Below are 43,327 nucleotides of genomic sequence, written 5' to 3'. Positions count from 1 at the left end.
TAGAGAATATCAATCCTGTTATCAGAGGATGGGGTAACTACTATCGTAAAGCTCACGTTAAAAAACTCTTCAATAAACTCCAACGCTGGATTGTAAGAAGAATATGGAGCCATCGATTTAAAAGATGGCGAAACATGGGTTGGAAGAAACTTCACGAATCCAAACTCTATTCGGATTACAAACTTGTAAACCTTATTTCATTAATTCCAGATTTAGAATCTAAAGTTGCATCTAAAGGATGACATAAAGGAAAGCGGATTACGGGAAAACTGTACGATCCGTTTGATTGAGCGGACGGAGGAAGGCTTTTGCCGACCTCCTTCGACTCTACACCAATGAAGTTGGGTAATGCCGATGGAGGAAAGGCTAGCTACCAGCTATCACCCTTAGTAGTGAAACATTTTCTACACACAGAGGTAGGTATAATAAATGGAAACAAAACTACTAAGGATAGCAGAAATAGCAAAGTCTAATATTAAAAGATTAATTGTATTTTTGTGAATGGTAACTAGGAGGAGCCGTGTGCATTAATAGTGCAAGCACGGTTCTGTGAGGGGGGTGGAGTTCAATTTACCGCAAGGTAAAAAGGCTCCCTTCTACTCGACTAGCTAGGTTTTCCATAATTTTCAGTTGAAAGTTCTATATAAAAATGTAAGCTTTTCTTTGACGAAATTTTTACATTTGAGGTAACTAACGATGTCAGAAGAGATTTTTGTACTTATTATAGCAGTTGGTTTAATCGTTTATGGCGTTTCGCAGTTTATGAGGGGATACCAATATAATAAACACTTGCAAGAAGAAGACCGAAGAACTGGCAACTATGTCAATGGTGCTTTAGTAAAAAATTAAGGAACATTAATGAAGTGATTTGGTATTTTTCAATATTCTGCAATCGGGTGCCTTTCTTAAATAAAAAGGTGTCTTCTTTTATTACGTATAAAATTATATATAATTTGTAAACTAAATTTATCCACGTTAAGATTAAGGAATTGATGATATGGTCCAAGATAAGGTGTTAATAATTGGTTTATTAGGTGTTCTGTCAACAATACCAGGAGAGATTGCTTCGAGGATATTTGTTTATTTTGGCATTGGTAAGTATGGCATTTATGAATTAGCAAGCCTTATTATTACATTTAACAGGCCTGTATTTACCATAGGATTAATTGTAGATTTTTTAGTTGGTAGTGTTTTTGCAATCTTACTTTACTTTATATTTGAAAAGTTCGGTTCATGCCATTTAGTTATTAAAACTACTTTGTGCAGTTTACTGGTCTGGTTAGTATGTGAACTTTTGTTTTCAGCAATAATAGAAGGTAAGTATATACCTATTAGACCCATAAATGATTATTATTCCCATATTTTCAGTGCCATGATTTTTGGTATTACATTAGGACTGTTGATAAAAAAATTTATATTCGAGAAGTTAAATTCCTGATAAATTTAACCCTTTTACCAACTCCTCAAGTATTACTTTAAGAAGGCTTCATTTTGTTATGTTCCTGTATCTAATACAACATATATTAGGGATTGGAGTTATATTAAAGTGTAGAAGATATTGTGAAATATTACACTTACACTAACGGGTGCTAGAGTTTAAGACTGGGATGGCTGCGGCGATCCCTTTTTTTATTGCACTTACGGGCAAGTTATTTTTAAGAAGAAAAAAAATAAACGTCACCCATTTTACCGTTTTATGGTAATGTTAAAGTAGTTTATTTATAAGGGGCGACAAAGTTTTGGGGATTATTTTAATATTATTTTACGGCTTTATGGGTTTAGTCGTTCTATTTCTTATAATTGCTATGCAGTTAGTAGTGGCATTGATAATTCTAAGCAAGTTAAGGCTTTAAGGTCCGAACTTAAAGAAATAAAAAAACAACTTAAGGATTTAGATGAAAATGTGAAATAACTTTGTGTTGTTATTCAAAGGGCCAAAAACCATTTTAAAAGTATTGATTTTGGCATTAGAAATGCATCTAATGATTTTATCTTTCCTTAGTTCGTAATATGTTCAACCTGCCGATTTTCTTTGTTTTAGAAGCTATGATATTTGAACAAGGATTAAACAGTCTGATAGAAAAAGAAATTCCATACAATAAGTTATCTAAAGAGGGCTATATCATCAAAATTAATACCTCAGAACAATTGGAGGTTTTTTGTAATTTATCTGAGGAGGTAACGCCAATAGGTTTAGAGTGTTTATATTTCACGGACTAGGGTTTTCCAAGGCTAATTTCATATCCCAGCAGATTAGACACCGAATTGGGATAAGAGTTGAATGTTAATTCACTGTTAATCACAAAACCATAATTTCCTATGCAAACAGCCATTAGCAAAATAAATGGCTGTTTTTTCAATTTAAATTTGTATGAGGTTCTTTCTTCCTATTTCGAAAAAATGCGATAAGCAGTAAGATGCTTGGAATGATAATTTGAAAAGGTAAACCTATATATAATGGATAAAATTCAAAACCTTCCTTAATAAATTCAGCATACGTCGATGCCGTGGTTATGGATGAAAATAAAACAATCATTCCAATTGGAAACGACAATTTTGCCTTTTTTTTAAACTGAAATAGATCTGCTGTACCCTCAACAGCTGCATACAAATACAGTGTTATTTTAAAAAAACCGCTAATGACTAGGTAGAGCGCAAAAAGAATATCAACCCGCTCAATAAAATCTGCTAGTTGAATTCTTGAAACGGTTGTTAATAATGGGAAATTTGAGCGGATATAAAGTTCTGGACCAATGGTTGAAATGGTAATAATCACGGTAATGGTAATATTAATCCCGCTTAAAATCATCCCGCCAATACAAACAAATTTTATTTTCTTTCGTTCATTCACAAACGGGTATATCATATTGAAAATAAGTATTTCTCCAAAAGGAAATGTAAGTATGCCAGGAAAAGCCTCTTTAAATATGGGTTTCCATCCATTTTCAAGAATAGGCTTTAGTAATTCAAAATGGATTAACCCGGAAAAAATAATTAACAGAAATCCTAATATAGCTATAAAATAAATAATGCCAAAATAAATCTGCCCCACTCTTGCGATAACCTCTAAACCTTTATGAATAGCATAGATGATGGTCAGAATCATCAATGTATTAAGGACAAATAACGGAGTATTTGTATAAACAGTCGTTAACAAGAGTTCCCCAAAATCTCGTAAAACTACTGAAGCAGTATAAATAAAATAGATGATATAGAAAAAGGCGATAATCCGGCCTAGCCATTTTCCTGCTATTTTTTGTATATAGTTGGTCAGAATTAATTCTGGATAAAAAAGAAACAGACGGTAGTGTATAAGGAAGACGATCAAACCACCTGCTAACCCTAATAAAATGGCAATCCATGCATCCTGTTTTGCATTTGCTCCTAGACCAAAGAGGATAGAGCTACCCATTTCAAATAAAAATATTAGTACGAAAAGCTGGGCTGCACTTATCTTAATTTTATCCATTTACTACATTTCCCCTTTGCTAAGGGTTATTTTGTTAAATTATCCCATATGGTGATTTTAGTTACTGGCAGCCTCCAAGATGTGACAAGGTAGAAATAACTTCCATGCTGATGAGTGTCTTGCCACCAACAATTCAGTTGTGGTACGGAATTCTGGATCGCGGTCCAGGTCATCCAATATATTGAGTAAATCCGTTCTAGCCACTTATTCATAAATGACAACTATCACCCAATATTAGGTAGGTTGTCCAAAAAACACCAAACCATCCGATTGGCATTTAAAAATAAATAAAAATAGATAGCTATAAAAAAAATTTGCAGGTTCGATTCCTTAAAAAAATTCAAAAAAGTAGTACTTTATTGTAGATGAATCTTTAAAAAGGGGCGCAACTATGCAGAAACCCTATAGATCAACTTTTTAGGTTCCTATCAATCAATAATCTTCAAGTTCCAGCTTTGGGAACGGTTCAGCAAACAAATAAATTTTGTGAAGTATCGTACTTAAACAGACGGGTGCAAGAGTAAAAGATTCGGATGGCTGCGGCGATCCCTTTTTTTATTGTATTAACATAAGCAGTTTATTTGAATAAGCACAATAGAAACGTAAGACGACATTATCTCCAATGCCCATTTTGGATTAATAATTTTCTTCATTAATTTGATTTCTTAATGTCAAAACTTGTGGGATAAAAATACTTTGTAACTAAGACTCCTAGTGATATGATTTTGTTATTCATTAAATATTTACTTTATTAAACTATTTGGAAGTTTTGTTGAACAAGTTGTAAATTTAACATTTTAAAGTAAGAGCATTTCTTTGTAATGAGAAATGCTTTTTTATTTTTGTCAAAATTAAAAGGATATTTCAATAACAATAATAATATAATAAAAAATAATACTAATTTATTGTAAAACGATAAATTATATGTTAAAGTCGCATTGTCATTAAATAAGTGAGGTGTTTTAAATGTATGTTAAACGAGGTTCTACCACTTTCTTAAAGGTCATTATTTTTCTGGTTGGAATTGCAGTGCTTACTTTGTGTATTTATTGGATGCCTGTGTTAACCATTAAAGATATAAAAGCACATCCAGGTGGGGATTACTCGCTATATCCCCTTTTAGTATGTGCGTATGGAATCTGTATTGCATTTTCTTTTTCGCTCTATCATGTATATAAACTATTAACCTATATCGAAAGGAACAACGCTTTCTCCGAGTTATCTCTTAAATCTTTGAATGTTATAAAAAAGTGTGCTTTTACAGCCATTTTCTACTTTGTGTTAATGATAATAAGCCTTAAGGTGATTTCTAAAATCTCTGGAGACGATCCAGCAGGTCCTATATCACTAAGTCTAATGGGTATTTTAGCAACAAGTATCATTGCAGCCATTGTGGATGTACTTCAAAAGCCATTAATAAATGTCCCAGATATTAAGCCAAAAAATGATTAACGGTAGAATTTAAGGGATAGACATTAAGCTATCCCTTCTTTCCGTTTATTGATGTTATTTACTCAGAGAGAGCCATTGAGAATTTCATTGATATTAGTGACAAAAAACACGATGTGATTTGCAAAGTTTGCACCTCATAAGGGAACCCGCTAATGGAACGCGTGCTTCCTTTTGTTTTTCTCACTGTTAAAACTCTACCTACGATTCCAAAAGATGATGAAGCATCCTTTTAGGGTCATTTAAAAACTGTTTCATGATCTGAAAATGATTGGTTTCTTCAAGTTTTTTCTCTTGAATTCCATCTTCGCTCAATTCATATATCAGTGAGTTTGGGTACGACATAATGATTGGTGAATGGGTTGCAATAATGAGTTGAGAGTGTTGATTCGCTAAGTCATGGATTCTAGTGACCATTGACATTTGCCGTAAGGGAGAAAGAGCCGCTTCAGGTTCATCAAGGATATAGATTCCATTCCCTCCAAAACGATGAACAAAGGTGGAGAAGAAGGCCTCTCCATGTGATTGTTCATGAAGGGATTGTCCGCCAAAAGAGTTAATAATCTTCGGACCTCCACCCCCCTGATCCAATTCCTCAATATTGGAAGCCACATTATAAAAGCTTTCCGCACGTAAGAAGAAACCGTCTCTTGGCTTATCAATCCCCTTGATCAATTTGAGATAGTTTGTTAATTCAGAGTGGGAATCAAACGTAGAAAAGTTGAAATTAAAGGATCCACCCTCTGAATTAAACCCTAATGAAACGGCGATTGCCTCCAATAAGGTAGATTTCCCCATTCCGTTCTCACCAATCAGGTAGGTAACCTTGGGATGAAAGGGGAGATAATCTAATGATCTAATACTAGGAAGATTAAATGGATATTGGGTAAATGCAGGTACATCATCTCGCTTTAATATTACACTTCTTAAATAAGGGGAATTTATCACCTTACCTCACCTACCTTACTTTTTTACCATCATTCTATCATGCGTGGAGAATAACCCACGCAAAAATTAGGCTTGGATATATGATATAAGAAAGAAACACGGCTTTACAAAAAATAAGCTAAAAAATCACCAAAACATCAAAAAACGCGTTCAAATTTCAAATTTGGAGGCGTTTTTTGGCGTTTAAGTACCAAAAATGCCCTCAAATATGAAAATTGGTGATTCGCTTTACCCTGCCAAACTAGATATCTTAGAAGAGCAGAGGATGCGGGCTTTCACCGAAATCCCGCGTAAAGGACATGGAGATGAAAGAGTGTCATAAAAAATTCACATTCTAGTGAAAAACATATGACCTTTTTCTTCATTTCTTCCTATATGAAATATGAAGAAAATTTAATTAGAAGAAAGGCAGTGGTTGAGGATGGCAAAGTTTAGAAAAGTACGTATTGATTTTTGGATGGACCCAATGGTTTCGGAGGAAATGACACCAGAGGACAGATACTTTTATTTATATCTTTTAACGAATCAGCGTACTACTCAAATTGGAATCTATCAGATAACGAAAAAGCAGATGGCCTTTGATATGGGCTATTCCATTGAAAGTGTCCATTCATTAATGGAACGATTCATCACGCATCACCAGCTGATTCGCTACAATCTTGAAACGAGAGAACTTGCCATTAAAAACTGGGGAGAAAATAACTTTGATAAAGCTGGGAAACCCATGATGGATTGTATTACTTCTGAATTAAAAGCTGTCAAAGATTCCTCATTAATTCAATATGTTTCAGAGTTGATTCAAAAACAGGAATTCCGCAGCCTTTATGAATCTTTTTGTAAAAAAGAAGAGGATATTTTCAGCATGAAAGGTAATCACCAAGATGAGATTGCTACCGATCTTACTCCTGTATGGGAAGAGATAGACGATACGTGGACGAATCCAAATACGATACGTGGACAAGAAAAAGATAAAGAAGTAGATAAAGAACAAGATAAACAACAAGAAGTTCTTTACTCCCAAATTGAGAGTTATCCAGATAGTCACCATCCCTTACATAATAATCAAAAACTAGTAGATGTTAAAGAAATTGTAGAGTTTTGGGACAACAATGGATTTGGTTTTAGTAACCTGAATGGTAAACAGCAGCTGTTAGACTGGTTAGATGATTCTAAATTTTTACAGCCCAAAGCGGTGATTTTAAAAGCGATGAATATTGCCTGTGCCAATAACAAGCGAAGACTGACATATGTGGTTGGTATTCTGAAAAACTGGGAAAATGAATCTTTACTGTCCGTAGAAGAAATTGAATCATATATTGAGAGCCGTAAGCCTGTACAAAAACATTGGCAATCCAAGGATTCCTTTCCTCGAGGAAGAGATATTCCAAGTGGCTTTGACTTTGATATTACGGCAGGTGAAGACTGGTGAGTATGGCGGAAAAAGCATTTTTAGGAAGCCTGATGAAGGCGGAGTACTTACTCAAGGATACGGTAATCAAGCCTGAACAGCTGGAAAGTATACGGCATAAAGAAATAATGCAGAGGATGCTGGATTTAACCCAGGCAGGCAGGAATATTGATTTAATCACCTTTACCACCATGCCTGACCTTGAATCCTTTGGCGGGATGTCCTATCTTTCCGAGTTGTTAGCATTTGCTGACCTGGAGAAGTTTGACAATACGGAGAAGCTGATCCTTGATTTGTGGAAGGAGCGAGAAAAAAGGAACATCTTAACCCTGGCAGCCATGAAGGATTGGGAGATTGCAAAAGTCATTTCTGAATTGGATAAAATTAACCAATTAAAAGTGGAGGATCACACGTCTTTAACACAGGCGTTGTCAGATATCTTTGAGGCACCTTGGGAGGATCAAAAAGATTTGATAACCGCAACAACAGGAATCCAAATGCTCGATAATTTGACGGGAGGGTTTCAAGATGGGGAAGTGACGATCATCGCCGCTAGACCCTCAATGGGAAAGACCGATGTGATGCTTCATTTTGCCAAAATGTCAGGATGGGCTGGGTATCTGCCGCTGGTATTTTCTCTGGAAATGCCTGAAAGACTGATCACCTCTCGACTGATTGCTTCGACAGGGAACTTCAATCGAAGTAAAATGCGGGATCCGAAACGAATGCTAAATCAAGACCAAAAAAATAGTTGGTCAGATGTGATGGGTCTACTCTCTGAAACCCATATGCAAATTTTTGATGGATCTGGCCAAAGTATAGCCGAAATGAGAGCGAAAACACGAAAAATGATCCATCAATTTCCGTACAAAAAACCAATCATCTTTATCGATTACTTAACGCTCATTCATTGTGGCCAATCCTACGGTGGAAATTCCCACCTCCAAGTGACGGAAATATCGAAATCTCTTAAAACGTTGGCGAAGGATTTTAATTGCCCCGTCATTTGTTTGGCGCAGCTCAATCGATCGGTTGAATCCAGAGCCGATAAAAAGCCAATGATGTCCGATATCCGAGAATCGGGTAGTGTAGAACAGGACGCCGATGTTATTTTGTTCCTCTATCGTGAAGTGTATTATAACAAGGAATCTCAGAATAAATCTCTTGAAATCATTGTTTCGAAAAACCGAAATGGTCCAGTTGGAAGCATCGCAGTCAATTACAACCAGCACACAGGGAGAATTGAGGAACAGAAGGAAAGGAATCCAACCGGGGAATGATTTCGCCGAAAAAATCATAAACCGAGGTGTGAATCACATGATTGTGAAGGATCTTTACATGGATTGTTTCCGATATGAGGAATCATCATTGGCCCATTATATCTACCATTTACTAGCAGAGAAGAAAATTTCTTTAGAGGACGATTTTTCCATAAAAGACATAGGACAAGCGGACCATCAGAAAGTAAAAGAATTAATTCAAGACAATGTATTAGGTTTTCATAAAGTGGGCATCTACTCCCTGAAGATGAACCAGAAGGATTTTGTCTTTATCTTTGCTGCTAACAATCAAGAGGCCATCCAATTTTATACCAAAACATTTCATCAAAACCCATTGAACTGTCACGAGTATTCGCTAGATTACCAGATCGCAAGAGGGAATGATGGGATTTCGTTTCGGGACTTGAGGAAGGAATTCGAGCGTGTTCCTGCTATAGCGGGATATTTTAAGAAGGGAGGATGAATGTGAGAGCGCAGGAACACCCCTATACCTAGTTTAAAGACGTCTAGGACTAAAACATACGGAAGGAGGATTTCAACTTAAATGAAATTACTATAAGTTTACTGAGGACTCTCCGATTTACACTTCCTGATGGCAGGTTGAACAATAAATTTAAACATAATTAACATATTAATTATAAAACAAGCCTGTTTCAATCGAATTAGGCTTGTTTTATTATTATAAGAATATAAGCTATCGAAATATCCAGAAAAATTCAGGGAATTTAATATTGCTAATGAGGACTAAAGGCACGATGAATTGTGGCGAGTTTAAAATCTTTGAAATTGTTTTTTTAGCCAAATGTTATTATCCTTATTTTGTGCATAAGGTTTATCTCGATAAATCATAAAGTGGAAAGTAGCAAATTCTTTTAAGGTGTTTTTTTGTATCACTAGATTGATGGGGGTCTCTGATAAATATTCAGTATAATAATAGTAATGGTTAGATGAGGGATGGATATTATCCAGTTTTCCAAACTTTTTTGATGTAATAATGTTTTCAACTGTGACTTGGATTGCTTGCTTATTAATGTCATATTTTTCATTTAAGTAATTTTGCAGGTTCTTTCGGGAAATTAGCAAAACCTCCACTGTCTGAAAATGTTCTACTTTCAGTTCAGATACTTTTACAGCCTGTCTCTTTGGCCAAGCTAAAAGATAATAATCAGTTTCCTTGGTTTCGTCATAAAACCATCCTTGACGCCAAACATTATCTTTTTTATAACTTAATTCGAATGCAAATGTAGGTATTCCGTTTGGATAGTAAAGAGTTGCTTTTTCATCAAGGATAAAATTAGAACCATTAAATGTAAATGTTACATCTATGCCTCTAAATTGATTATTTAGATAGTTATTTTTTTCAGGAGTATTTCTAAAAAACTCCTGAATTTCTAACTTCGCATAGAAATATGTATCTAAGAAATTTGCTAATACATTTTCACCATTTAGATCGACTTCAAAATTACTCTTGGTTTTCCTCATTTTACTGCCTCCTGTTCGGTAAATTAATAATAGTTAATGAATTCAACAACGACACTGAAAGTCCTTTGGATAAAATTGAAGGTTTTAAGGCAAAAGGATAATTTTATAAGCTGGTATTAAGGAATAAGGGGATAGACATCGAAATTGTCCGAAAAATTTGGTTTAAATTCCAGAGAATTAAATGAATGCAATAATCATTCTTTGGGTCATTTGCTTAGGAAGGAGTAGTAAATAAAGATTATTTTTAATAACCACTGCTATACGTGCTATAAACAAAGGATGAAACGTAAAGTATAGAATTTTTGCTGATTAGGAAACAGATATCGCTGCAGGATTCAGACACTGTGCAGTATACCTCCCAGAGAAGCATGCTATTTGGAAGATTCAAAAAGTAAAATTGCTTTAGAATGGTTACCTTGATTCATTGTTAAATGCTTGTTGCTTTAATAATTTTTATTTTTATATACTGAGAAAGCACATTAAAAATGTTAAATAAGTACTTTCTAACCTAATTCTTTTATAATATAGGTATATTCTTTTTGTGGAGGTTCCTTAATATGCCTATTCATAATAAATTGGTCCGAGACCGTATCCCGGAGTTATCGAGAGCACGGGAAAAAAGTTATCTTCTAGAATTCTAAATGATGAAGAATACATAAAAGAGCTTAAAAATAAATCCTTTGAAGAACTTAATGAATACATAAATACAGAAAATAAAAGTGATGCAATAGAAGAGTTAGCCGATCTTTTGGAGATAATCCATGCATTGGCTGAATACCAAAAAAAATATTGAAATTGGTCTTAGGTATACCGGTGGAACCGTACCAGGAAAAATAATGAAACCTTTTCTTAATCTTGTTAAAGAAAAGGTTTTAATTCAATATTAACCTTATATATAATGGTAGATCAATATTTTGGGGGTTATAGGGTTGGAAGCTAAAATTCCTTATGATATTTCTTCATCGTCCTCTATTGAGGCATTTGCAAAAAAATTGATTGGTAAAACTTTTCGAGATGTATTACCTGAAGATTATAAAATGTATGAAGGTAAAGGTGGTCTTGGACAACTCCTTGAAAAATATTATTTCCTATATGAACCTAATAGCGAGCATGAACCTGACTTCAAAGAAGCAGGGGTTGAATTGAAAACAACACCTTTCAAAAAGTTAAAGAAAGGGGACTTATTTTCAGCAAAAGAAAGATTAGTGTTAAATATCATAAATTATATGGAAGTCCACAAGGAAGAGTTTGAGAACAGTTCATTTCTTCATAAAAATAAGCTCATCCTTTTAATTTTTTATTTATTTGAAGAGGATATTGCTAGTCTTGATTATCAAATCAAGTTTGCTCAGTTATTTGAATTCTCTGAAGTAGATTTGAAAATTATTAAAGATGATTGGAATAAGATCATTCGAAAAATACGAGCCGGTGAGGCCCATTTACTTTCGGAAAGTGATACCAACTATCTCGCGGCTTGTACAAAAGGAGCAAATGCAAGCTCTGTAAGAAAACAACCGTTTTCCGATGAACCTGCAAAACAGAGAGCCTTTTCTTTAAAGGGATCCTACATGACCCAATTATTAAGGGATTATATTTTTCCAGGGAAGAAAACGTATCATCAGGAAATTGTCAAAGATACAAAAATCCTAGAAAGCAGAACATTCGAGGATTATGTTCTGGACAGAATTCACGAACACCAAGGGAAATCAATTGAAGAAATTGCAAAAATGTACGGTGTAAAAGACAAACCAAATAGTAAAAATTACGCATCAAAAGTAGCCCTGGCCATGCTCGGTGTACAAACGAAAAATGCCTTAGAATTTGAAAAAGGAAATATCAAAGTTAAAACCATTCGAGTAGAGCAAAATTGTTCGGTAAAAGAGAGTATGTCTTTTCCTGCATTTAAATTTACCGAGATTATTAAGGAAGATTGGGAATTATCTTCTTTACGACAAATCCTATTGGATACCCGATTTTTATTTGTCATCTATCAATTTAATCTTGAGGGTAATCTTATTTTGGATCGAGGTATGTTTTGGAATATTCCCTACCATGATTTAGAAACAGAAGTGAAAATGGTTTGGGAGAAAACAATTTCAATCATTAAATCAGGTGTAAAAGTAGTTAAAAAGAGCGGAATTAGAGAATTTAACAATCTACCTTCTGGTACTGAAAATAGGGTTGCACATGTTAGGCCTCACGGAAGGGATAAAACGGATACCTATCCATTACCAACCGGAGGGGAATTTACAAAACAATCGTTTTGGTTAAATAACTCCTATATTAAAGAACAAATATCTAAGAACGAATTGAAAAACCTGAAATAATAAATTATGATCAAAATAGGCAGCACTGGAATTTTTCAACTGCCTATTAATTTTTTTTACTTTTGAATAGAACGCACGTTCCATAATTGGTATAATGAAGTATAAGAATTTCAAGGACCTTAATTGACAGTAATCTTTGGCAGAGAAAAGAGATGTGAAAGTATTAAGCCTTTGTGGTAATATAGATTAATCTGTTTATGTTTTTTATTTAAAATTACTAATGTTGGTCATTTTAAGATACTAGATAATCATTCATAATTACACTTTTTTTGATGGTTAATCTTTGGCTGACTATTATAATAATTTTTTCTTAGGTATAATTTGTACCGAAAGGATGTTCGTTATGTTAAATGTTATAGAACTATTTGCGGGGGTAGGCGGATTTCGCCTTGGACTCGAAGCAACACAAGGATTACAAGTTGTGTGGGGGAACCAATGGGAACCCTCTAAGAAAGCCCAGGATGCATTTAATTGTTATGCAAATCATTTTAAAGATAATGGAATACATTCCAATGAAGATATTGGAACGGTTGATGAAAAGGCATTTAAAGATATGGATATTAGTGTCATTGTTGGTGGCTTTCCATGTCAGGACTATTCAGTTGCACGCAGCCTTTCTGGTGAAAAAGGAATACAAGGAAAAAAGGGAGTTTTATTTTGGGAAATTATGAGGCTTGCCACTGAGATAAAACCAAAATATATTTTGTTAGAAAATGTGGACCGACTCTTAAAATCACCTTCAAAACAACGAGGCAGAGACTTTTCCATTATGCTCGCTAGTTTTCGAGATTTAGGCTATTCAGTTGAATGGCGTGTAATAAATGCAGCTGAATACGGACAAGCTCAACGTCGTCGTCGAATCTTTATCTTTGCTATTAGAAATGATATTCAGTTTATACAGAGTAAAGTTAATGTTGAAAATCCACAAATGCTTCGAACTGAAGGTTTTTTTGCAGGAGCCTTTCCCGTACTTGATGAGGATAGTAAAAAAAATCATTCTTTTGATTTTAAAGAGCATATATTGGATATATCAGATAATTATTCTAAAACATATTATAATTCCGGTATTATGAGAAATGGGAAAGTTTATACTGAGGAAGTAATTCCAAAAGTTGAAGCGCCCATAACATTAGGTGAAATGCTTCAACCTGCCGTTGATGAAAAATACTACTTAAAAGATAGTGCAATAGAAAAATTTGAATATCTAAAAGGCCCTAAAAAGATAGAACGTACGGCATCAAGTGGTCATAAGTATATATTTTCAGAGGGAGGAATGTCTTTTCCGGAGCCTCTTGATAAACCTGGTCGAACCATGCTTACAAGTGAAGGTACTGTTAACCGCAGCAGTCATGTCGTGGAAGATCCAGAAACCAAGCGATTACGTATTTTAACTCCTGTGGAATGTGAACGATTAAATGGATTTCCTGATAATTGGACAGAAGGAATGTCAGAAAGAATGCGATACTTCTGTATGGGAAATGCACTAGTTGTGGGTTTAATAGAACGTATGGGAAATAGAATACTTGAAATTGAAAAGGAAGACATTAAAGCGTTGAAAGAACAGCCACTACAGATGAGTCTGTTTTAGTTTTTGAAAGTAGTAATGAATCATATCCTTGGCACTAATAGTGCCAGGGATATTTTTTTTGCATAAAAAGCAGATATATTGCGATGTATGTCATTGTCTTTCCATATTATCTCCAAAGTGGTATTTATTACCTTCCTACCTTTTTCTCAATACTCCTTTTTTCACCAGATTTACAAGCGTTCCCTTATTTTTATAGCGATTATAAGCAATTAATCTATTTAAATCTTTAATCGTCAAATGAGCTGAATCAATCGCCAGTTCGAATTCCGGCTTGATCTTTTCTATTAATGAAAGAGCGTATTCAATCTGCTTCGGAGTTAAGGAGTAATCTTCATGATCCTTTGATTGACTCTGGATTAATTGATCATTTGTTGCAGATTGTAATGTAGCCGCATGCTCCCTAATTTTTGCCTCTACTAACGCCTCAACTTCCGCTTGGCTAATCGGATGGACGTCCACTCGTTTAGTCGGTTGGTTTGTATTAAATATTTTATCAAGTATTCCTTTAAACAAAGATCTCCACTCCACTTTCTTTCAATCTCGTATTTCTAAGTAGGAAAATTTTATCATTTCTATTATTAAACGAATAAATTAAAAATACAATGAATAAGGGTAATTTTGTTTTTTTTAGTAGAGTTTTGCAAAAAATAGGGACTAAATACATCGAAAACAATAGATTACTGTAATTTTTTAGGGCTATTTGACTAATTGTAGTATAATGGAGAAAAATGCAAATTTTGGAGCGGTGAATATGGCGATTACAATACCTGAAACAATTAGGTCTACTGCCACAACGGGTGAGCGATTACTTTTCAGAACTTTAAAAACCTATCTGCCAGATGATTATATAGTTTATTTTGAACCGGAAATTCAAGGTAGGAAACCAGATTTTGTGATTATTGGTCCGGACCTTGGAATGGTAGTGTTGGAAGTGAAGGATTATACCAGAAATACACTCTTGCAAATTAATCATGATGAATGGCATATCGTGGCAGCCAATGGTGATCAAACCATTATCCCCAATCCCATGAATCAGGCGAGAGACTACGTGTTTAAGATAGCTGATGTCCTTAAAAGGGATAAGAATCTAATAGAGACAGATGGAAAACATAAATTGAAATTGAAGTTTCCTTTTGGATACGGTGTTGTTTTTACGAGATTGTATACGAAGGACTTTATTAAGGATGGACTTTACGCGGTTATTGAACCAAACCTTTGTTTAACAAGAGATGAAATCGATCCTGAAAAAGAGGGATTCTCGGAAGAAATCTTGATTGAAAAAATTATGAATATGTTTGTGATTCCATATCGTTTAAAGGATCCACTTTCCATCGCAGACATTAATGCGATTCGTTATCATTTATTTCCTGAGGTTCGCATTAGCGCAGAATTTAAAGCAACTGTTCCTTACCAAGATCAGCTTTTACTGTCACTTCATGATATTAAGACAATGGACCTTCACCAGGAGAATTTAGCCAAACAGATCGGAGATAAGAACCGTTTGATTCGCGGTGTGGCAGGAAGCGGGAAGACGATAATATTGGCCAGTCGAGCTAAGATGCTGTCAAAACAAAATCCTGATTGGAAAATTCTTATCCTTTGCTATAATATCTCGCTTTCCAATGCGATCCAACAAATGATTAATCATATGCTCAATGAACCTGAGGATCTATTTGATTTTGATCCTTCGATGAAGGCTGTACAAAATCAAAATATTATCGTTCGGAATTTTCATGCATGGCTGAAGAATGATCTAAAAATAAGAGAGCAAAATCTTTCAGAAATCATCGATAAAATCGAGAAGAAAGAAACTATCCTTCCATCATATGATGCGATTTTGATAGATGAAGGGCAGGATTTTGACGCGGATTGGCTCCGTTTAGTGAGCTTACTAATCAATACGGATACCCAGTCTCTCTTATTGGTAGAGGATCGAGCGCAGACGATTTATCGGCGAAAACGATCATACTTGCAGGATACGGGTTTATCTTTTCAAGGTAGGTCAAAGGTGTTGTCGATTAACTACCGAAATACTGCCCAAATTGTAAAGTTTGCTTGGGAATTTTATCGTGAGCATTCGATGTTTAGAAATAAGGTAGTGAATCGTAGTCTTGAAGGTGAAATCATTGCGCCGCAAAGCACGAAACGGAAAGGGCCCGAGCCTGGGATTATTCGAGCTGCCAATTTCTTTGATGAAATGAGAATGGTTGCGCGGCAAATCAAAAGGCTGCATGAAGAGCGGAAAGTCCCTCTAGATGAGATGTTAATCCTTTACCGAGTGAAGCGGACCCATAAATATCCGATTGTTGATCTAATTAAGCGTTCACTAGGTGAATTAGGACTCCCTAACTACTGGATTACCGAGAATGACGTATCAAAACGATCGTTTCAAAAAGAAGATGGAAAGGTCAAAATTAGTACCATTGATAGCAGTAAAGGACTCGACTTCCAAGCGGTGTTTATTGTAAATGTGGATTCAATGCCCTTTCCCCTTGAAGAGGATAAAGAACGTGAGGTTTCTTTATTCTACATCGGAATGACAAGAGCAAAGGAATATCTTTGTTTGTCGTATTCCGGTGAATCCGAATTTACACACTATCTTGATCGAATTTTGCTTGAGAGGAACCAGAAGAAAAGCGGTTTAGTAGAGATTAAATAAAGAAGGTGTGTATGCTTGGATTTCGAAAAAAAGAAACAACTGTTAGAAGAATGGATAAAATTGCACAAAGATAAATTCAGAATCGAGTTTGCTGCCGAGGGACAAGAATAAATAATCAAAAAAATGAAACCTTCATACATATACATTGCTCAAACTATCGTGATTCCTGTGAACGCATCTATACGTATCTAGAGGAATGTTTTTTTTTTAATGTTTAACCCTATACTTCACTCCTCAGTATCAAGGTTCGAATGAATGTATAATTGCTTACCATACAATGGATTCGTTTCGTTTAAATATATTCCACTTTATATTTTCCATACAAATACATTAACAATAATCCCGCATTTTAGGATGTGCGAAAAAAGGGAACCCTGATTTCAAAATCAACAGCGTTTTCTTATGTGGTTATTTTTGAGAATTACTTTGAGACCTTCGAGGAGCAACAAGATGTGATTTTTGTTGTTAGCACCCAAAACGGAACCCGTTACAAAAATTTGTATGGAAGTGCGCTTTTTTAGGTTTCTAGAAAAAAATCTTTATTAAAAAACAAAGTGGGACAAACTAGATTTGAAAGGGTGAAGTTATGGAAAAGGATAAAAAAGTATCGGAGAATTTAAGTTATGAGTCAGATGGAAAGATGGGTAAAAACCATAATAAGGTAAAAGATAACAAAAAAGCTCAGGCTGATGATTTCTTTAATACCACACAAAACAGCGAATAAAAAATAAAACCTACTTACAACCTGCGTAAGTAGGTTTTTGATAGCTCTTACCAACAGAAAATTGGTCATAGATAGAAGAGTTGTACGAAAATTTATGTATTTTTTGCGGGGTTATAAAACTTGGACGATTGATTTATTAGCCATATTGCTCGTCCAACCCGCAATCATATGAAGCTTTGAACGATTAATTGCTTATGAAATGGATGTAAGCCAGGTTTTTGTCCTTCCGTACTTCAATCGGCAGAAAGCATCGTACTAGAAGTGTACTGACACTCACCCATCCATAAATGGAGGGGGTTCCACCTTTAAAAAACCTTGGCTCTTCCAAAATCTATAATTACTATAAAAGATGGACTTCACCTTGGTCTAAAAGGCTTCGACAGCCGAAATCGTTTGAATGCAAATAATCGAAACATGACTATCTACATGGGCTCGGATTCCCTTGCCACTCACAACTTATTGACTGTTTCGGGGTATGTCTGCACCGAGAGATTTTACCTATTAATCTCTTAGGAATTTATATACCAAATGTTGAGATAAATTTTCTTTCTAATCTCATGTTTTTCAAATTCAAGATGCACTCATTTAAAACATTTGAAAGTTGAGGCCACTCTTTTTCAGCCTTTTGAATATCTACTTCATTTGATTTTGAGACATATCTAGCTAAAAATGCACTGTATAAATCACGTTGTGCCAAGACCCCGCATTCACAAATATGCCAGCGGTCCTTGAGTCTTTTTTTCTTAATAGCCCCACAATGGCAGGTTTGAGATAACTTTGTAGAGTAGGTTGGAAACTCTCGGAACCTTCCGCCTTGTGATTCCACTTTTCGTTTTAACATGTTTAAAAACATACTGGGGGCTTTTCTACCGATACTTTTTCCGAACATTTTTTGAAAAGCTTTATAGGAGAGTTTCTCTGTTAAAATGGAGGAGGCTAGTTGTAGGATTTGATTGGTATCTCGACCATGGAGTTGTTTTCTTACTTCTTTCATCTTACGTTCCAATTCTCTATGTTCTGAACGCGTCTTTATGTATCTTTTGGAGTTGACCCACTTCTTTTTACCTTTTTTCATCACGCCATTGCTTTGATAATGGTTGAGGTTATTGGCTCGTCGCTGCCGGTCCATTTTACGATTGATTCGTCTTTTTTCCTTATAGATTCCTACCACTTCTTCACAAAATTCCTTTAATTCGGCTTTCGAATCCCCTACCATCGCAATGGTGGAAGGACCAATATCTAGTCCAATCTCTTCTTTACCTAATTCATATTTACGATAAGGGTATCCTTCAAGAATCAACTGAATATAAAAACGATTTTTTCCCTTTACCTCTTTTTTTATGATTCTACAATATTTTATTTTATGCTTTAAGGCATGCTGCATCCATAGATCTTTGGGGTCGAATAGGCATTTTAACGAAAGTGTTTTTCCGATAAAAACATAACCATTCGAATAAGTAAGAAATGTTTTGTTGTTTTTGCCTTCTAAGGAAACAAATTCTCCCTTTCGTTTAAACTTCACCTTTTTCGCTTTCTTAAAAGCGAATTTTTGCACGGCCTTAAAGGCTCTTGTCGAAAGTTTTTGACAGACGTGAGTCCCTAAATGTTCCGCAATAAACTTTGATGCATTCTTCGTTTTTGTCCCGAAAGATTGAATCGAATAATCAGTAAACCCAAAAGATGTATTAAGGTATATAAAGTTAGCTCTACGCTGCTCTATATCTGTTTCCGAAGTTTTAGATAATTGGACAGTCTCCTTATACAATTTGGTGTTTTGAATGGCCCTAATCCTCTTCAAACCTTCTCCTAAACAAGCATTATAAAGCTGTCTTCCACAATCAGATAATATCAAAATTAACTTTTCTTCCTGTGCATTCGTTCTTAATCGAATCGTTGCGATAAAAGAAGGCGATTTTACTTTTGATGCGGTCATGGTTTACACTCCTTTTTGATTTTCTATGTACTTTTTACAACATCAAGTGTTGTACCGCCATCAGTTGATACAAAATAGCTATTGGTCCATAGAGAAGGAATTCTATGTTTTATCCATGGAAATTCGCTGTGTAAATAACGAGAACTTCTTCCTTTCATCATTCTAATGAATATGAGTTTATCAATTCCAAACTGTGGATCGCACTTCACAAGTAGATGAACATGGTATGGTATAATTTCCATTTCGATTACATCAGACTTTGTCTCTTCTGCAACCTCTAATAGAATAGATTTAAGTCTTTCATCTACTCCATCTATCAATACATTTCTTCTATATTTAGGACACCAAACCACATGGTATTTGCAAGAATATTTTACATTATTATAACTTTTATATTTAGACTTTTCATATCTTAATTATATCAAATAAGTTTATCTAACGCTAATTTTCAGGAACGTTTGTTCTAATGAATAAATAAATAAACAACCTTAGCCCATCCATGAATGTAGGGGGCTTGTGGTGGTTTGTTTTGGTCATCTATTTACCGGCCAAAGGCCAATTCATCCGTTAGGGTCATTTCCAGCGGGATGATGCCCCTACCTTAATTTGGGTTGCTCGCTCGTGGGGTTTACCCGTTCCATCTTTTCCGTTTCCAGAAAAGTTCGTCACTGTGGCACTTTCAGGTTATTCTCAGCATATCCAAAAGGACGTAGCATGATTTCACTCGCCGTCAGCCGAAACGTCTAATCGGCTGCCCACCTTTGCAGGTGGCACGAACACTACAGGCATCTCAGCAGTGTGCGAGCCTGGACTTTCCTCAGCTCCTGTAAAGGAACCGCGACTACTCACCATTTCATGTTTATGAATTCGTTCAGAAGCGACAACACATAATATATCAAGGATACAATGATAAATCCTTAGTAGTTTTATTCCTATGTTTCCAATTATGTTTGGTATTCTCAGGTTAATTTCTCTAAAGGTCAATTTTAAATTTAATTCAATACTTTCCACATAAACAAAAGTCGTCATATAAAATTTTACAAGATAATTTTTTGAGATTTGTCCTTCGTTTTATGAAGGATAACTTTCCACCATGATTCATCTTAAACATGAGAGTTGAGGGAAATATGATGCTTTTAATTGAAAATGATTGGCTAAAGGTAAGTATAGTAAGAAACGGTGCAGAAGTACGAGAAGTGAAGCATAAGAAAAATGGGCTAGACTATATGTGGACAGGGGATAACGCCTACTGGGGACGAGTCTCTCCGGTCTTATTTCCGATTGTTGGACGATTAAAGGGAGATCGGTATCAACTGGATGATCATACCTATCAGATGTCACAGCATGGCTTTTTGCGTGACGTTGTATTCGAAGTTGAAGAGCAGACAGATACAACCGTTTCTTTTGTGTTTGAGTCTGCTGGACGCTTCAGTCATGTTTATCCTTATGAATTTAAAGCGATAATTCGATATTTACTCAAAGAGGACTCCCTAATGGTTCAGTGGGAAATCGTGAATGAAAACAAAGAAGTAATGTATTTTTCAATGGGTGCTCATCCGGCATTTAAGATTCCGCTTGTAGAAAATGAAACCATCGAGGACTACCGTTTAAACTTTACTCCTGCTGCAAATAAAAATGTAATGGAATATGAGCTAAAGGATTCTCTTATCCATGAAAGAGGAACTGCTAAAGATATTTCAACGATTCAACTCAAGCACACTTTATTTGCACATGATGCTCTTGTCTACAGCAATATCGATCAAATTACATTGGAATCTAATAAATCAGGTCATGGAATAGAAGTATCGTTCGAAAAATTCCCGTATGTTGGAATTTGGTCGAAATATATGGACACTACTGGCACTATAGCACCATTTGTTTGCATAGAGCCTTGGTACGGAATTGCCGATACGTATAATACATCTGGGAACATGAAGGAGAAGATGGGAGTGAATAAGCTTGAAGCAGGAGAAACATTCCTAGCTGAATATATAATGAGGTTTAAATAACATTCAAAAGGAGATTGTCTATTTGTTGCTAATTTAAATTAATGCATGTCCTGGTATGGAGAGAGACATATATAGAATTCGTTTTATTCCATGATCACTAAAAACTGTCAATGGCGTAATTACCGAGACAATTTTCATGAGTATTGGAATTAAATAATAAAGTTAGGCTTCCATCCAATCGTATTTAGGTGAAAGCTCATAAATTACTTTGACTATAAATGAAAGGAGGATATTAATGTATTACTACATTATTTTTCATCACTACCATCCTTGGTATAGACCAACAGTAATTCCATTAATTCCTCCACCACCAGTGCCGCCTGCAGCTGTTACCTATAGGTATATGTTGAATGGATTTCGGTAATCGGAAAACCAGGACTTTTAAACTACCAAATTTTACAGCTATCTTCCAAATTGAATCGATGATATATTTTTCTTGTAAGTTCTTAACGGAACTGACGCGAAACTTTTATTACAGAGAAGTACTCAAGAGGCTGAAAAGGCGCCCCTGCTAAGGGGGTAGGTCGGGTAATCGGCGCGAGGGTTCAAATCCCTTCTTCTCTGCCATTATATTATGGGGATGTCTTGGTATCGACAGGGATCGTTTGAGCTTATATCGCGAGTCGAGGGATTCGGCCTCGTTAAAACGATAAAGCCTATAACTGGCAAACAAAACAACAACTTCGCTTTCGCTGCCTAATAACAGTCGTTAGCGGTTCCTCCCTCCATCGTCCATGTGGTAGGGTAAGGGACTAATACTAAGTGGACTACGCCTAATTCCACCGTCTGAGGATGAAGGAAGAGACGAACCAGACTAGCTGCTTCAATGCCTGTCAGTAGGCTAAAGAAGTTAGTGAAATCAATTCTACTGACTACACTCGTAGATGTATAAGTGCCAAGATCTTTGCACACGGGTTCAACTCCCGTCATTTCCACTAAAAATAAAAAAAGTTTTTATACCGTAGTAGTATAGTGGCAGTCCCTTCGGGGTTTAACCGATCGGTCGTAGGTTCGAGTCCTACCTGCGGAGTTTAGTCCAACAAAGACACTAGGAAACTGGTCAGGGCGGGAACGCAGCAGCCATAACTTGTGAAATTGTGTGGGCTATTACATAGACCTAAAAAGCTCAAAACGCTAAACTCCATTTTAATATGGGGTTTAGCGTTTTTTTTCTAAATATTTGGTATCATTTGCTAAATTTGTTGAGATATAAATATGAACACTGTCATGCCCTTGTTATTTCCGGCCAAACGTTTGTGCGAGATGCTTGCTTTGTTCTCTTCGGAGCTTTCGGGCAATGGACCGCGCTTCTCCGGTATCAAACAAATAGTGTTCTTCCTCCGTTTCGGGATAGACAGATGGCACAGGGGCCGGATGCCCTTCTTTATCTAACGAGACAAAGGTTAAAAACGAAGTCGCCGCCACCCGGCTTTCCTTTGTAAAAAAGTTGTCAGCTGTTACTTTCACAAACACTTCCATTGAGGTGGTCCCGGTCCAAGTGACAAACGCTTCTAATGTGACTGCATCTTCAAGGGTGATCGGATGTAAGAAATCAACCGAATCGGTACTTGCGGTCACCGTAGGTTTTCCGCTGTGTTTGATCGCTGCAATACCAGCAACCCGGTCAATTCGGCTCATCAGAGCGCCTCCGAAAAGAGTCTGGTGCGGGTTTGTGTCATTTGGCAGGACTCCGTCTGTTTGAATAGTTTTCGATTCACTGCAAGATTTTCTCATAGATATATTATCCTTCTTTCACTAATTGTATTTTTCCCTATTATACCAGAAATGAGTTTACATCTTTTGAAAAGGATGAGACGTAACAATTATTAAACGTTGTTCTATTATTATTACTGATTCTAATCTAGGGAAGAATATTGAAGCATTTGATAATAGCGATTTTCGCTTAAAATCAAGATAAAGACTCGAAGAATATGCAGAAGGGGGGAATGGAGTTTCGTATACGGCCATCGTTGGGATAGTAACAAACTTGATCCAACTTAGCATGATTATGAAGTTGATTTACTTGCTTTTATTTATACGGATACCAACGAAGTTTTCCGAGCAAATGGTTGAAGGAAGATGAGGATTGCTTTAATGAGGATTGCTTTAATGAGCATTTTAGGAATCTAAGTTAAAGAGGATTACTATGATCCTTTAAATGGAAAAGGTAAAAGCGAGTTGGTCATAAAATCCCAACTCGCTTTTTTAAATTGCCCCTGCCAAGGAACTTTATTTTACCATAAATGATAGGTAAGTGTTTAGCTTATTTTAATAAGGTATCTAACCAAATAATCCACCCTTGAGTTAAGAGGCTCAGGTGGATTACCACTCTACAATAGCCGCCCTCGCCTGAGGGAACCATCTATTGTTTGACTGGACATGTTGCTGCATGTCTGGTCTTTTTTAATTTATTCATTATTAATTTTATTATAACTCATTTCTATACAATCACAAAATTTTTCAATAACATACAACATTATTCCTTGATTTTTAGAAGAAACATAGTAACTGAGTAAATGGTAAATTAGGATTTTTGTCATATTAATATAATACAAATGTTGGGAAGGGGCAAAGGGATGGAGGTGGATTATGTATAAATGATCATGGGCATGTTTAGGTAGTTCCTTATCCGCTCAATGATTGGGAATTAGTACACGAGATTATGGTAATTTGAACTAATTAACTTAAAAAACTAAAAAAAAATTACCTGTTATTATGACCTATGTAAGATTTTCTATCAAGAATATTCAGATTATTCTAAATTAACCGTTGAATAAACACTATGAGGTTGTTATTATTATGTAGAAGAGTGAACGTTCACTCTCTAAAAATGAAAGGTAAAAGTTAGTTTCTTGTTCCTTAGGTCGATTGAATCATTTTTGATGAAAGGAGGTCTATGGGAAGGAATTCTATCTAATTTTATTTAATTTTCTTGTCAATAATCCGTACCTTAGCCAGCTGAGTACTTGATTCCCAAAAATTGAATAGAGGGGGAAACTCTTGTGGAAAGAACAATTTCTATGGACGATCTACCGTTAAGCAAAACCCATATTAGGACAGCCATCTTAACGACTGGCGGAAAATTTTGTGATGGTTATATTTTAGGTGTAATCGGAATAGCTCTTACATTGTTAGGTCCGCAAATGGAGTTAAACTCTGTATGGTATGGAATAATTGGAAGTTCTGCACTGATTGGATTATTCTTGGGAAGTTTCTTCTTTGGTTGGCTGACAGATAAAATTGGAAGGAAACCTATCTTTCTCGTAACGATTGCTTTGTTTGTGTTGCTTTCCATTCCACAATTTTTTGTTACATCCCCAGTGCAATTATTAATTCTTCGGCTATTAATGGGCTTTATGATTAGCGCTGAATATGCGACAGGTGCGACGCTGCTGTCAGAGCTTCTTCCTAAGAAACAACGAGGAACAGTTCTAGCCTGCTTGAATGCCATGTGGACAGTAGGTTTTGTGTTCTCGGTCATTGTCAGTTATGCCATGCTATCGTTTGGAGGAGAAGAGGTTTGGCGTTGGATGCTGGCTAGTAGTGCTGTACCAGCTTTCCTTTTATTTGTCATGAGATTAGGAGCTCCGGAATCTCCTAGATGGCTCGTGAGCAAAGGGAGAATTGACGAAGCAACAACAGTAGTGGACCAATTTTTTGGCAAACAGGTTCGGATTGATGACCTCCGTCTTGAGGAAAACAAGAAGACTAATGTCAAAGAGTTATTTAATAGAAACTATCGAACACGAACGGCATTTGCTGGTTTATTTTGGGGCATGCATGTCTTGCCTTATTTCGGAATGATGACATTTACACCTGTTGTATTCACAAGCCTCAATATGGAGGACGGGTTTTTCAGTACCCTTATATCCAATCTCTTTCAATTGGCTGGGGCAGTGGTAGGGGTAGTGATTATGGATAAAATCTCACGCAGAAGCTTTGCGATTTACTCGTTCTTTATCCTCGCGATCTCAATTGCCTTGCTTGCCATTATTCCAAATCCATCCTCATTTATCGTTGTGGGATGTTTTGCCATTTACGTTTTCGCTGCATCTGGATCTGGCAATTTGCAAACCGTCTATCCAAGTGAGATTTTCCCTACTCACATTCGTTCAACGGGAGTAGGATTTGCCACCATGATCAGCCGGATCGGGGCAGCAGTGGGAACTTTTCTTTTACCAATCAGTTTAGATGTCCTTGGCATTAATATAACAATGGGAATTTTAGCGGGAATTTTATTGCTCGCTGCATTCATTTCTATTAAGTGGGCTCCAGAAACTAGGAATATATCGCTTATGGAGGCTTCATCCGTGTCAACACCGCTTTATAACATTAGCTTGAGGGAGGAAAAGGCTAGATGAAAAAAAGAGTCGCAGTGATTGGGGTAGGATCAATTGGCAGTATGACACTCTGGCAGTTAGCAAAGCAAGGGATTGAGGCAGTGGGATTTGAACAATTCGGAATCGCCCATGATCGTTCAGCTGCCGGTGGTGAGTCTCGTATGTTCCGGACAGCGTATATGGAGGGGGCTGAATATGTTCCATTGCTGAAAGAATCACGGGTTTTATGGGGTGATTTAGAGGCTGAAACTGGATACAATCTATTAACTCTCAATGGCGGTCTTATGATTGGACCGAGAGATTCCTATAAAATGAAAAACGTCATCAAGAGTACCCATGACTTCGATATCAGTCATGAAGTACTAGATTCAACTAGTGCGAAGGTACGATTTCCCCAGCACAAACTAAACCTAGATGACATTATGGTTCTTGATAAGGAAGCAGGCTTTATGAGGCCCGAATTGGCTGTCTTTGCCGCAGCAGAAAGAGCGGAGGCACTTGGAGCCGTCATCCATCGCCATGCTGCTGTTGAGAAAATTGAAGAGTTGGAAGGTAAAGTCAGGGTTGTTGCCAATGGCAGTCCACATGAGTTTGATCAAATCATTGTTACAGCAGGGCCTTGGACAACTAAACTATTTCCTGAATTAAAAGAGAATTTAACCCCTCGAAAGATTGTCATGACGTGGTATCCAACCGATAAAATGAATCAGTATACACCGAATGCTTTCCCTGTATTTGGAAGATGGGCAGACGATATTAGTTTTTTTGGGATTCCGACATTAGAGGGAAGCATGGTCAAGATCGGAAGCATTGATACTTTTGGAGATGTAGAAGATCCGGACAACTTACACCGTGATGTAGCTCTTTCTGAGTTAACCAACATTAATCAGGCAGTCCGCAACTATATGCCAGACTTGAGGCCAGATCCAGTCAGAATTAGTGTACACATGGACGGCTATACAACGGATGAACACGCGGTAGTCGGTTTGGTTCCTGGGCTTAAGCGGACGTTTATTATGGGAGGATACTCTGGCCATGGATTTAAGTTAGCACCTGTTATGGGGAAAATCGGATTGGATCTCATCGAAACTGGCAAAACAAATTTTAATATTTCACACTTGAATCCAGAGCGATTTTTAAAAGTAAAAATGTAAGCTGAATAACTTTTCGAAGGGAGGTAGCCTGTGAAAGAGGCGAGGATAGGTGTCATTGGGGTTGGCACGATGGGCAGTATGGCCATGTGGCAGCTGGCACGAAAAGGAATTACATCGGTTATTGGCTTTGAACAGTTTCATCTTGGACATGATCGCTCAGCAGCAGGAGGAGAATCCAGAGCATTTAGGAAGGCCTATTTGGAAGGAAGCAGGTATGTTCCGCTCCTCATCGATTCCCGCCTACAATGGCGCGAATTGGAACAAGAGACCAACACGGACCTACTTACCTTGAATGGGGGCTTAATGATTGGCAGCGAACAGCATGAGTCGATGAAAACGATTTTCGAATGTGTTCGTGCTCATCACTTAGATCACGAAATCTTCGAGCCTGCTCAAGCAAAATTGCATTACCCTCAACATCCTTTAAACAGTGGAGAGGTAATGATTCTAGATAAGCAAGCCGGATTTATACGGCCAGAACGCTCTGTTCTAACTGCCGCAAGAAGGGCGGAGGATATAGGGGCCACTATTTTAAGGAAAGCAACAGTCCAGAATATCATTCCCCATTCAAACGGTGTAACAGTAATGGCTGATGATAGGGTATATGAGTTTGAAAAAGTGATTGTGACAGCGGGGCCTTGGTTGAATAAATTGCTACCGGCCCTAAAAGACAACTTTGAAGTTAACCGCCTTTTATTGACTTGGTTTACGTCAGAAAGGATGAAACAATTCAGTCCAGAGCGGTTTCCTATCTTTGTCCGTTTTTCGGAGGAAATTAATTTGTTTGGAGTGCCTTCATTGGATGGCAGCATGGTGAAGATTGCACCTGTTAGTGATCAAGGTGATGGGCCTGTCAAAAATCCCGATTCCTTGGATCGGAATGTGTTGCTTCAAGATATTGAAAAACTGATTCAAGGTGTCAAAAGCTACCTGCCAGACCTGATTCCTGAACCAGTAAGAGTGACCCCGTATATTGATGGTTATACACCAGATCATGCTCCTCTGGTTGGATTTCTGCCAGGAAATGAAAATGTCATCGTAATGGGTGGATTTTCAGGACATGGGTTTAAGTTTGCCCCTCTCATGGGCAGGATTGCGTCTGAACTCGTCCTAACTGGTGAAACTCAGTATGATATCGGTTTTATGGACCCAGCAAGATTTTTAAAAGTAAAGTACAGTTTGTAATAGGCTAGATGATTGAAAAGAGCTTGTCGATCCTAAGTGATCGGCAAGCTCTTTAGTTTAACTGATAAAAAATGAATCTATGACCCATGCCTTCTATTAGGAGTTTTTCAAGAAGAGTTGGACTGAGTTCAAAATAAAGTCGATTTTTTCTTGATTAGTTAGCGGTTCATTTTTTTCTTTTCTTAGAAAAGAACGGAATCTCTTTTCATGGTAATCTGAAACCAATGAATAAAGGAAAAGGATAAATTGATTATCCAATAAAAAAGACAACTCTTTTTCATCCACTGTAGGATGAATTTCTCCGCTATCTTTTGCTTCTGAAACCATGTTTAAGATGTAAGAACCTGACTCCATAAAAGCATCATGCATCTCTTGAGAGAATTTTTCCATATTGTTCGAGCCAAGATTTGCATAAACTTTTATGTAATTAGGGTATTGGGAATGGATTTTCTCTATCTCCTCTAAATACTCCCGAACGGATGTAAGCAGGGAGTGATGAATATGTGTATACTTCTGGTATAAATGTTCCACTAGTATATTTTGGCATTGATTCAATACTGCTAGAAATACTTCTTCTTTATTGGAAAAGTATTTATATAAAGCGCCATTGGAAATATTGGCTTTTTGGCAGATATCTTTAATACTGGCTCCATAATATCCTTTCTCAGCGAAGCATTCGGCCGCGGAGTCTAAAATATGAAGTTGTTTTTCGCTAGGTAATTTTTTGAAAGTATTCAATGTTCTCACCAACTCCTCATCAAAGCATTAAACCGTGAGGCTCCAAAAATACGGGTTTTTTAGTACACTCAAAAAGGTCCATTGTTAAAATGCCAACCTTTTTCATCATAAATTGTAAGAAGATTATACCGGTCACAGAAACTCCAAATACTATTTCCGACCAAAAAGATGAAAATAATGGCATATATTTTAATTGAATCACATCCAAGAAAAAAACGGAAGTCGATGTATGAAAATTGTTAAAAGTTCAGTGCGGGGCATTGTGAAGGCAGCTAATTTCTTCTAAGAGTTTAGTGGAGATTAAATAAATTGGTTTTGCGGAGAAAAAGGGATTGTCTAAAATTAATGAGCATTATAGGAATCTAAGTTAAAGAAAGGATTACTATGATCCTTTAAAAAGAAAAGCAAAAAGCGAGTTGCTCATAAAATCCCAACTCGCTTTTTTAATAATGCCCCTGCCAAGGAACTTTATTTTACCATAAATGAGAGGTAAGTGTTTAGTATAATTTAAAAAGGTACGAGGTCATGTTGAACATGATATACAACACCTCAACATTAATATCGGTGTAATCAAGAAAATTATGATAAAGCTTTCTTTAGGGAAAAAAGTGGATTTTTCAGAAATATTGGGTTTTCACATATCCATCACGCACCCATAAACTAATTCAGGGGTGATGAATGTGTTACATCGAAATCAATTTGATATAACTGAGTATAATCAAAAATATTTTCGTCCTTCTTGCTCACCAGTTTTAAATTTGAGATTTGACACTTGGGAGTTGTTTGACTCTTATTTTGATTCTTATTATGATAAAAAACACGAACAAATTCATATTCCAAAAGAACTGACTAAAACACCAGAAGATACCCTTTTAAACTATTTTAGTCTTTTGCGTGACGCAGTCAATATGAGTGGACGGAGCTGCGGCTCGATTGGTAAAGGGAATATTCCATTTCCCATAGCATATAACTTTTTGTCTAAGGAATATCAAAATAAATTAAGCTATGATGACTATTTTAATTCATTTGCTGGTGTAGGGCATACGAATTTGATAAAGCTTTGTCGTATACCTGATGTTAAACAGGGGATTATGTTTTTTTATGAAATCGAAACGATTGAAGGGTCTTTTGACAAAAGAGCAGAGTATTTTGGGTATTATTATGGATTTATCCAACTTGTTAATGAAAAAGAAGGGTATCGAATTTCTGATTTGAGCAAGATGGAAGAAGACTTTCTTTGCGCCCCTTATCACGGGTGGAGTCATAATGCGGAAGATGTTGTAGGAGTGAAATATGATAGTTGGTGCAAGTTAGCTAAGAAAATTTACCCGACTGTAAAAAATGCATTTGTAAAGAATATTTACTTACATGGCAATGATATGGCTGAATATTGCTTTATTTTTTTTACGTTAACGAATGGAACTGACGTAGAAATTGCACAATTTCGAAAAGTTGGTAATGAGAACTGGAAACAAATAAATATGAAGCCCGAAGAGGAATGTTTAAAGAAAAATCAGGGCTAAAAAAGAGTTAGATTTATCTCGAAATTTTTAAATAAAATACATTTCCATAGCTATATTGTTCAAGCGTATCTCTCAAATAAGAGACATGCTTATTTTTGTTTAGTTTTGGGGTGGCATACCGCCTATTTCGACCTTGAAATGATAAATCACCATCATGCTGGATCTGATGCAAGTAGTCAACTCTGGAGGAATTATTAAGAGTGGTGTCAGCAGTAAAACGGATGTTCTTATCGTCGGTATTCAAGACCAATCCCTAGTAGGAGAAAGTGGTTTAAGTACAAAAGAAAGTAAAGCAAATGAATTAATTAATAAGGGAAAAAGATTAGAATTTTAGATGAAGAAGAATTTATTCAATTACTTAACTAGTAATCTATTAATTCGACTTTTAAAGCAGGGGGACGGAGCAGAGAAAACGTCCCCCTAGTTCCATTACTAAAGATCCATATATTTGTTTAATAGCTTTTCAATAGCTCTTTATCTAATTCACGGACTTTATCATAAGAAGGTACCAATTTTTCTGGTACTAAGGTTCTGCCATAATCCCAAGCATTGGTTTCTATTTTAGCAAGAAACTGTGCTTTTTCTTCCTCATCGAAATACTTTAAAACCCTTAAATCATGTTTGTTGTTCTTAAGCGCTAAATGATAACCGAGCTGACGATAAAGAATAAGTTTTACACAGTCCTCATCTGTCTCTTTTATTTTAAAATTAATATTAGCTATGTATCCATTTATTTTTAAATAGTTAAACTTAAGCGTATTTGTTGATATGTTAAAACTCATGGGTGCGGGTAGGGTATTGTTAAATTCATAATCAATCGTTATGTGGTGTTCTTGTAATGTATTTTCAATTATTTTCTCAATATCCCTTATATAAAGCATCTTATTGACACGACCTTTCAAAATCTTCTACATTTTTTATTTTTAAGAAATGATAGTGGAAAGTAAATCCGACTATGTACCCTTTAGGATTTATTGTAAATGAAAATATAGACCTTCGGTTAAATTTAAATATTTGTATCTATGAAGGATTTGGATGATAATTTTAATATGGAAGTTCCTCATTCTATTTTAACAAAATAATATTATAGAAAGGATAGGTAGTAATGAAAAAATTTCCGATTATAATGATTAGCCTCATTTTAATTTTGTTAACAGGCTGCAGTTCAAATAAATTTGAAATCAAGTTATCTACTCCCAAATCATTTACACCAAACCAATTGACTCCTATTCAATTAGTAATTTTAGATCGGGAAGGTAAACCTGTTAGAGGGGCAAAGGTAAGTGCAGATTTGGATATGCAGGGGATGAGTCATGGAGATATTTCTATGAAAATGCAAGAAACAGGAAATGGTGAATACGTGGGACAAGCGAAATTTGAAATGGAAGGGGACTATACAGCTGCCATTACAATAGACTACAAAGGAGAAAAGTGGCTGGGTGAAAAGAGATTTTCGATTGTTTACAATAAGGCACAATAGTTTTTGTAAAAACTTACAACAAAATTAATCGCCATCACCCCCATGGTATTGTTATAATTGTGCCAAGAAGGGGGTGCTACACGTTGGAGAATCCTTCGAGATTGTCTGGTACTTCTGCCACTCATGCAAAGCCTACTATGGAAACGGCGATACTTTGCGTGGGGCAAAACTAAATTAATATTCATATCGCCTATTTCATCACCTGGCTTTGCACCTTATTTAATTGATTCATAAATAAGGAGCTGTCAGTCTTGAAATATGTAAATGCAAGCAACATTTTACCTGAGAATCTTATTAAAGAAATTCAAAAATATGTACAAGGGGAAACGATTTATATCCCAAAACCTGAAACGACTTATCGACAATGGGGCACCCTTAGCGGTGGAAGAAAGCTCCTGGATCAGCGCAATTCTACTATAAAAAGCGCCTTTATGAGCGGAACAAGTATTCAGGATTTAGCGGATGAATATTTCCTTTCAATCGAAACCATCAAAAAAATAGTCTACACAAAGCACGGGTGATTTCTCCGTGCTTTTTATGTATAAAACATTTCCTAGGCAAATTTTACATATTCCCATCCAGCTTTATTCTTTAAAATAAGTGAAAGGAGGGTGAACGTATGACCGAAAAATATATTAAGAACACGGAATTTAATTTTATTCATAATCAGGTGGCCCTGATTAAAGATAGCTACAAAAAGAATGCGGCCCCAAATGTAATCCATGCCGTTAAGGATTTAGCGAACACGAAAATTATCGAACTATTTCCAAATGCAACGAACGAGCAAAAGGAAATGTTAGATCTTTCTGCGATTAAAACCGACCAGGAATATGACAAATACATTCAGCAGCTTCAAGGATATAGGTTACCATTTCCAAAAATCTCTGAAGCACAATTGAAAAAGATGTTTCCTAAAAATAAAAAATTAAAGCTACCAGTTTTAGACAAAATGAATCTACATCAGCTTACGTATTTAAGCTGGGTAGATATCAGCACAAATAAGAAGTTCATTGTGTTTGAATTAGATGAGAAAATGGTTGGAATTGAATGCAAATACTCCTTGCTTCATAAGGATAATATCTGTTCCTTCTGTAATCGATTTGGCCAGGTTGCCTATATCTCCACCGTAACAAAAGCGAAAAAGGCAAAAAACCCTGATTACTATAAAGCAATCGGAAACTATATTTGCTTTGATAGCACAGAATGTAACAAGAAAATAACCAATGTCGATTATTTAACCACATTCCTTAAAGAATCGTTGGGAGAAAAAACTGTCCTGTAAGAAGTGAGGGCACTGAAAAAGTCCAATATTTAATAAAGGCAGTTGAAACTTCAATGAACTTTCAACTGCCTTTTTACTTTATAATATTGTTATCAAATGCATGTAGGTGGTATCCAAGTGATTTCAAATCAAGAATCTCTAAACTTAAGCCCATTCATGGCTTTAATAGAGTTGTATAAATTCATAATAATCTTTATTTTTGGTAAATTTAGTATTGACAACTCGAGGTTATCGATATATTATCGTATTTAATTAAATAATAATAAGCAAAGATTGGAAATAGTAAAAGAATTTATAAACTTGTCAGAGAGCCGATGGTTGGTGAGAATCGGTAGTTATAACCTTTGAACTCATCCAAGAGCTACTCCCTGAACATAATCAGTAGGGGATGTCGGTTTTCTCCCGTTATGAAGATAGGTGGTGATTGCCACCGAAAATGAGTGGATTAATTTTATGATGATTAATCAATTAGAGTGGTACCGCGAGCAATGCCTCGTCTCTATATTTTTTAGAGACGGGGCTTTTTTATTTTTAAACAAACGAACAATTATATATGAAAAGGTGGGAGTCAGGATGAAAAATATCGATAAATATTCTAGAGGATACTTTATGCCCCCAGTGCAAAGCTTGAAATGGACAGAGAGGGAGTATATTACAGAAGCTCCTACCTGGTGTAGTGTGGATCTTCGCGATGGAAATCAGGCTTTGGTCGTCCCGATGAGTCTTGAGGAAAAGTTAGAATATTTTCAGTTGCTTTTACAAGTAGGTTTCAAGGAGATCGAAGTAGGTTTTCCAGCTGCATCGGAAACGGAATTTACTTTTTTACGTACAATAATTGAACAAAATTTGATTCCGGACGATGTGACAATTCAAGTGCTGACACAGTCAAGAGAACATATTATTAAAAAAACATTTGAAGCGTTACAGGGTGCGAATAAAGCAGTGGTGCATTTGTACAATTCTACATCTGTGGCACAGCGTGAACAAGTATTTAGAAAATCGAAGGAAGAAATTATTGATATTGCTGTAACTGGAGCAAAAATGCTTAAGAAATATGCTGATGAAACCGAAGGGAATTTCAAATTTCAGTATTCTCCGGAAAGCTTCACGGGTACAGAAGTAGAGTTTGCACTTGAAATTTGCAACAAGGTACTTGATATTTGGCAGCCAACAGCTGATAATAAGGCAATTATCAACCTGCCAGCTACTGTATCAATGTCCATGCCTCACGTTTACGCAAGTCAAATTGAGTATATGAGTGACAATTTGAGCTACCGAGATCATGTAATCCTATCACTTCATCCACACAATGACAGAGGAACTGGAGTAGCAGATGCAGAATTAGGAATGCTTGCCGGAGCTCAAAGAGTCGAAGGAACATTGTTTGGAAACGGAGAAAGAACAGGGAACGTGGACATCGTAACGCTGGCATTAAACATGTTTTCGCACGGGGTAGATCCAAATATGAATCTTGAAAATATCCCTACCATTATTTCCAAATATGAAAAATTAACAAGAATGAAGGTTCACGAAAGACATCCATATGGCGGTGAACTTGTCTTTACTGCATTTTCAGGTTCCCATCAAGATGCCATTGCCAAAGGTATGAAATGGCGCGAGGAAAAAGAACGTCAGTATTGGAATGTACCTTATCTATTAATTGATCCTATGGATATTGGAAGAGAATATGAAGGAGATATCATCCGAATAAACAGTCAATCCGGTAAAGGAGGAATCGGTTATATCCTTCAGCAAAAGTATGGAATTGATCTACCTTCCGAAATGCGTGAGAGCTTCGGCTATAGTGTGAAGAATGTTTCAGATCAAAAGCACAAGGAACTTATGCCGAATGAAATCTATGACATTTTCATCAACGAATATGTGAATATTAACACCCCTGTGGAATTTATCCGTTACAAATACACTCGGAATGGTCATTACGAAACGATTGTAACAATCCGGATGAATAATGAAGAATATGAATTTTCTGGTGTGGGAAATGGAAGACTGGATGCAATCAGCAACGCTCTTCAAACCAAACTGGCTATCGACTATACAGATTTGGTCTATAAGCAGCATGCGTTAGAAATAGGCTCAGGATCAAACGCTGTATCTTATGTAGGAATTACCGCAAAGAATGGTGATGTATATTGGGGCTGCGGATTTGACACTGATATTATGACCTCCTCAGTAAAAGCTCTGTTTAGTGCCGTTAACAACATGGTATCAGTTAAGGATGGGGAAGCGTTACACTTAAACCACCAGAGGGCTTGAGTTGAACAAGGGGAGTCTTGGTTAAAGACAAACCGCCAAAACAAAATACTTATAATCAAGACCTTTTTGCTAACTCTGTTTTGTTTTTATTGAAGTAATGGGCATAACAGTTACATAACTTCTACTTAAGGCTGGTTAGAATGGTTGTTGTGTGAAACAACTCATTCAGCCAGCCTTTTTAGATTGTAAATTTGCATTTGCGTTGCTTTCCTAGAAATTACGACTCCAAACAGAATGGCATTTGAAGTATGCGAACTTTCCCCACGTTCACCCAAGTCTCGAAAATTGGAATCGCTTCCCCCAATTTTATTTGTTTACCCTTGAGCAAGGTTCAGGTTATAATAAGGTTTATTAAATTTAGGATATCGAAATAAATCCAAAAAATAAGATTTATATAGAAAGGAGATGGACCTTGAATAAACTAAGTGGAAAAAAACGAATACAGCTTGCGATACTTTTAGGGTCACTTGGACTGTTAGGACCGTTTACCATAGATACGTATTTACCGTCATTTCCAACGATAGTAAAAGATTTTGATACGACGGCTTCACTTGTACAAATTAGTTTAACCTCCTGTTTATTAGGCCTCGGATTAGGGCAATTGATTATTGGTCCGATGAGTGATGTGAATGGCCGCAGACAGCCCTTGCTCATCTTTATCACCTTGTACTTACTTGCTTCTATTACATGTGCGTTGGCGCCGAATATCTATTTCCTTATTATTGCTCGTCTAGTCCAGGGTTTTGCTGCTGCCGGCGGACTCGTGATTTCAAAAGCGATTGTCCGAGATCTTTTTAGTGGAAAGGAACTGACCAAGTTCTTTACGCTGATGGTGTTAGTGGGGAACCTCGGGCCCATAATGGCACCGATTGTTGGGGGCGGAATTCTTACGTTTACCAATTGGCATGGTGTTTTTGTTGCTTTGGCTTGTATTGGTGCGGTGCTGCTCTTCACAGTTACACTTAAATTAGAAGAAACTCTGCCACATGAGAAACGTGTTCCAAGCAATTTACCACAAATCATGAACAACTTTGGTTCTTTATTCAGAGATCGAACATTCATGGGATACGCACTCACGCAAGCCTTTACTACTGCAGGAATCTTCGCCTATGTATCTGGGATTCCGTTTGTCTATCAGAATATTTATCATGTCACACCTCAGCAATTTAGTTTATTATTCGGGACCAATGGAATTGCATTAATTATTGGAAGTCAACTGGTTGGCCGCTTGGCAGACATTATTCCGGAGCGAACCTTCTTAAAAATAGGGTTAGCCATCGCTAATGTAGCAGGTGCTGTTTTACTAATCGCTTTACTATTAAACGCACCACTTTTCGCCGTTGCCATTCCGATTTTCTTTTTTATATCTTCCATCAGTATGATTGGCACGACGTCATTTACTTTAGCGATTGAAACGCAAGGCCATATTGCGGGAAGTGCCTCTGCATTATTAGGAGTATTGCCATTTGTCCTTGGCTCATTAAGTGCTCCACTTGTGGGAATAGCAGGGGCGTATACTGGAGTTCCGATGGGTGTCATCATCTTGTGCTCCAGTATTCTAGCTTTCCTTTCCTACTTTGTATTGGTAAGAAAAGCTTCGGTTCGGATCCAACTTTCCAGTGACCAATGCTCAGTCAAGAAACCAAGTATCTAAGGATAAAATTAAAAGGAGAACACATTTCGTTAACCAGCGAATGTGTTCTCCTTTTTTTGTCTACTATTAATCTTAATAAATTCCTTAACACAATATGTATTCTTACCATTCAATGCCTTATCATCCACGCAATTATTTGACGCAAGGGGAAAAGAGAAACCAGAAGCCAAATAATTGAATAAAGATGCCACTTAATTGGCATAATATACAATCTGTGATTATGAAAATGGAGCAATCAGTATGAGAGAAACACCTAAATCTGTCTCTTCCAAATCCCCATCCATTATAAAACAGGCTCTAACTGTTAATAGGAAGCCTTTTCCGTGGGTGAAGGCGTTTAGTGCAGGATTAGCTGCGTCTTTGCCAGTCTTTATAGGATTATTACTAGGGAATCTTGAATATGGGTTGATAGCTGGAATGGGGGGCTTTACCTACCTTTATGTGTTTAATATCCCCTATGCTCAAAGAGCTAAAATACTATTTTTGGTTGTACTTGGATTGACTTTCGTCTCTGCTTTAGGGACGCTTGCAGCTCCTTACCCACTTGCAATAGCTATTTTGATGGGGGTGATTGGAGCTGCGGCTATTTTTATTTTTGGAGCTTTAAAAATTAAAGGGCCTTCTGCGATCTTTTTCGTTTTAGTTTTTGCCATGACAACGGGTATGCCTGTTCAACCAGAACTTGTCTTGCAACGCGCCGGCCTTGTATTTCTAGGAGGGGCACTGTCATGGGGGCTTGCTATGATTGGCTGGTTTTTTGATCCTCATGGCCCTGAAACGAGTGTAGTAAAAAATGTATATTCAGAACTGGCTTCGTTTCTTGATTCAGTTGGTACCGAAAAATATCATGAGAGAAGACACAGTGTTATGTCAGGCTTGAAGGAAGCAGAAGAAACACTTGCTGTTGGATATATATCTTGGAGGAATACGGACATATTTAATCGATTAGTCATCTTAAATGATCATGCAAACACGATATTTTTGTATGTCCTTGAAAATTTTTCAAAGGTTAACATAAAATTACCCCCGGAATTTGGTGATTTTATCCGGGAAATGGCTCATTCGCTTGATCTGAAAACTAAGAATGAAAGTGTTTCTAAAAAAATGCTTCTACCGGAAGAAATGGATGAATCCGTTCTACAGTTATTCAAAATAATAACCGATGCGGATGCCATCATGAATGAACCAGCTTCCAAGATTAATCATGTGATTCGAATTTCCAAACCATCGCTCAGGACCATTTTTTTGGGGGCCTTTGATAAAAACTCCATTGTTTTTATTAATTCGCTATGGTTCGGGATTGTCACCACTATCGCTGCTATTATCGCGTATCAATTTGAATTTACACGGCCCTTTTGGGTACCGTTATCCTGTGTAGCAGTAATGTCAGGCTTTACAATTGTCGCTACCTATCATCGTGCGATTCAAAGAGCATTTGGAACAATGCTAGGTATTCTGATTGCCAGTTTCATTCTTATGACTCACCCTGCTGGATTCATCCTCGCTGTACTTATTCTGCTATTGACGTTCATTACAGAGTTGTTTATTGTAAAAAATTATGGTCTTGCTGCGTTGTTCTTTACGCCAAATGCTTTGCTTATGGCTGAAAGCACGAGTCATGGAAGCTTTACCTTTACTTATTTTGCATCAGCCCGAATCATTGATATCTTTATCGGTATTCTCATTGGTCTACTTGGAGTATACTTTGGGGGAAGACAGTCTGCTTCGAGTCGACTCCCACATTTAATAACCAAAACGATCCGAAGTCAGGCGCAATTATTATTCACTCTTTTCTCTGACCAGGGACCCTGTTTTATTGCGAGTAAAAGCAGAGAAATAATGAAAATGCAAACGAATATCAATAATTTAAAAACACTTTATGATACAGCTGCTGGTGAGATTAAAGTTAATAAACAAGCACTAGAATATTATTGGCCAGTCATATTTTCCATAGAGCATTTAGGTTATTTACTGGAAAATTGCTCAAAAAATGAAAAGCGTTCTATTTTATCAGATAATACTCTTTCTCAATTGCTTTATGTTTGTGAAACGATGGCTCATGCCACCAATCGAAAACAGTCACCCTCAATAAAAAACGTTCCTGAAATTGAAGAGTTTCCAAGTATTCAGAATGAGATGATTACCTTGCAAAAATCCCTTCAAATTGATGAAAGAGTTTCTTCTTAAATGAAAGGGCGCTTTAATGGAATATTGAAAGAGAACCCAATTTCTCTATTTTTATACAGAGAAATTGGGCTTTTTAATATTGAAATTTCCTTAGCAAGTGAAATCTACGTTTTGTTGGCGGTAAAGTAAGTTAGTAAAAGATTATTCCAAGAATCGCATTATTTTAAAAATTGGAGAGGCTTATAGTAAAATGATTGGAGAGGAGTGTGATAACAAATGAAAGCACAAGTGATTAAAAGATTTGGAGATCCATCTGTTTTCGAGATTGCTGAGCTTCCTAAGCCTGAAGCAATTCCTGGGCATGTTGTTATTCAAGTAAAAGCAACAAGTGTAAATCCGATTGATACAAAGGTTCGCGACGGAGCGGTACCAGCAGTTTCACCAGAGTTTCCGGCAGTGTTACACGGGGATGTAGCAGGAGTTGTTATAGAGGTTGGAGAAGGAATAACAGAGTTTAAGGTCGGTGATGAAGTCTTTGGTTGCGCAGGTGGTTTTAAAGGAACAGGAGGTGCCCTTGCAGAATATATGCTTGCGGATGTGCAGCTTTTAGCTCTTAAACCAAGAAATGTTACGATGGCACAAGCAGCGGCGCTTCCTCTAGTAACAATTACTGCATGGGAGTCACTTTATAATCGTGCAAATATTCAAAACGGACAAACAGTCCTTGTTCATGCAGCCACAGGCGGGGTAGGTCATGTGGCCATTCAACTAGCAAAGCTAGCCGGTGCCAAAGTGTTCACCACGGCTTCATCTGAGGAAAAGTTAAGCATAGGAAGGCGTTTGGGTGCAGATGTGTCCATTAATTATCGGGAACAATCAGTGGAGGAGTACGTTAAGGAACATACAGATGGAAAAGGGTTTGACATTGTGTTTGATACTGTTGGTGGCGAAAATCTCGATCAATCGTTCCAAGCTGCTGCCACATTCGGAACAGTATTAGCAATCGCGGCGCGCTCAACGCATGATTTGTCTCCACTTCATGCCAAGGCACTAAACTTACATATTACCTTCATGCTTTTAAAAGTAATTAATAGGGAGAAAAGGCAGGAATACGGGAAGATTTTGAGAGAAGTAACGAAGCTTGTAGAGGAAGGGAAACTTCAGCCTTTAGTCGATGAAAGAGTTTTTAATTTTGATGAAGTGAAGGAAGCACATACTTTACTGGAATCTAAGAAGGCAATTGGAAAGGTCGTCTTAATAAATGAATGGTAAGTAGTGGGGAAAATTCTAATTTACATATAAGGGACTGATCGGATGAAAAAGGTTGGAATTGTTGGAGGGATAGGACCTGAAGCAACAGTATATTATTACCAATCGATTATTTCTAAATTTCAAGAAGAGATAGGTAGTAAAGAAGATTTACCGGAACTATTTATTAACAGTATTAATATGTACAAGATGTTTAATATGAATAAATGGTCAGACACAAGAGGTCATTCATTACTTAACGGATGCTGTTTTAAAATTAGAAAGTGTTGGTGCTGATTTTGTGGTGATGTGTGGAAACACACCACATATTGTTTTTGAACAATTTCAACAAAAAGTTCAAGTACCAATGATAAGCATTGTAGAAGAAACATATTTAAAAGCAAAGGAATTAAGATTAGAAAAGATTGGTCTTATCGGAACTAAGTTTACGATGAAAAATGATTTTTTCAAAAAACCATTTACTACTCAAAACATAGAAATTGTAGTACCGAATCAATCGGAACAGGACTACATTCATAGAAAAATTGTAGAAGAATTAGAGAATGGGATTGTGAATAACGAAACAAAAAAAGGTTTTTTAAATATAATCCATCAAATGATTGATAGAGACGGTATACAAGGAATCGTATTGGGCTGCACAGAACTTCCTATGATCATCAAAAACGAGGATTTGAATATCCATTCATTAAATACAGCAGAAATTCACATTAATAAGATTGTCGATACCATTTTTATGGAATTCTGAAAAAGGACCAAAAAGGTCCTTTTTCTCGTCCTCGTTGAAAAACTAGAGGAATTGGCTCCTAAAAAGAGGAACGAGTTAAAAATTTTGAATTTTAATTATACTAAAAGAAATGGGGGGGGAATCATTAATGAACGGAATGATGCTTTTTTTGTGTATTATTTGGGGTTTTAATTTTGTTATTATGAAAATGGGTAATGACGTGTTCCCACCTGTTTTGTTTGCTGCTTATCGATTTTTACTTGGGGCCATTGTACTTTTTGGGTTAACCTGGTTTAAAAAAATCCCTCTTCCAAGCAAACGGGAACTTAAATGGTATATTCTATGCGGTATTCTGCAGACAACTTATTTTAACATTGCCATACAAATTTCTTTAAATTATATAAACGCGGGGCTTACGTCTGTTCTAACCTATAGCATGCCATTGTTTCTATCACTTATGGCTCATTACTTTATTCCTGGAGATAAATTAACCGCTGCTAAGGCAGGTGGAATCTTGATCGGAATTTTGGGGTTGTTTTTATCCATGGATATACATTTTGGAGAAAATATATGGGCTCCCATTCTTGCGTTAAGCTCGGCTATAACATGGGCGTTATCCAGTTTAATTTTTAAAACAAAGTTGCAAGGCTGTGATACTGTTCAATTTACTACTTGGCAAATGGGTGCGGGAGCTATTGGCTTATTTTTGTATTCTTTTAGTTTTGAACATGGACCGTCACATTGGAGTCTTTTGGCTTTAGTATACCTTTTATATTCCGGAATTTTGGCCTCTGCACTGGCTTTTGTTATATGGTCTTTTATTCTTTCAAAAATGGAAGCTAGCAAAGCATCCATTTCTCTGTTTATTGTACCTGTAGTTGGTACTCTATCAGGGGTCCTATTTTTAAAGGAAAGTTTAAATGCTATTACATTGTTGGGAATAATATTGGTACTTTCAGGCGTATGGCTGGTAAATAGCACAGGTCTTGCACGTATCCGAGATAAAAGCACCACTCTTAATAGGTGAAAAAGATAAGTGCTGAAAATGAGACTGGATGTTTATATTATTATAAATTAAAAGGAGAACACATTTCGTTAATCAGCGAATGTGTTCTCCTTTATTTGTCTACTATTAATCTTAATAAGAACATATAGTTTAGGATGTTTCCTTTCAATATATTTTTATTAGGTTAATCCGTATATCTAACACCTTTTAAGATCATATTGACCTTTGCTTTCGTATCTTGAACAATATTTTTTCGAAATTCCTTTGCTTTTTTGAAGGCATCCATCATTCCTGATGCTAAAATTTTAATTTCTCTGGTACCAACAGGTTCTTCTAGAAGAAAAATATATTCTTTCATGCGGTTTCACCTCACAAGTTGTATTTTTAATATAATTATATATTATTATGTAAGCGATTACCATAATTATTTGTGAATGTTTTCACTTATTACTATCAAGGCATATTACGATGATGGCATTAGGCGGTGCCATTGGGGCAGGTTTATTTAAAGGAAGCAGTTCAGCAATTGATATGGCAGGCCCATCCGTACTAATTGCTTACTTGATAGGGGGCATCATCCTATTATTCATCATGCAAGGTTTAGCTGAAATGGCGGTCCGTAATACCGGTGCAAGAACATTCAGGGATCTTGTCCAATCTATTTTAGGAGAGTATCCTGCCTATTTCCTTGATTGGATCTATTGGAAAATGTGGGTATTGAACATCACGGCCGAATCAGTCGTTGCGGCTATTTTCATTCAATATTGGCTGCCTAAATATCCAATCTGGATACTGGCATTAGCTGTTTCTGTTTTAGTTACAGCAATCAACTTGCTATCAGTAAAGGTTTTTGCTGAAACGGAGTACTGGCTTGCTTTAATTAAAATTACCGTCATCATTGTGTTCATCATGGCGGGATTATTGTTGCTGCTCGTGACGTTTGGTGATCATACAGCAGTCGGTTTCTCTAATTTGACTGACTATGGCGGTTTCTTTCCGAATGGATCAACAGGTTTAATCACTGCGATGCTGGTGGTAATTTATTCATATGGCGGTACAGAAATTATCGGGGTCACATTGGCAGAAACGAAAAATCCTGAAAAAGTGGTTCCAAAAGCCGTTCGCAGTACATTGGTCAGGATCATTTCTTTCTATATCATTCCATTTTTCATCATCGTTAGTTTAATTCCTTGGAACGAAGTAAACGGGGTGCCTGAAAGTCCGTTTGTGATGGTCTTTCAAATGATAGGGATTCCAGGTGCTGACCATATTATGAACGCCGTTGTTCTAATAGC

40 protein-coding genes, 2 tRNA genes, 3 other RNA genes, 2 pseudogenes and 1 other annotated feature are annotated in these 43,327 nt (G+C 36.5%); of the genes and pseudogenes, 35 read left to right on the top strand and 12 right to left on the bottom strand.

Translation table 11 applies throughout. The features are described from left to right. The first annotated feature begins 8 nt into the window (after positions 1-8). From BR30_RS35925 to BR30_RS0114070, 3 genes are all read left to right on the top strand, one after another. Positions 9-242, top strand: coding sequence for a group II intron maturase-specific domain-containing protein (locus BR30_RS35925; protein ID WP_269320611.1), 234 nt, complete (start codon positions 9-11; stop codon positions 240-242). Between the two features lie 454 nt (positions 243-696). Further along, on the top strand, positions 697-849 hold the full coding sequence (locus BR30_RS36710; RefSeq protein ID WP_155928609.1) for a hypothetical protein: 153 nt from the start codon (positions 697-699) through the stop codon (positions 847-849). Between the two features lie 148 nt (positions 850-997). Further along, the gene (locus BR30_RS0114070; protein WP_026565574.1) at positions 998-1,438 is read left to right on the top strand and encodes a hypothetical protein; all 441 of its coding nucleotides are present in this window, start codon (positions 998-1,000) and stop codon (positions 1,436-1,438) included. A gap of 918 nt (positions 1,439-2,356) precedes the next feature. On the opposite strand, the gene BR30_RS0114065 is transcribed toward BR30_RS0114070, so the two are convergent. Together BR30_RS0114065 and BR30_RS37880 are read right to left on the bottom strand one after the other, a co-directional pair. Continuing rightward, entirely contained in the window at positions 2,357-3,469 is a 1,113-nt protein-coding gene (locus BR30_RS0114065) for a GerAB/ArcD/ProY family transporter (protein WP_026565573.1), read from the bottom strand. A gap of 57 nt (positions 3,470-3,526) precedes the next feature. Further along, positions 3,527-3,673 (bottom strand): hypothetical protein, encoded by a 147-nt coding sequence (locus tag BR30_RS37880; RefSeq protein WP_231507715.1) that lies wholly within the window; start codon positions 3,671-3,673, stop codon positions 3,527-3,529. A gap of 762 nt (positions 3,674-4,435) precedes the next feature. On the opposite strand from BR30_RS37880, the gene BR30_RS0114060 reads away from it, so the two are divergent. Beyond that, a complete protein-coding gene (locus tag BR30_RS0114060) occupies positions 4,436-4,921 on the top strand; it encodes a DUF2975 domain-containing protein (protein WP_026565572.1) in 486 nt (161 codons plus the stop codon). A gap of 198 nt (positions 4,922-5,119) precedes the next feature. On the opposite strand, the gene BR30_RS0114055 is transcribed toward BR30_RS0114060, so the two are convergent. Next, a complete protein-coding gene (locus BR30_RS0114055) occupies positions 5,120-5,866 on the bottom strand; it encodes an AAA family ATPase (protein ID WP_026565571.1) in 747 nt (248 codons plus the stop codon). A gap of 196 nt (positions 5,867-6,062) precedes the next feature. Between BR30_RS0114055 and BR30_RS38420 the strand changes: the two genes are divergently transcribed. The 4 genes from BR30_RS38420 (at position 6,063) to BR30_RS0114035 (ending at position 9,017) form a co-directional block, all read left to right on the top strand. Then, entirely contained in the window at positions 6,063-6,188 is a 126-nt protein-coding gene (locus BR30_RS38420) for a hypothetical protein (protein WP_269320610.1), read from the top strand. 99 nt (positions 6,189-6,287) lie between these two features. Further along, entirely contained in the window at positions 6,288-7,295 is a 1,008-nt protein-coding gene (locus BR30_RS0114045) for a DnaD domain protein (protein ID WP_026565570.1), read from the top strand. Positions 7,296-7,297: 2 nt separating this feature from the next. After that, a complete protein-coding gene (locus BR30_RS0114040; protein ID WP_035445563.1) occupies positions 7,298-8,554 on the top strand; it encodes a replicative DNA helicase in 1,257 nt (418 codons plus the stop codon). A gap of 37 nt (positions 8,555-8,591) precedes the next feature. Beyond that, positions 8,592-9,017: a hypothetical protein gene (locus BR30_RS0114035; RefSeq protein WP_026565568.1), complete on the top strand. Its 426-nt coding sequence runs from the start codon at positions 8,592-8,594 to the stop codon at positions 9,015-9,017. Positions 9,018-9,325: 308 nt separating this feature from the next. On the opposite strand, the gene BR30_RS35230 is transcribed toward BR30_RS0114035, so the two are convergent. Next, a complete protein-coding gene (locus tag BR30_RS35230; RefSeq protein WP_051633616.1) occupies positions 9,326-10,036 on the bottom strand; it encodes a hypothetical protein in 711 nt (236 codons plus the stop codon). A 557-nt stretch (positions 10,037-10,593) separates the two neighbouring features. Between BR30_RS35230 and BR30_RS37875 the strand changes: the two are divergent. From BR30_RS37875 to dcm, 3 genes and pseudogenes are all read left to right on the top strand, one after another. Next, positions 10,594-10,811: pseudogene (locus BR30_RS37875) on the top strand (nucleoside triphosphate pyrophosphohydrolase); the annotation flags it as partial. Positions 10,812-10,965: 154 nt separating this feature from the next. Further along, on the top strand, positions 10,966-12,363 hold the full coding sequence (locus BR30_RS0114020) for a Sau3AI family type II restriction endonuclease (protein ID WP_197032335.1): 1,398 nt from the start codon (positions 10,966-10,968) through the stop codon (positions 12,361-12,363). Between the two features lie 343 nt (positions 12,364-12,706). Continuing rightward, complete coding sequence (gene dcm, locus BR30_RS0114015; RefSeq protein WP_026565566.1) at positions 12,707-13,951, top strand: DNA (cytosine-5-)-methyltransferase; 1,245 nt, start codon at positions 12,707-12,709, stop codon at positions 13,949-13,951. A 135-nt stretch (positions 13,952-14,086) separates the two neighbouring features. Here dcm and BR30_RS0114010 read toward each other — a convergent pair whose 3' ends face one another. Beyond that, positions 14,087-14,464 (bottom strand): ABC transporter ATP-binding protein, encoded by a 378-nt coding sequence (locus BR30_RS0114010; RefSeq protein ID WP_081825449.1) that lies wholly within the window; start codon positions 14,462-14,464, stop codon positions 14,087-14,089. Between the two features lie 238 nt (positions 14,465-14,702). Here BR30_RS0114010 and BR30_RS0114005 point away from each other — a divergent pair, with 238 nt between their 5' ends. Beyond that, positions 14,703-16,610: a DEAD/DEAH box helicase gene (locus BR30_RS0114005; RefSeq protein ID WP_026565564.1), complete on the top strand. Its 1,908-nt coding sequence runs from the start codon at positions 14,703-14,705 to the stop codon at positions 16,608-16,610. 586 nt (positions 16,611-17,196) lie between these two features. Beyond that, positions 17,197-17,334 (top strand): hypothetical protein, encoded by a 138-nt coding sequence (locus tag BR30_RS36705; protein ID WP_155928607.1) that lies wholly within the window; start codon positions 17,197-17,199, stop codon positions 17,332-17,334. A 517-nt stretch (positions 17,335-17,851) separates the two neighbouring features. Here BR30_RS36705 and BR30_RS0113990 read toward each other — a convergent pair. The 3 genes and pseudogenes from BR30_RS0113990 to rnpB form a co-directional block, all read right to left on the bottom strand. Further along, a complete protein-coding gene (locus tag BR30_RS0113990) occupies positions 17,852-19,267 on the bottom strand; it encodes a zinc ribbon domain-containing protein (protein ID WP_026565563.1) in 1,416 nt (471 codons plus the stop codon). Between the two features lie 3 nt (positions 19,268-19,270). Next, positions 19,271-19,620, bottom strand: a pseudogene (gene tnpA / locus BR30_RS33480) (IS200/IS605 family transposase). A 150-nt stretch (positions 19,621-19,770) separates the two neighbouring features. Next, positions 19,771-20,119, bottom strand: an RNA gene (gene rnpB, locus BR30_RS35915) — RNase P RNA component class B. Positions 20,120-20,397: 278 nt separating this feature from the next. Here rnpB and BR30_RS0113975 point away from each other — a divergent pair. The 6 genes from BR30_RS0113975 (at position 20,398) to ffs (ending at position 22,389) form a co-directional block, all read left to right on the top strand. Then, positions 20,398-21,276, top strand: coding sequence for an aldose 1-epimerase family protein (locus BR30_RS0113975; protein WP_026565561.1), 879 nt, complete (start codon positions 20,398-20,400; stop codon positions 21,274-21,276). A 235-nt stretch (positions 21,277-21,511) separates the two neighbouring features. Continuing rightward, entirely contained in the window at positions 21,512-21,640 is a 129-nt protein-coding gene (locus BR30_RS38415; protein WP_269320609.1) for a hypothetical protein, read from the top strand. A 112-nt stretch (positions 21,641-21,752) separates the two neighbouring features. Next, positions 21,753-21,843, top strand: a tRNA-Ser gene (locus BR30_RS0113965). 9 nt (positions 21,844-21,852) lie between these two features. Further along, positions 21,853-22,214, top strand: a transfer-messenger RNA (tmRNA) gene (ssrA, locus tag BR30_RS35910). Between the two features lie 20 nt (positions 22,215-22,234). After that, positions 22,235-22,306: transfer RNA gene (locus BR30_RS0113960), tRNA-Lys, on the top strand. Next, positions 22,306-22,389: signal recognition particle sRNA small type (gene ffs / locus BR30_RS35905), an RNA gene on the top strand. Before BR30_RS0113960 ends, ffs begins: the two co-directional genes overlap by 1 nt. A gap of 123 nt (positions 22,390-22,512) precedes the next feature. On the opposite strand, the gene BR30_RS0113955 is transcribed toward ffs, so the two are convergent. Continuing rightward, the gene (locus BR30_RS0113955) at positions 22,513-23,010 is read right to left on the bottom strand and encodes an acyl-CoA thioesterase (RefSeq protein WP_051633615.1); all 498 of its coding nucleotides are present in this window, start codon (positions 23,008-23,010) and stop codon (positions 22,513-22,515) included. Positions 23,011-24,278: 1,268 nt separating this feature from the next. On the opposite strand from BR30_RS0113955, the gene BR30_RS0113950 reads away from it, so the two are divergent. The 3 genes from BR30_RS0113950 to solA (BR30_RS0113940) are packed head-to-tail and all read left to right on the top strand — an operon-like array spanning position 24,279 to position 27,955. Continuing rightward, positions 24,279-25,637: an MFS transporter gene (locus BR30_RS0113950; protein WP_026565559.1), complete on the top strand. Its 1,359-nt coding sequence runs from the start codon at positions 24,279-24,281 to the stop codon at positions 25,635-25,637. Next, positions 25,634-26,770, top strand: coding sequence for an N-methyl-L-tryptophan oxidase (gene solA / locus BR30_RS0113945; protein WP_026565558.1), 1,137 nt, complete (start codon positions 25,634-25,636; stop codon positions 26,768-26,770). Before BR30_RS0113950 ends, solA (BR30_RS0113945) begins: the two co-directional genes overlap by 4 nt. A gap of 30 nt (positions 26,771-26,800) precedes the next feature. Then, positions 26,801-27,955 (top strand): N-methyl-L-tryptophan oxidase, encoded by a 1,155-nt coding sequence (solA, locus tag BR30_RS0113940; protein WP_026565557.1) that lies wholly within the window; start codon positions 26,801-26,803, stop codon positions 27,953-27,955. 96 nt (positions 27,956-28,051) lie between these two features. On the opposite strand, the gene BR30_RS35225 is transcribed toward solA (BR30_RS0113940), so the two are convergent. After that, positions 28,052-28,693: a TetR/AcrR family transcriptional regulator gene (locus BR30_RS35225; RefSeq protein WP_026565556.1), complete on the bottom strand. Its 642-nt coding sequence runs from the start codon at positions 28,691-28,693 to the stop codon at positions 28,052-28,054. Between the two features lie 680 nt (positions 28,694-29,373). On the opposite strand from BR30_RS35225, the gene BR30_RS0113930 reads away from it, so the two are divergent. After that, positions 29,374-30,216 (top strand): hypothetical protein, encoded by an 843-nt coding sequence (locus tag BR30_RS0113930; protein WP_081825447.1) that lies wholly within the window; start codon positions 29,374-29,376, stop codon positions 30,214-30,216. Positions 30,217-30,370: 154 nt separating this feature from the next. Beyond that, entirely contained in the window at positions 30,371-30,550 is a 180-nt protein-coding gene (locus tag BR30_RS0113925; RefSeq protein ID WP_026565554.1) for a hypothetical protein, read from the top strand. 118 nt (positions 30,551-30,668) lie between these two features. Here BR30_RS0113925 and BR30_RS0113920 read toward each other — a convergent pair whose 3' ends face one another. Further along, a complete protein-coding gene (locus tag BR30_RS0113920; RefSeq protein WP_026565553.1) occupies positions 30,669-31,097 on the bottom strand; it encodes a hypothetical protein in 429 nt (142 codons plus the stop codon). 245 nt (positions 31,098-31,342) lie between these two features. Here BR30_RS0113920 and BR30_RS0113915 point away from each other — a divergent pair, with 245 nt between their 5' ends. The 10 genes from BR30_RS0113915 to BR30_RS0113870 all read left to right on the top strand — a co-directional run bounded on the left by BR30_RS0113915 (position 31,343) and on the right by BR30_RS0113870 (position 42,053). Then, on the top strand, positions 31,343-31,696 hold the full coding sequence (locus BR30_RS0113915) for a FixH family protein (protein WP_231507714.1): 354 nt from the start codon (positions 31,343-31,345) through the stop codon (positions 31,694-31,696). A 251-nt stretch (positions 31,697-31,947) separates the two neighbouring features. After that, entirely contained in the window at positions 31,948-32,217 is a 270-nt protein-coding gene (locus BR30_RS0113910) for a CD3324 family protein (protein WP_026565551.1), read from the top strand. A 98-nt stretch (positions 32,218-32,315) separates the two neighbouring features. After that, positions 32,316-32,978 carry a FusB/FusC family EF-G-binding protein gene (locus BR30_RS0113905; RefSeq protein ID WP_026565550.1) on the top strand — a complete coding sequence of 221 codons (663 nt, stop codon included), beginning with the start codon at positions 32,316-32,318 and terminating at the stop codon, positions 32,976-32,978. Between the two features lie 260 nt (positions 32,979-33,238). Then, positions 33,239-33,482 (top strand) — a binding site (T-box leader). Between the two features lie 69 nt (positions 33,483-33,551). Further along, positions 33,552-35,252 carry a 2-isopropylmalate synthase gene (locus tag BR30_RS0113900; RefSeq protein WP_026565549.1) on the top strand — a complete coding sequence of 567 codons (1,701 nt, stop codon included), beginning with the start codon at positions 33,552-33,554 and terminating at the stop codon, positions 35,250-35,252. Between the two features lie 412 nt (positions 35,253-35,664). After that, positions 35,665-36,906 (top strand): Bcr/CflA family multidrug efflux MFS transporter, encoded by a 1,242-nt coding sequence (locus BR30_RS0113895; protein WP_026565548.1) that lies wholly within the window; start codon positions 35,665-35,667, stop codon positions 36,904-36,906. Between the two features lie 240 nt (positions 36,907-37,146). Next, positions 37,147-39,093: an FUSC family protein gene (locus BR30_RS0113890; protein WP_035445561.1), complete on the top strand. Its 1,947-nt coding sequence runs from the start codon at positions 37,147-37,149 to the stop codon at positions 39,091-39,093. A 216-nt stretch (positions 39,094-39,309) separates the two neighbouring features. Beyond that, complete coding sequence (locus BR30_RS0113880) at positions 39,310-40,305, top strand: zinc-dependent alcohol dehydrogenase family protein (protein WP_026565546.1); 996 nt, start codon at positions 39,310-39,312, stop codon at positions 40,303-40,305. A gap of 42 nt (positions 40,306-40,347) precedes the next feature. Beyond that, complete coding sequence (locus BR30_RS37870) at positions 40,348-40,578, top strand: hypothetical protein (RefSeq protein WP_231507713.1); 231 nt, start codon at positions 40,348-40,350, stop codon at positions 40,576-40,578. Positions 40,579-40,582: 4 nt separating this feature from the next. Next, a complete protein-coding gene (locus BR30_RS33470; RefSeq protein ID WP_331280791.1) occupies positions 40,583-41,047 on the top strand; it encodes an aspartate/glutamate racemase family protein in 465 nt (154 codons plus the stop codon). A gap of 127 nt (positions 41,048-41,174) precedes the next feature. Beyond that, a complete protein-coding gene (locus BR30_RS0113870; RefSeq protein WP_026565545.1) occupies positions 41,175-42,053 on the top strand; it encodes a DMT family transporter in 879 nt (292 codons plus the stop codon). 163 nt (positions 42,054-42,216) lie between these two features. Here the strand turns inward: BR30_RS0113870 and BR30_RS36700 are convergent, their stop codons facing one another. Continuing rightward, a complete protein-coding gene (locus BR30_RS36700) occupies positions 42,217-42,390 on the bottom strand; it encodes a hypothetical protein (protein WP_155928605.1) in 174 nt (57 codons plus the stop codon). A 110-nt stretch (positions 42,391-42,500) separates the two neighbouring features. Here BR30_RS36700 and BR30_RS0113860 point away from each other — a divergent pair. Continuing rightward, a partial coding sequence (locus tag BR30_RS0113860) for an amino acid permease (protein ID WP_155928604.1) occupies positions 42,501-43,327 on the top strand: 827 nt, incomplete at its 3' end.

The organism is Bacillus sp. UNC41MFS5, assembly GCF_000686805.1.
The sequence above is the reverse complement of the archived record's forward strand: the minus strand, read 5'-3'. Positions and strand labels throughout refer to the sequence as shown.

Bases quoted from the DNA above. Each gene is read 5' to 3' on its own strand.
- BR30_RS36710 (WP_155928609.1), top strand. From the start codon at position 697: ATGTCAGAAGAGATTTTTGTACTTATTATAGCAGTTGGTTTAATCGTT.
- BR30_RS0114070 (WP_026565574.1), top strand. From the start codon at position 998: ATGGTCCAAGATAAGGTGTTAATAATTGGTTTATTAGGTGTTCTGTCA.
- BR30_RS0114065 (WP_026565573.1), bottom strand. From the start codon at position 3,469: ATGGATAAAATTAAGATAAGTGCAGCCCAGCTTTTCGTACTAATATTT.
- BR30_RS0114060 (WP_026565572.1), top strand. From the start codon at position 4,436: ATGTATGTTAAACGAGGTTCTACCACTTTCTTAAAGGTCATTATTTTT.
- BR30_RS38420 (WP_269320610.1), top strand. From the start codon at position 6,063: ATGCCCTCAAATATGAAAATTGGTGATTCGCTTTACCCTGCCAAACTA.
- BR30_RS0114045 (WP_026565570.1), top strand. From the start codon at position 6,288: ATGGCAAAGTTTAGAAAAGTACGTATTGATTTTTGGATGGACCCAATG.
- BR30_RS0114040 (WP_035445563.1), top strand. From the start codon at position 7,298: ATGGCGGAAAAAGCATTTTTAGGAAGCCTGATGAAGGCGGAGTACTTA.
- BR30_RS0114035 (WP_026565568.1), top strand. From the start codon at position 8,592: ATGATTGTGAAGGATCTTTACATGGATTGTTTCCGATATGAGGAATCA.
- BR30_RS35230 (WP_051633616.1), bottom strand. From the start codon at position 10,036: ATGAGGAAAACCAAGAGTAATTTTGAAGTCGATCTAAATGGTGAAAAT.
- dcm (WP_026565566.1), top strand. From the start codon at position 12,707: ATGTTAAATGTTATAGAACTATTTGCGGGGGTAGGCGGATTTCGCCTT.
- BR30_RS0114005 (WP_026565564.1), top strand. From the start codon at position 14,703: ATGGCGATTACAATACCTGAAACAATTAGGTCTACTGCCACAACGGGT.
- BR30_RS36705 (WP_155928607.1), top strand. From the start codon at position 17,197: ATGGAAAAGGATAAAAAAGTATCGGAGAATTTAAGTTATGAGTCAGAT.
- BR30_RS0113990 (WP_026565563.1), bottom strand. From the start codon at position 19,267: ATGACCGCATCAAAAGTAAAATCGCCTTCTTTTATCGCAACGATTCGA.
- BR30_RS0113975 (WP_026565561.1), top strand. From the start codon at position 20,398: ATGCTTTTAATTGAAAATGATTGGCTAAAGGTAAGTATAGTAAGAAAC.
- BR30_RS38415 (WP_269320609.1), top strand. From the start codon at position 21,512: ATGTATTACTACATTATTTTTCATCACTACCATCCTTGGTATAGACCA.
- BR30_RS0113955 (WP_051633615.1), bottom strand. From the start codon at position 23,010: ATGAGAAAATCTTGCAGTGAATCGAAAACTATTCAAACAGACGGAGTC.
- solA (WP_026565558.1), top strand. From the start codon at position 25,634: ATGAAAAAAAGAGTCGCAGTGATTGGGGTAGGATCAATTGGCAGTATG.
- BR30_RS0113925 (WP_026565554.1), top strand. From the start codon at position 30,371: ATGCTGGATCTGATGCAAGTAGTCAACTCTGGAGGAATTATTAAGAGT.
- BR30_RS0113920 (WP_026565553.1), bottom strand. From the start codon at position 31,097: ATGCTTTATATAAGGGATATTGAGAAAATAATTGAAAATACATTACAA.
- BR30_RS0113915 (WP_231507714.1), top strand. From the start codon at position 31,343: ATGATTAGCCTCATTTTAATTTTGTTAACAGGCTGCAGTTCAAATAAA.
- BR30_RS0113905 (WP_026565550.1), top strand. From the start codon at position 32,316: ATGACCGAAAAATATATTAAGAACACGGAATTTAATTTTATTCATAAT.
- BR30_RS0113900 (WP_026565549.1), top strand. From the start codon at position 33,552: ATGAAAAATATCGATAAATATTCTAGAGGATACTTTATGCCCCCAGTG.
- BR30_RS0113890 (WP_035445561.1), top strand. From the start codon at position 37,147: ATGAGAGAAACACCTAAATCTGTCTCTTCCAAATCCCCATCCATTATA.
- BR30_RS0113880 (WP_026565546.1), top strand. From the start codon at position 39,310: ATGAAAGCACAAGTGATTAAAAGATTTGGAGATCCATCTGTTTTCGAG.
- BR30_RS37870 (WP_231507713.1), top strand. From the start codon at position 40,348: ATGAAAAAGGTTGGAATTGTTGGAGGGATAGGACCTGAAGCAACAGTA.
- BR30_RS0113870 (WP_026565545.1), top strand. From the start codon at position 41,175: ATGAACGGAATGATGCTTTTTTTGTGTATTATTTGGGGTTTTAATTTT.
- BR30_RS36700 (WP_155928605.1), bottom strand. From the start codon at position 42,390: ATGAAAGAATATATTTTTCTTCTAGAAGAACCTGTTGGTACCAGAGAA.